General features: G+C 40.4%; 42 protein-coding genes and 1 pseudogene (1 of these 43 running past the window's edge). 17 read left to right on the forward strand and 26 right to left on the reverse strand.

The features are described from left to right. On the forward strand, positions 1-847 hold an 847-nt coding region (locus AC1EK3_RS02465), incomplete at its 5' end, for a hypothetical protein (protein WP_480033746.1). A gap of 443 nt (positions 848-1,290) precedes the next feature. Here the strand turns inward: AC1EK3_RS02465 and AC1EK3_RS02470 are convergent. The 7 genes from AC1EK3_RS02470 to AC1EK3_RS02500 form a co-directional block, all read right to left on the reverse strand. Next, positions 1,291-1,572 (reverse strand): type II toxin-antitoxin system YafQ family toxin, encoded by a 282-nt coding sequence (locus AC1EK3_RS02470; protein WP_119527408.1) that lies wholly within the window; start codon positions 1,570-1,572, stop codon positions 1,291-1,293. Then, entirely contained in the window at positions 1,569-1,841 is a 273-nt protein-coding gene (locus AC1EK3_RS02475) for a type II toxin-antitoxin system RelB/DinJ family antitoxin (protein ID WP_480033639.1), read from the reverse strand. The genes AC1EK3_RS02470 and AC1EK3_RS02475 overlap by 4 nt, the downstream gene beginning before the upstream one ends. Positions 1,842-2,114: 273 nt before the next feature. Continuing rightward, positions 2,115-4,229, reverse strand: coding sequence for an excinuclease ABC subunit UvrB (gene uvrB / locus AC1EK3_RS02480; protein ID WP_480033638.1), 2,115 nt, complete (start codon positions 4,227-4,229; stop codon positions 2,115-2,117). Further along, positions 4,219-4,974: a dephospho-CoA kinase gene (gene coaE, locus AC1EK3_RS02485; RefSeq protein WP_480033637.1), complete on the reverse strand. Its 756-nt coding sequence runs from the start codon at positions 4,972-4,974 to the stop codon at positions 4,219-4,221. Before coaE ends, uvrB begins: the two co-directional genes overlap by 11 nt. Positions 4,975-5,073: 99 nt before the next feature. Next, a complete protein-coding gene (locus AC1EK3_RS02490) occupies positions 5,074-5,400 on the reverse strand; it encodes a TM2 domain-containing protein (protein WP_391496397.1) in 327 nt (108 codons plus the stop codon). 212 nt (positions 5,401-5,612) lie between these two features. Further along, positions 5,613-7,115, reverse strand: a complete 1,503-nt coding sequence (rpsA, locus tag AC1EK3_RS02495; RefSeq protein WP_391496396.1) for a 30S ribosomal protein S1 — start codon at positions 7,113-7,115, stop codon at positions 5,613-5,615. 146 nt (positions 7,116-7,261) lie between these two features. Beyond that, positions 7,262-8,146: a bifunctional methylenetetrahydrofolate dehydrogenase/methenyltetrahydrofolate cyclohydrolase gene (locus AC1EK3_RS02500; RefSeq protein WP_480033636.1), complete on the reverse strand. Its 885-nt coding sequence runs from the start codon at positions 8,144-8,146 to the stop codon at positions 7,262-7,264. 122 nt (positions 8,147-8,268) lie between these two features. Here AC1EK3_RS02500 and AC1EK3_RS02505 point away from each other — a divergent pair, with 122 nt between their 5' ends. Then, on the forward strand, positions 8,269-9,321 hold the full coding sequence (locus AC1EK3_RS02505; protein WP_480033652.1) for a metal ABC transporter solute-binding protein, Zn/Mn family: 1,053 nt from the start codon (positions 8,269-8,271) through the stop codon (positions 9,319-9,321). A gap of 120 nt (positions 9,322-9,441) precedes the next feature. Here the strand turns inward: AC1EK3_RS02505 and AC1EK3_RS02510 are convergent, their stop codons facing one another. After that, positions 9,442-10,038 (reverse strand): CarD family transcriptional regulator, encoded by a 597-nt coding sequence (locus AC1EK3_RS02510; RefSeq protein ID WP_012914048.1) that lies wholly within the window; start codon positions 10,036-10,038, stop codon positions 9,442-9,444. A gap of 134 nt (positions 10,039-10,172) precedes the next feature. Between AC1EK3_RS02510 and glgB the strand changes: the two genes are divergently transcribed. The 3 genes from glgB to AC1EK3_RS02525 all read left to right on the forward strand — a co-directional run bounded on the left by glgB (position 10,173) and on the right by AC1EK3_RS02525 (position 14,452). Further along, the gene (glgB, locus tag AC1EK3_RS02515) at positions 10,173-12,446 is read left to right on the forward strand and encodes a 1,4-alpha-glucan branching protein GlgB (protein ID WP_391496394.1); all 2,274 of its coding nucleotides are present in this window, start codon (positions 10,173-10,175) and stop codon (positions 12,444-12,446) included. A gap of 16 nt (positions 12,447-12,462) precedes the next feature. Further along, positions 12,463-13,215: a response regulator transcription factor gene (locus AC1EK3_RS02520; RefSeq protein ID WP_419399046.1), complete on the forward strand. Its 753-nt coding sequence runs from the start codon at positions 12,463-12,465 to the stop codon at positions 13,213-13,215. 61 nt (positions 13,216-13,276) lie between these two features. Further along, entirely contained in the window at positions 13,277-14,452 is a 1,176-nt protein-coding gene (locus AC1EK3_RS02525; RefSeq protein WP_480033635.1) for a sensor histidine kinase, read from the forward strand. Here the strand turns inward: AC1EK3_RS02525 and AC1EK3_RS02530 are convergent. After that, positions 14,449-15,342 carry a ComF family protein gene (locus AC1EK3_RS02530; RefSeq protein ID WP_480033634.1) on the reverse strand — a complete coding sequence of 298 codons (894 nt, stop codon included), beginning with the start codon at positions 15,340-15,342 and terminating at the stop codon, positions 14,449-14,451. The genes AC1EK3_RS02525 and AC1EK3_RS02530 overlap by 4 nt on opposite strands. 91 nt (positions 15,343-15,433) lie before the next feature. After that, positions 15,434-16,255 (reverse strand): HAD-IIB family hydrolase, encoded by an 822-nt coding sequence (locus tag AC1EK3_RS02535; protein ID WP_480033633.1) that lies wholly within the window; start codon positions 16,253-16,255, stop codon positions 15,434-15,436. Between the two features lie 119 nt (positions 16,256-16,374). Between AC1EK3_RS02535 and AC1EK3_RS02540 the strand changes: the two genes are divergently transcribed. Next, entirely contained in the window at positions 16,375-16,803 is a 429-nt protein-coding gene (locus AC1EK3_RS02540) for a metallopeptidase family protein (protein WP_004119868.1), read from the forward strand. A gap of 76 nt (positions 16,804-16,879) precedes the next feature. Here AC1EK3_RS02540 and AC1EK3_RS02545 read toward each other — a convergent pair whose 3' ends face one another. Together AC1EK3_RS02545 and AC1EK3_RS02550 are read right to left on the reverse strand one after the other, a co-directional pair. Continuing rightward, positions 16,880-18,466 carry a DUF5719 family protein gene (locus tag AC1EK3_RS02545; RefSeq protein WP_480033632.1) on the reverse strand — a complete coding sequence of 529 codons (1,587 nt, stop codon included), beginning with the start codon at positions 18,464-18,466 and terminating at the stop codon, positions 16,880-16,882. Then, entirely contained in the window at positions 18,453-21,854 is a 3,402-nt protein-coding gene (locus tag AC1EK3_RS02550) for a glycosyltransferase family 2 protein (protein WP_480033631.1), read from the reverse strand. Before AC1EK3_RS02550 ends, AC1EK3_RS02545 begins: the two co-directional genes overlap by 14 nt. Positions 21,855-22,175: 321 nt before the next feature. Here AC1EK3_RS02550 and AC1EK3_RS02555 point away from each other — a divergent pair, with 321 nt between their 5' ends. The 3 genes from AC1EK3_RS02555 (at position 22,176) to AC1EK3_RS02565 (ending at position 27,080) form a co-directional block, all read left to right on the forward strand. Further along, positions 22,176-23,609, forward strand: a complete 1,434-nt coding sequence (locus AC1EK3_RS02555) for an LCP family protein (RefSeq protein WP_480033630.1) — start codon at positions 22,176-22,178, stop codon at positions 23,607-23,609. A gap of 113 nt (positions 23,610-23,722) precedes the next feature. Further along, a complete protein-coding gene (locus AC1EK3_RS02560; RefSeq protein WP_480033629.1) occupies positions 23,723-25,021 on the forward strand; it encodes an LCP family protein in 1,299 nt (432 codons plus the stop codon). A 235-nt stretch (positions 25,022-25,256) separates the two neighbouring features. Next, the gene (locus tag AC1EK3_RS02565) at positions 25,257-27,080 is read left to right on the forward strand and encodes an FtsK/SpoIIIE domain-containing protein (protein WP_480033628.1); all 1,824 of its coding nucleotides are present in this window, start codon (positions 25,257-25,259) and stop codon (positions 27,078-27,080) included. Positions 27,081-27,087: 7 nt separating this feature from the next. Here the strand turns inward: AC1EK3_RS02565 and AC1EK3_RS02570 are convergent, their stop codons facing one another. The 4 genes from AC1EK3_RS02570 to hflX all read right to left on the reverse strand — a co-directional run bounded on the left by AC1EK3_RS02570 (position 27,088) and on the right by hflX (position 31,718). Beyond that, positions 27,088-27,360: a WhiB family transcriptional regulator gene (locus AC1EK3_RS02570; RefSeq protein WP_415683494.1), complete on the reverse strand. Its 273-nt coding sequence runs from the start codon at positions 27,358-27,360 to the stop codon at positions 27,088-27,090. A gap of 188 nt (positions 27,361-27,548) precedes the next feature. Continuing rightward, on the reverse strand, positions 27,549-29,033 hold the full coding sequence (locus AC1EK3_RS02575; RefSeq protein ID WP_119527504.1) for a sensor histidine kinase: 1,485 nt from the start codon (positions 29,031-29,033) through the stop codon (positions 27,549-27,551). Between the two features lie 124 nt (positions 29,034-29,157). Further along, positions 29,158-30,120, reverse strand: a complete 963-nt coding sequence (locus AC1EK3_RS02580; RefSeq protein ID WP_004107125.1) for an L-lactate dehydrogenase — start codon at positions 30,118-30,120, stop codon at positions 29,158-29,160. Between the two features lie 143 nt (positions 30,121-30,263). Further along, entirely contained in the window at positions 30,264-31,718 is a 1,455-nt protein-coding gene (gene hflX, locus AC1EK3_RS02585) for a GTPase HflX (protein ID WP_050543387.1), read from the reverse strand. 263 nt (positions 31,719-31,981) lie between these two features. Here hflX and AC1EK3_RS02590 point away from each other — a divergent pair, with 263 nt between their 5' ends. Both AC1EK3_RS02590 and hrpA read left to right on the forward strand, forming a co-directional pair. After that, positions 31,982-32,680, forward strand: a complete 699-nt coding sequence (locus AC1EK3_RS02590) for a class I SAM-dependent methyltransferase (protein ID WP_480033627.1) — start codon at positions 31,982-31,984, stop codon at positions 32,678-32,680. A gap of 25 nt (positions 32,681-32,705) precedes the next feature. Beyond that, positions 32,706-36,806, forward strand: a pseudogene (gene hrpA / locus AC1EK3_RS02595) (ATP-dependent RNA helicase HrpA); the annotation flags it as partial. Positions 36,807-36,986: 180 nt separating this feature from the next. Here the strand turns inward: hrpA and AC1EK3_RS02600 are convergent. Then, positions 36,987-38,423 carry an MFS transporter gene (locus AC1EK3_RS02600; RefSeq protein WP_415683490.1) on the reverse strand — a complete coding sequence of 479 codons (1,437 nt, stop codon included), beginning with the start codon at positions 38,421-38,423 and terminating at the stop codon, positions 36,987-36,989. Between the two features lie 252 nt (positions 38,424-38,675). On the opposite strand from AC1EK3_RS02600, the gene AC1EK3_RS02605 reads away from it, so the two are divergent. Both AC1EK3_RS02605 and AC1EK3_RS02610 read left to right on the forward strand, forming a co-directional pair. Next, positions 38,676-39,602: a hemagglutinin gene (locus tag AC1EK3_RS02605; protein WP_480033626.1), complete on the forward strand. Its 927-nt coding sequence runs from the start codon at positions 38,676-38,678 to the stop codon at positions 39,600-39,602. 112 nt (positions 39,603-39,714) lie between these two features. After that, complete coding sequence (locus tag AC1EK3_RS02610) at positions 39,715-41,991, forward strand: HelD family protein (protein ID WP_480033625.1); 2,277 nt, start codon at positions 39,715-39,717, stop codon at positions 41,989-41,991. A gap of 61 nt (positions 41,992-42,052) precedes the next feature. Here AC1EK3_RS02610 and nrdR read toward each other — a convergent pair whose 3' ends face one another. Together nrdR and AC1EK3_RS02620 are read right to left on the reverse strand one after the other, a co-directional pair. Further along, positions 42,053-42,508, reverse strand: a complete 456-nt coding sequence (gene nrdR, locus AC1EK3_RS02615; protein WP_419399037.1) for a transcriptional regulator NrdR — start codon at positions 42,506-42,508, stop codon at positions 42,053-42,055. A gap of 232 nt (positions 42,509-42,740) precedes the next feature. Further along, positions 42,741-43,118, reverse strand: a complete 378-nt coding sequence (locus tag AC1EK3_RS02620) for a LysM peptidoglycan-binding domain-containing protein (RefSeq protein WP_415686942.1) — start codon at positions 43,116-43,118, stop codon at positions 42,741-42,743. A gap of 217 nt (positions 43,119-43,335) precedes the next feature. Here AC1EK3_RS02620 and lexA point away from each other — a divergent pair, with 217 nt between their 5' ends. Further along, a complete protein-coding gene (gene lexA / locus AC1EK3_RS02625; RefSeq protein ID WP_415683582.1) occupies positions 43,336-44,010 on the forward strand; it encodes a transcriptional repressor LexA in 675 nt (224 codons plus the stop codon). A 150-nt stretch (positions 44,011-44,160) separates the two neighbouring features. On the opposite strand, the gene AC1EK3_RS02630 is transcribed toward lexA, so the two are convergent. From AC1EK3_RS02630 to AC1EK3_RS02650, 5 genes are all read right to left on the reverse strand, one after another. Further along, positions 44,161-44,640: a GreA/GreB family elongation factor gene (locus AC1EK3_RS02630; RefSeq protein WP_004110818.1), complete on the reverse strand. Its 480-nt coding sequence runs from the start codon at positions 44,638-44,640 to the stop codon at positions 44,161-44,163. 71 nt (positions 44,641-44,711) lie between these two features. Next, the gene (locus AC1EK3_RS02635) at positions 44,712-45,119 is read right to left on the reverse strand and encodes an FKBP-type peptidyl-prolyl cis-trans isomerase (protein WP_116971448.1); all 408 of its coding nucleotides are present in this window, start codon (positions 45,117-45,119) and stop codon (positions 44,712-44,714) included. Between the two features lie 279 nt (positions 45,120-45,398). Further along, entirely contained in the window at positions 45,399-46,979 is a 1,581-nt protein-coding gene (locus tag AC1EK3_RS02640; RefSeq protein ID WP_480033624.1) for an L-serine ammonia-lyase, read from the reverse strand. 85 nt (positions 46,980-47,064) lie between these two features. After that, positions 47,065-49,701 carry an HAD-IC family P-type ATPase gene (locus AC1EK3_RS02645; protein WP_480033623.1) on the reverse strand — a complete coding sequence of 879 codons (2,637 nt, stop codon included), beginning with the start codon at positions 49,699-49,701 and terminating at the stop codon, positions 47,065-47,067. Then, positions 49,691-50,356 carry a hypothetical protein gene (locus AC1EK3_RS02650; protein ID WP_480033622.1) on the reverse strand — a complete coding sequence of 222 codons (666 nt, stop codon included), beginning with the start codon at positions 50,354-50,356 and terminating at the stop codon, positions 49,691-49,693. Before AC1EK3_RS02650 ends, AC1EK3_RS02645 begins: the two co-directional genes overlap by 11 nt. 283 nt (positions 50,357-50,639) lie before the next feature. Between AC1EK3_RS02650 and nox the strand changes: the two genes are divergently transcribed. Together nox and AC1EK3_RS02660 are read left to right on the forward strand one after the other, a co-directional pair. Then, entirely contained in the window at positions 50,640-51,980 is a 1,341-nt protein-coding gene (gene nox / locus AC1EK3_RS02655) for a H2O-forming NADH oxidase (protein ID WP_480033621.1), read from the forward strand. 218 nt (positions 51,981-52,198) lie between these two features. Then, a complete protein-coding gene (locus AC1EK3_RS02660; protein ID WP_421790046.1) occupies positions 52,199-53,329 on the forward strand; it encodes a 4-hydroxybutyrate dehydrogenase in 1,131 nt (376 codons plus the stop codon). A gap of 108 nt (positions 53,330-53,437) precedes the next feature. On the opposite strand, the gene AC1EK3_RS02665 is transcribed toward AC1EK3_RS02660, so the two are convergent. Together AC1EK3_RS02665 and AC1EK3_RS02670 are read right to left on the reverse strand one after the other, a co-directional pair. Next, complete coding sequence (locus tag AC1EK3_RS02665) at positions 53,438-55,516, reverse strand: YhgE/Pip family protein (protein WP_480033620.1); 2,079 nt, start codon at positions 55,514-55,516, stop codon at positions 53,438-53,440. Continuing rightward, positions 55,506-56,282, reverse strand: a complete 777-nt coding sequence (locus AC1EK3_RS02670) for an ATP-binding cassette domain-containing protein (protein ID WP_480033619.1) — start codon at positions 56,280-56,282, stop codon at positions 55,506-55,508. The genes AC1EK3_RS02665 and AC1EK3_RS02670 overlap by 11 nt, the downstream gene beginning before the upstream one ends. Before the next feature lie 531 nt (positions 56,283-56,813). Here AC1EK3_RS02670 and AC1EK3_RS02675 point away from each other — a divergent pair. Further along, positions 56,814-57,671, forward strand: partial view of a Na+/H+ antiporter family protein gene (locus AC1EK3_RS02675; RefSeq protein WP_480033618.1) — the 5' portion only. Its footprint extends 483 nt past the window's final position; only the first 858 of its 1,341 coding nucleotides appear in the window; its start codon is at positions 56,814-56,816; its stop codon lies off the right edge, out of view.

Consider the following 57,671-nt stretch of genomic DNA (forward strand, 5'->3'; position numbering starts at 1 on the left):
CGGTTCCTTCACTGTCGATATTGATAAGCAAGAACCGAACACCAAGCTCACGCTCACTCCAAGCAAGGGTGGTGTAAACGGAGACCCAGTCGAAACGACCGTAACCGCTGAAACACCAGCAGCAGGAAAACCAACTGCTCCAACCGTCACGCCTCAAAACGATGGTTCCGTTGACGTAACACCAGCAGCCGGTACTGATACTCTGGAAATCACTTATACGCCAGAAGGTGAAACCAACCCAACCAAACTCACTGTCAAGAAAGGCGGCGACGGAAACTGGACTGGTGAAAACATTCCAACAGGCGTAACCGTTAATAAAACTACTGGTGAAGTCACTATTCCAGCAAACAAAATCAAAGACGGTAGTAAAGTAACCGCTGTAGATAAGAAGGGTAACAACACTTCCGACGACGCCACTGGTAACGCCGGAAACAACCCAACCACTCCAGGAACAGGCTCTGGTTCTGGAACAGGTTCTGGATCTGGTTCGGGTAACGATTCCACGTCTAATAATGGCGGTTCAGATAGCGGATCTACTACTGGTGGTAGCATCTCTACAGATTCCGGCGCTCAAAATAGCACCAATGAATCAAGTAGCGCTGATAATGCTAACAACGCTGGTAACGCTGAAACCGGTAATGCTGGCAACGGCAAAGCTGGTAACGCATCCACTGGTGCTTCAGCTTCCAACGCATCTGCTAAGTCCGGCAACAAGGTTCCTGCAAAGCATTCGTCCCAATTAGTAAAGACTGGTGCTGAAGTGGAACGAGTAGGATTGATCAGCGCAATGATTGGTGTACTTGGAGCTGTAGCAGCATTCTTCTCTCGCAAGAAGAATCGCGATTAAAAAGTTCACCTACAAAATTAAACAAAAGTAAACTAATAATTGAAAATAATTAAGAAAAAGGAGCTGAGCCATAAACCCAGCTCCTTTTTCTATATCACTGCTCACTTACACATATAAACTCTTGTATTGTGATTCAAAACATATCTTATTTAAGAAGAACCATCTTTGAATATATTCAAATAAACGATAATAAAATCAATAAAAACAATTTTTGACAAAACTGCAATATAAAAATTGTTCTTAAACCACATTCCCGAACACAAACAGGCGGGTGCAAAGTGTGTGCACCTTTTAACGTTAACATCCTGTACATTCGAGCCTAGATCGTCGACATGTTTCCCCAAACAGCCAAAACACACTCAAAAATCGCCAAGAACCAGCTTAAAGCCGCTTCGCATTAAACCCTTTAGCAATAAAAGCTGTAAATTTAAAAATGTATTATTTTATTTCTTAAACAATTCTGAATGTGTACCAAGCCTATATAACATCAAAACAAGAACTTCATTCTTAATTTCATAAACTAAAAGCCAATCTGGTTCAATATGACATTCTCTTGTTCCGCTATATTTTCCAGTCAGAGCGTGATCACAATATTTAGCTTCTAGCACACCACCGTTAGCTAAAACATCAATTACTTTTAAAAGATTATCCGTATTTTTATTTTGTTTCTTAGCTAATTTAAGGTCTTTTTTGAATTGATTCGTGAATTTTACTTCATATTTCATAAATCAAGAGCCGCCTTAAGATCTTCCATATTCCGATAACCCTTTACATTAGGATCAGACGCAATACGTCTACCTTCCTCAATAGCAGAAATTGTTGTATCATTTGGAACCTCTAATTTAAGAGAAAATGGAATTCCATTCTCACGAATAGTTGTTCGCAAAAACATGTTAATCGCTGTCGTCATATTGAACCCGAGTTCTGAAAAAATCTTATCAGCTTGTTCTTTAATTCCCTTATCTGTTCTGATATTTAAATTCGTAGTAGTCATATACAATACCTCCACCTTCTTTTACTATACGCAAATATTCGTCTATCTTCAACATATTGTCATTGCATTGTATACAATTCAGACTAACTAAAGTAATCCAACTGAATAGGAATTGCAAACGCAAACAACAAGTCACATCAAAACAATTAAGGCGAGCTAAAATAATAAGGCGAGCACATTGATTGTTGCAAATTACTCGCCTTAATTTATGGGATTTATGCGCTGCGATTAACTCACGATTAACTCACGATTAATCATGCTCATTTATTAGCATCACTTATTAGCCGCATCCATTTGCCGCAATTCTTTCTTTAGATCGCGTATTTCGTCGCGCAATCGCGCTGCAAGCTCAAATTGCAACTGTTCTGCAGCAACATGCATCTGCTCGCTCAAATTCTTAATTAAAGAAATGATCTCATCTTGTGGCAACGCAGAGATATTCGCCATACGCTTTTCTTTGCTTTTCTGCCCAAGATTTGGCTCTTTTGGCACTCCATAATGCGAGTTCCCAGCCTTATTAGCATTCCTGTAACCACCTGCTAGCAAAGTTTGAGTATCAACATCCTCTTTAGCAAGCATGTCGTTTACATCGCTAATCTTCTTTCGCAAAGGCTTAGGATCAATTCCATGAGCCTTGTTATACGCGATTTGCTTTTCACGGCGGCGCTCCGTCTCGCTAATAGCCTTGCTCATAGCATCCGTAACAGTATCCGCATACATAAGCACAGTTCCAGAAACGTTACGAGCAGCGCGTCCAATCGTCTGAATAAGCGAACGGTAAGATCTTAAGAAGCCTTCCTTATCTGCATCCAAAATCGCTACAAGTGAAACTTCCGGCAAATCCAAGCCCTCACGAAGCAAATTAATGCCAACAATCACATCAATTTTGCCTTCACGAAGCTCGCGCAAAAGCTCCACTCTGCGCAAAGTATCAACATCCGAATGCAAGTACTCAACTTTAATACCAAGCTCCAAAAAGTAATCAGTTAAGTCTTCCGCCATTTTCTTTGTAAGCGTAGTAACAAGCACACGCTCATCTTTTGCAACCCTAGCCTTGATTTCCGCAAGCAAATCATCAACCTGGCCTTCTACAGGTCGAACCTCAATCTTAGGGTCAAGCAAACCGGTAGGGCGAATAATCTGCTCGACTACACCATCCGAAAGCCCAAGCTCGTAATCTCCAGGCGTTGCAGAAAGATACACAGTTTGACCAATGTGCTCCAAGAATTCGTTCCACTTTAACGGGCGATTATCCATTGCAGAAGGAAGCCTAAAGCCATGCTCTACAAGCGTTCTTTTGCGCGAAGCATCGCCTTCATACATAGCTCCGATTTGCGGCACAGTTACGTGCGATTCGTCCAAAACTAGCAAAAAATCGTCTGGGAAAAAGTCAAGAAGCGTATGCGGAGGCGTACCTGCATCGCGGCCGTCAAAATGCCTAGAATAATTTTCCACTCCCGGGCACGCACCAACCTGACGCAGCATCTCCAAATCGTATGTAGTTCGCATTTCCAAACGCTGAGCTTCCAGCAATTTATTCTGCTTTTTAAGCTGCGCTACTCTATCGTCACGCTCTTTTTCAATCGCCTCTAACGCGCGCTCCATGCGCTCCGGTCCTGCAATATAATGCGACGCTGGGAAAATATGAACGCTACTCTCCTGGCGAATTACTTCTCCTGTAAGAGGATGCAACATTGTAATTCTGTCGATTTCGTCACCAAAGAACTCAATTCTCACAGCTAATTCTTCGTACACTGGAATAATCTCAACAGTATCTCCGCGCACTCTAAAAGTTCCGCGCGTAAACGCAATGTCATTGCGCTTGTATTGCATACTCACAAATTGGCGTAATAAATCGTCTCGCTCAAGCTGCTCGCCAACATTTAGCATAAGCATTCGCTCGGCATACTCCTCTGGAGTACCGAGTCCATAAATGCAAGAAACAGTAGCAACAACAACGCAATCCCGTCGCGTAAGCAAATTCGCTGTAGCTGCGTGACGAAGACGCTCAACATCGTCGTTAATATTCGAGTCTTTTTCAATATACGTATCTGTTTGCGGAATATACGCTTCCGGCTGATAGTAGTCGTAATAAGACACAAAATAGCTAACAGCATTATCTGGCATAAGCTCGCGAAATTCCGCGCAAAGCTGAGCCGCCAAAGTTTTATTTGGCTCAATAATAAGTGTCGGGCGTTGCAAACGCTCAATAAGCCAAGCGGTTGTAGCAGTTTTACCAGTTCCCGTAGCACCCATTAAAACAACGTCGTTTTCTCCGTTTTCAATGCGATTTGCCAACTCTTCGATTGCTTGCGGCTGATCGCCCGAAGGCTTGTATGGCGCTTTTACTACAAAAGGCTTGTTTGTGCGCTGAATTTTATTCGACATAATCTTTTACTTCCCCAGTTTTTCGCTTCCCCAGTTTCGCCATTTCAGCGCTTTTATTGTTTATTTCGCGCAACCATGATTTCAACGTATCGTCAACACTGTTAAGCATATATTCCATTGGTTTAGTGGAATCAACTACAAAATCCGCCATATCTTTTCGAACTTTACTTGGAAGTTGACTATTTATGCGCGCTAAAGCCTGACTCTCAGTCATGTTCCGCTCGCTTATCATTCGCTTAACGCGAATTTCTTGAGGAGCTTCAACAGTAATAATATGATCAAAACTAAATGGAATACTGTCGATTACTTGCGCAAGAAGTGGAATGTCGTGCACAATAACAGATCTAATACTACTTATCTCATTGCAATTTCCCTTAGCGTTGCAATTTTCCTTAGAAATTTTACTAGCATACTCGCTTTCATATTCGCTTTCTAAAAGCTTTGCGCAATCATAAATAGCAGGATGAATAAGCGACTCAAGCTTACTTAAAGATTGCTTACGTTCATCGCCATCTCCAAAAATACGCTCCGCAATAAACGCTCGATTTAAAGAGCCATCATTCTTAACGGCATTTTCCCCAAAAATGCCTACTATTTGTTGCAATACTGCGCTTCCTGGTTCCACTACTTTACGCGCTAAAACGTCGTAATCTATAACAAACGCGCCAAGCGAACGCAAATGGTTTACTACAGTAGATTTTCCGGCTGCAATTCCGCCAGTTACAGCAATCCGCATTATTGTCATATTTTGATTATAAATAATCCTCCTATAAAACTTCCGCAACAACTATAAATAATGCCCCTGTAAATAATTACCAGGGCATTGTTATTAGAAAACAAATGGTTAATCTTGTAATTCTGCACCATCAGCATCTTTATGCCACTTAGTTCCAGGCTGTGAGCAAAGAATGCAAATTCCTTCAACACATGACCATATAATCGAAATGCATGCAAGCAAGCCAATAGAAAGAACAGAAATCAACAATTGTGCAATAGCTTTGCCTTTAAAACCAAGGTAGAAATTGTGAATCCCTAAACCACCTACAAAAATCGCTAAAAGACCGGCAGCAAGCTTATGTCGAGAACTTACTAAAGTAGCATTATTCGCTGAATTATTTCCATCGTATGAAGGAAACTGAGTATTATTCTGATTGTTATCAAATGTACTCATAATTTTCACCAATCCTTTTAATAACTTAATTAATGCTTTAATAAAATCATATAATCTTGCTTTTTAAAAGAAAATTTGTTGTACTCACATTTAATTACAGAATATAAATTATAAAATCAGAGTATTTAGAGCGCAATGTAATAATCTAAATACACAAGATGCCCCAATGATTACTCACCAGGGCATCTTGTTCATAAGCTTTTAGTAGAAAACTACTTCTTTTCGCTCAAAAGCTGTTCGCGCAAAGCTGCGAGCTGATCAGAATCAGCTAAAGCACCTTCACTAGTTGCTTCAGAAGAATAGTTGGAAGCAACTTCTTCCTTCTTTTCTTCCTTAGCTGGCTTCTTTTCAGCTTCTTCGCTCTGACCGTCAGCGGCAGCAGATTCAGCTGCAGCTGCAAGTTCCTTAGCAGCAAAAGCCTTATGCTCTTCCCAAAGCTCGTGAGCTGCAGCATACTGAGCTTCCCACTCTTCGCGCTGCTGCTCGTAACCAGCCATCCACTCGTTAGTGCTTGGATCGAAGCCTTCTGGGTACTTGTAGTTGCCTTCAGCATCGTATTCAGCTGGCATACCATAGAGAGCTGGATCGAAATCTTCAGAATTTGGATCGACAGCTTCAGTAGCCTGCTTCAAGGAGAGGGAGATACGACGACGATCGAGATCAACGTCGATAACCTTCACGAATACCTCTTCGTTAGCCTTAACAACAGTCTCTGGGTTCTCTACGTGACGGTTTGCAAGCTCAGAAATGTGAACCAAGCCCTCAATGCCGTCTTCAACGGAGATGAACACACCGAACTGAACGATCTTGGTGACCTTGCCCTTAACAACCTGTCCAGGAACATGGGTGCGAGCGAAGCGCTGCCATGGATCTTCCTGAGTTGCCTTAAGGGAAAGGGAGATGCGTTCGCGATCGAGATCAACGTCGAGAACCTCAACGGTAACCTTATCGCCAACCTTAACAACCTCAGATGGGTGATCGATGTGCTTCCAGGAAAGCTCAGACACGTGAATGAGGCCGTCAACGCCGCCGAGGTCAACAAATGCGCCGAAGTTTACGATAGAAGACACAACGCCTTCGCGAATCTGACCCTTCTTAAGCTGCGAGAGGAAGGTCTCGCGAACTTCGGACTGGGTCTCCTCAAGGAACTGACGACGAGAAAGTACAACGTTGTTGCGGTTCTTATCGAGCTCGAGAATCTTAGCCTTAATCTTCTGACCAATGTATGGGGAAAGATCGCGAACGCGACGCATTTCAACCAAGGAAGCTGGCAAGAAGCCACGCAAACCGATGTCTACGATCAAGCCGCCCTTAACAGCCTCAATAACGGTACCTTCAACGATGCCGTCTGCATCCTTAATCTTCTCGATGTCACCCCAAGCGCGCTCATACTGTGCACGCTTCTTGGAGAGAATAAGACGTCCTTCCTTGTCTTCCTTAGTAACAACAAGTGCTTCAATGGTGTCGCCAACCTCGACAACATCATCTGGATCAACGTCTTTTTTGATGGAAAGTTCACGGGAAGGAATTACACCTTCAGTTTTGTAGCCGATGTCCAGCAATACTTCGTCGTGATCAATCTTTACGACTGTACCTTCAACTAAATCACCATCATCAAAATTCTTGATGGTTGAATCGACTGCCTTGATGAAGTCTTCTTCGGTGCCAATATCATTAATCGCAACCTTGGCGACTTCGTTATTATTCTCTGCCATTAGTTATTAGTGGTTTCTTCTTGGGGTGGATATTACTCGATATTTAATTATGTATTTACGTTACGCGCGCATACTATGCACACGCTCTGTCGATTTTATATACAGGCATAGCCAAAATTTATGTTTTACTTCGGGCGTGTCGCATTTTATTTGCAATTAGCTGCTCGCTCAGCCATATCTACAACATTCGCAAGCAACATAGCTCGAGTCATCGGACCTACTCCACCAGGATTTGGAGAATAAGCTCCAGCAATTTCGCGACAAGCTGAATCAACATCACCTTTTACGCGGTATCTACCAGCTTCTTCATCAAAAACACGAGATACGCCAACATCAACAAGAACAGCACCAGGTTTAATATCTTCTGGCTTAACAAAACCAGCACAACCCATTGCTGCAATTATTACGTCAGAACGGCGCATAATCTCTTGAACATTCCGAGTATGAGTATGGCACAACGTAACAGTTGCATCTACTCCCCTGCGTGTTAAAAGAAGCCCAATAGTACGTCCAACTGTAATGCCACGACCAAGCACACAAACTTCCTTACCAGAAAGTTCAATACCGTATTCATCGAGCAAAGCTAAAATTCCACGCGGCGTACACGGCAAAGGTGTTGTAATATCTCCAGAAATATGCGTAACGAGTTCACCTAAATTATATGGGTGCATTCCGTCACAATCTTTTGCAGGATCAATTGACGCAATAATTTTTTGAGAATCAATACCTTTTGGCAATGGCAATTGCACAATAAATCCAGTACAAAGAGGGTCATTATTTAATTTCTGTACAGCAGCAAGAATCTCATCTTCACTAGCATCTTCTGGTAAATCGCAACGAATAGAATTAATCCCCACTTCTTCGCAATCGCTATGCTTACCAGCAACATACTTTAACGAACCAGGATCGCTACCTACAAGTAACGTACCCAGACCAGGATTAATACCTTTTTTCTGTAAAACAGCAACGCGCGTTGCCAAATCTTTTTTAATTTTACTAGCTAAAGCTTTACCGTCTAACACAATAGCCATAAAAATTTTCCTCCCAACTCGCACAATTCGTAAGGATAGGCTATCGTGAAGTATAGAAGATATGGGTCGACTAACAATTTTGTGTGCGCCGACGCACCATTATCACGGGAGGAGTCACAGTGATGCGTACCGTTCTTTGTGCAGTAAAGAAGTTTGGAAAAACTGCCATAACATGTCTTATTGCTTCTACAGTAATACTTGGATTTGCAGCTTGTGGGAAAACGGAAGAAAAGCCAAAAGAAAAACCAAAAGCTGCAGCAAATATTTCTGTTGTATCCACTGTTGACACCTGGGGTAGCTTAGCTAAAGAGATTGGTGGCTCTGATGTCAAAGTTGAATCAGTTATGACTGGCTCAGACACAGACATATCGTCATTCAAGCCTAGCTCAAAAGATCTAAAGAATATGCAGAATGCACAAGTATTGATTACAAATGGTGCAGGCTACGATGATTGGGCAAGCAAAGTACACCCAGCTAAAGCGGAAGTACTTAGTGCAGCAGGTACTGTAGGAGCACTTAAAGGAGACAATCCATATCTTTGGTTCTCTCACGATGCTAGGGAAGCAATGGCATCTGCCATGACTGATACCTTCTCCAAAGTTTTGCCATCAAAAAAGCAAGCTTTTTCTAAGCGACTAGCTCAATGGCAGGAAAAGGAAAAGAAATTAACCACCTACTTAAGCGATTTCTCTAAAGAGAATAGCAACGCAAAGTATGCTTCTACATCCCCTATTCTTTTCTGGCTAATGTCTGATACCAATTTGAAAGATAGTTCACCTAAAGAATATGCTGACGCAGTAAATAACAATAACGAACCAGAACATTCAAGTGTTGAGGAATTTCAGAAGCTTATTGAAAGCCGCAAAATCGATGTATTGATTAGCGATAGTCAGCAAGGAAGCGATGTTCTGAACTTGCTAAATGGAATTGCAGGACGAAGCTACACGTCTACAGTTCAAGTAAGCGAACTTATGCCAAAATACGCAGACCAGCTTGATAAATGGATTATGAAGATTTGTGACGACCTACATAATGCTGCAAAAACAACAAAGGATATGCGTAAAGATATTGATGAAAAAGAGACTCCAAAAAAGCCAATCACTGAGAAACCACATGTAGCAAAGAATACCGATCCTAAAAATTCTAACCAAGGTCAGCAAGATCCAGGTAAGTAAATTTAGGTGAATCTGTTAAAATAAAAAATCCTTGCATTTTGTAAGTGCAAGGATTTTTTATTAACTGTTTTAAGAAAGAACAATTTTAAGAAAGAGTAAAAGCAAATTGCATATTGCAAATCATTTTTTCTTAGATTTCTTACTACGCTCTTCTAACAGCGCTAGAGTTCGCGATGCAGGTTCTTCTGGAGCAACAGTATGGTGATTTTCATCGCCTTCTTGAGGCTCCTTGTATCCAAGATTCACATCTAAAAGTCGCTCCGCCTCAATCTCATCAATCTTTTCAGACAAAGCAATTTCGGAAATTAAAATACTGCGAGCGCGAGCAAGCATTCGCTTTTCTCCTGCAGATAAACCATGTTCATCAACATCTCGCTGAGATAAATCACGAACTACTTCAGCAATATTGTTAACATCGCCAGTAGCAATCTTCTCTACATTAAGCTTGTAGCGTCTAGACCAATTCATCTCTTTTTCAACTATTGGAGTACGCAAAATCTCAAAAACTTTTGCAACTTCTTGCGCTCCAACAATGTCTCGCACGCCAACTTTTTTAACATTATCGACAGGTACGTTAATTTCTAAACCATCAGACGATAACACTACCAATCGTAAATATTGACGAGTTACACCTTTTACGGTGCGCTCACTAATTTCTTCAACACGAGCCGCACCATGACGAGGATAGACGACCATATCGCCGACTTGATATTCCACAGAACCCTCCGTATGCACAGAAAAACTCATAACAGTTTCCCATAAGGTCACGACTTGAAAAAATTTTCATATTTTTTTCACAATAGCGCGAAACACACGCGACTTACAGCAATAAAGCATGTATGATAGTCACCATGAGTACAGTTACTAACATCAATGAAGATGCAGTCGCAGTCCCAGTCCGACAGGACGTATTAGCTGCGGTGAGCAATGCAGAGTATTACAATCCACATGAGGTTCTTGGAGGCCACCTTGGAACCGGCAAAGGTGCCGACACTGTAACCGTCCGCGTATTGCGCCCTATGGCAAAGAAAGTTGTTATTCTTACTAAGAACGGCGAATACGAAGCTAAACACGAATATAACGGCATTTTTACAGCTGTTATTCCTGCTGTAAAGCACACAAAAACAAAGTCTTGGTCTGTTCCTAGTTATCGCGTTTACACTGTGGAAATAGACGGTTCCGAATCCACAGATGACGATCCTTACCGTTATTTGCCTCAAGTTGGCGAACTTGACATGTACTTGTTTGGAGAAGGTCGTCATGAACGTCTTTGGGAAGCATTAGGCGCACACGTTAAAACGATAACAGATTCATGGGGACTTATATCTCCTGAAACTGGAAAGATGGTAAAGAAAGTTACTGGTACTGCTTTCTCAGTGTGGGCACCAAATGCTCGTGCAGTACGCGTAGTTGGTAACTTTAATTACTGGAATGGTCGTCGCCACGCTATGCGCTCACTCGGCTCTTCTGGCATTTGGGAACTTTTTATTCCAGGAGTTACAGCAGGCGAAGTATACAAGTACGAAATTCTTACGCAATCTGGCAATTGGATTATGAAAGCCGATCCAATGGAGCGCTCTCATGAAGTTCCACCAAACACAGGATCTGTTGTTGTTGATTCTGAGTTTAAGTGGCACGATACCGATTGGATGGATAAGCGCGCAAAAACAGATGCTCACAATGGTCCAATAAGCATTTACGAAGTACAAGCTAACAGCTGGAATCGCGATTTAGGCAATTATCGCGAACTTGCTGATCATTTAGTTGATTATGTGCAAAGAGAAGGCTTTACTCACGTCGAGTTTATGCCGTTGACACAATATCCATTCTCTGGATCTTGGGGATATCAAGTAACAGGTTATTATGCAGTAGATTCTCGCCTTGGCTCCCCTGATGACTTTAAGTATTTGGTAGATAAACTCCACAAAGCAGGCATTGGCGTCATTATGGATTGGGTTCCAGCTCACTTCCCTAAGGATGACTTTGCACTCGGTCGTTTTGATGGCACAGCATTATATGAGGATCCTGATCCTATGCGAGGCGAGCATCCTGATTGGGGTACTTACATCTTCAACTTTGGTCGTCATGAAGTTCGTAACTTCTTGGTTGCTAATGCTTGCTTCTGGCTTGATGAATACCATGTTGACGCGTTGCGCGTCGATGCAGTATCCTCAATGCTCTACTTGGATTACAGCCGTGAAGCAGGACAGTGGAGACCAAACATCTACGGCGGACGCGAAAATCTTGAAGCAATTGACTTCATTAAGGAAGCAAACGCAACTGCATACAAGAATAATCCTGGCATCATGATGATTGCTGAGGAATCCACTGCTTACCAAGGCGTGACTGCACCAACCGATATGGGCGGCTTAGGATTCGGCTTGAAGTGGAATATGGGCTGGATGCACGACACTTTGCAATACCTTAAAGAGGAGCCGATTAACCGTCGTTGGCATCATAACGAAATTACATTCTCAATGGTTTATGCCTACTCTGAGCATTATGTGCTGCCATTAAGCCACGATGAAGTTGTGTACGGTAAGGGTTCGTTACTTGGAAAGATGCCAGGCGACGAATGGCAACAATTCGCAGGATTACGCGCATTGCTTGCATACCAGTGGTCTCATCCAGGCAAGAATCTTCTGTTCATGGGTGGAGAAATTGGACAATCCAGCGAATGGAACTTCAATACTTCGCTTAACTGGAATGAACTGCAATGGCCGTTCCATCAAGGTGTACAAAAGCTTGTTGCAGATTTGAATACTCTGTATAAGAGCTCTCGCGCATTCTGGAGTCAAGACTTTACTCCTGATGGTTTCCAGTGGCTTACAAGCGACGATTCCGATCACAATACTTTAAGCTACGTGCGTATTGGCGACGACGGAGAAGAAATCGTTGTAGTAGTAAACTTCTCAGGTCAAGCATGGCAAGACTATCAGGTTGCGCTACCAAAAGGTGGACAGTGGGAAGAGATACTCACAACTGATGATGCAAAGTATTGCGGATCTAATATTCACAACGGCACATTCACTGCTGCTGCTGAAGAGTATCATTCTCGACCATACTCTGCAAGAATCACTGTTCCAGCGTTAGGTGCGGTATTCTTGAAGCCAGTACAACACTGAAAGGTCTTTTTAAAATATGCTAAACGCTCCATCAGCTAGCGTAAATGCTCGCACGATTCTCGTTGTTGAGGATGAGCCAGATCTTGCTACAGCAATTGCACAACGCATTACTGCACAAGGCTGGAGAGCAAGAGTCGCTGCGGATGGAGCGTCTGCTGTTAGAGCTGCTGAACAACTAAAACCCGATCTAATAATTATGGATATTATGCTTCCTATTATGGATGGGATTGAAGCAACTCGACGAATTATCTCCAAAATGCCTGTTCCTATCCTCATGTTAACAGCGCGCGACGCAGAAGCCGATAAAATTGTTGGCTTAAGCGCAGGCGCAGATGATTACATGACTAAACCATTTTCACCACGTGAGTTAATTGCTCGTTGCGCAGCATTGTTGAGACGCGTAGAACGCGCAGCGCAAATAGCAAAAACAATGGAACATGAACGTACAATTATTTTTGGATCGCTTATTATTAGACCTCGCCAAAGACTTGTAACTCTAAACGGCGAAGAGATACATTTTACACCAACCGAGTTTGACTTGCTCGCTACTCTAGCTCGTCATCCTCATACTGTATTTAAGCGTGAAAAGTTACTTGAAGAAGTGTGGGATTGGCCAGATGCTTCTGGAACTCGCACAGTAGATTCGCACATTAAGTCTTTGAGGCATAAAATTGGATCGGAATGGATTCGTACTGTACACGGAATAGGATACGCATTCGAGCCACCTATTAGTGATTACGACAAAGTTCTACAATCACAAGTTTCATAAATAATTACTACTTTCATAAATAGTAAATTGTTACAACACTTTAGCTTCGGAAAATTCGTAAATGGTATTAGAAAATAAAATAGATAATGCTAATTCTGAGCAATATAAAAATACTAAACAACATAATTTATTAAATAAAAACTCAAATACTCAACTTAGAGATAAGTCAAAAACTCGATTTACGAATTCTTCTATAAAGCATAATTATCCAAATCGACCTGTCGGATTTTTTTCATCTCTAAAAATTGAACTTTCGGCAATTATTGTTTTTGCAACAGCAATTGCTTTTGTAATGGCATGGTTTTTACTTAAAACTGGTCTAAATGGCTGGATTGCAATGCCATTGACACTTATTGTTGCTCTAGGAATTACATACATTTTTTCTAGAGGACTTACAGCACCACTTCGTCAAATGAAAAATGCTGCAGAAGCCATGGCTGACGGCGACTACTCTGTACGAGTTGCTGTAGAAAATCGTCGTGACGAAGTAGGTAAATTAACTCTTGCATTTAATGAAATGGCAGAAGAACTTGAACATGCAGATCAGATGCGTAGAGAGCTTATAGCAAACGTAAGCCACGAATTACGCACTCCTGTTTCTGCTTTACAAGCAATGCTTGAAAATCTTGCAGACGGAGTTGTTGATCCTACTCCATCTAATATGGAAGCTATATTAAACCAAACTCATAGACTTGCTGATCTTATTACTTTCCTTCTTGATTTATCTAGAGTTGAAGCAGGTGCGGAAAGCCTTAATATAACTTCATTTAATTTCACAGACTTTATTGACGAAATTATTGAGCCACTAGAAATAGCAGATTCAGGTCATAATCATAATATTGAAGTTCAAATTAATGATGAGATTGAATTAACAGGAGATCAAGCTCGCCTTTCGCAACTTTTTACTAATATTATTTCTAACGCTCTAAAACATTCAGATGATGGAACTCGTGTTCTTATAAGTGCTCATATTAATCACAACCAAAACTCTGTAATATGTAATGTTGTGAATTTTGGAGAACAAATTCCCCAAGAAGATCGTGCAGATATTTTCAGAAGATTTGTTAAAGGAAATCAGCGAATTGGCACAGAATCAGGAGGAACAGGATTAGGATTGTCAATTGCTCGTTGGGCTGCACAATTGCACCATGGAACTGTAAAAGTAGTAGACGATAAGCGTGGTCCAAACTTTGAGATTGCGCTTCCGCTAAACTATAGCAATACAATAGAAAACTAACATTCGTAATCTGCTGTACGATCATCCTTATTGCATACACACGCTAAAGAAAAGCATGCCAAAACAGTAAATCCACTACTCTGTAGAGTTGAAACGCAGCTATTCATAGTTGAGCCAGTAGTTACAATATCATCCAATACAATAGCTTTGTACTCGCGTTGATTTTCAGACTTTTGCTTTCTCAATTCTTTGAAATTGATGCTAAACGCCTTAGAAATTCTGTTAGACCTTCCGCGAAAACCGGAAGTTTGCACTGATTTCGCAGTAATTCTAGCATTCATACTTACAATATCTAAAACGTATGCCCTAATGCCACTATTACACAATCGTTTAGCAACACAATTTGCAACAGGCAACATATGTTTACGCCCACGATGCCTTGATGAATACTTAGACGACGGAACTGGTATAACAAATATAGGATTTTCACTTATATAACAAGAATGCGAGCGCAAAAATTTAGATATAACTTCTACTACTAAATCGCCAATAAGTTCACCAAATATTTTGTCACATGCAATATCGAAATGATCCTTCCATAACAATATTGCGCGACGAACAACCGTAGAATACGAACCACACGCGTAACGATATCCACATACTGTTCTGGTAAATGGTGCACGTTTCCAGCATTGCAACGCTTTCTTGCAGTTTTCACACAATATATAGTCTGGAGTATCGCATCCTGCACATGCGCGAGGCAAAAATAAATTAAATAAAGCAATCGCTACATTCCTCCAACTAGCAAAACGCCAATTTACAGAATCAACATCCATGTTTTCGTATACACCACAAGGTACAGATGCGTGACATGCTAATCCCCCATTAGATGTCACGCTTCTATACTTCTTTTTGTTTTGGTGGTTTATAACCTTGCGTCTCCCAACCATAATGACAGCATATGCGGTAGCTTATTAGCTATGCAAATAAAAAATGTTATTGTGGTTAAAAGGTATCTTAAAATGAAAAATTAATAAAATTCTATATTTTTAAAATATTAAGTACCTTATTACAAAGCTCTAAAGTATCCGAAGGATTACTTACTTTAACAACTAAAGCTCCTGTAAATGCAGTAGGATAATCGTTTCCTCCAGGATACATACGATCGCCAATAAAAGTAATTTTTTCAATATTAAGATCACAATATTGAGATAGCATTCGCAAAGCTTGAGCTTTATCGTCACCGCGCCTGTATATATCGACGCTAGTATCTCCTCCAGCGCGTACAGCAAAATTAGGTAAAGCTTGAGAAATACTTTGTGCAAGTTGAGCTTTCAAACAACCGTTAGGATCCCAAGTTTTTTTATATTCAATAGGAGCTAGTTGCCCTAGTGCCGAAAAAGTAATTTGACTACCGCGGTTCTCTATCTGTTCTCCCCACAGCATTGGATCGCCAGGTTCTTTCCACACGCCCATATTTTTTGCACACTTGCGTATTGCATCAATAACGCATTGCGCTTGCTTAAAATCGATACTATGCTCATAAACACATTGCAATGACATGTCATTATTCACACGATAATAACTAGTTCCATTAGTAGGCATTATGTGAATATTTTTAAGATTAGTGCCAGTAGTTAGCATATCTAAAATTTGCTTCTTAACTAACTCTAAGCAGCCACCTGTTATTACAGCAACAGGAATTATATTAATCAGCTTACTTAATGATTCAGCCATCGATTTAAGCATAGGTTTTTTAGAACAGGCCAATGTGTTATCTAAATCAAAAGCAATAAGAGACGATTTAGCAATGCTCAAGTCAAGATTAAACTCATTCCAATCATGCACTATTGGTTTGAGCATTACAAATCCTCCTGACTTTTAAAACCATATATACAGTATTCTATAGTGTGAGCGTATTTCACACACCGCATATTAATTATTTACATATTATTGCCCTAGCCTTCTCGTAAAGTGGAAGCATGACAGGTCTAATTTGGGAAGAACGTCACTATAGAAATAGGCATGGTAGAGGTCTTAGAGCACCAATATTTGGTACTCGCCTTCCACAATATAGAACTGCTAGTGGAATGTTCGATGCCATGGTAGCAGCTCAAATTAGACGCCTTAACAGTGCTTGGCGAGCATTAACTAAAGACGTTCAATTCGCGGTAGAAGATGTACCGCCTTCGCAACCACTGTTATGGGAGCAAAACCGCAGAATACTTTCGCAAGCTTTTCCAGCTAGCCGTGGTATGCAATCTAGAATTGTATTGTATAGGCTTCCGCTATGCACTCATGTAAGCAGCAGAAGTGAACTTCAATATGCTATCAGAGATGAGCTTGTGCAACGCTTAGCAGAACTATACGGTCGCAGACCAGAAGAAATTGATCCAGATTGGGGTCTGTAAACAATTTTTAAATTAATTAAAATTATTAAGTATTTTAATTAATTTATAGTCGCTTATAGCAATATTTTTATTCGTATTATTGCACAATATGATTGTCAGTTTTAACGTATACCTTCATTGCTTGCGGCTCCAAAGATTGCGCAGAAAGCCAAGAAATACCTGCTATACCAGCCTTATCGATTTCATCTTTATGAATACGGGCAGACAAAGAAACTTTGCTATGCGATTTCGCAATAAACATAACTGCATCGTGCGAAATGTCTGAAACAGGAATTCTTAAAGATGCATTCGCAGGAATCGTTACGTTTTTTGTAGCAGCTAATACACCATTTAAATCAAATCCTTGCAAACTCACAGAAGCATCTTTATCGCTTGAAGAAGAAAGGTATAGAACTGTTTCATTAGCAGAAACCGGTGAAACAATTGCGCCACTACCTTGCACGTTAGATGGCGTAATAAAAGCTACATCTGATTGATTGTCTTTGCCATCTTTAGTAATAGACATCATTACTTGAGTAGGAACATCTCCACTTACGCTCAAAGCATTAACATGCTCTGGAACTTTTCCAAGATCAACAACCTGCAGATGGTGTGCTTTTAACGTCAAATTCTTTACTTCTTTAGAACCTGTATCATTCATCCATGAAAGTGTTACATTACCATCTTTATTTGGCCATACATATAACTTAGATTGATCGCCTTCACTAATACCTGAAAGAATATTTGTGTTAGATTGAGTGCTTAATTCATGAATAATATCTACACCTTTTACAGATAAGCCACTCATATGAACAACTTTTACAAATGATGCTATAGATGTCTGCTCGCTTTCAACTTGCACGTATAATCCAGAAGTCTTAGGAGAAGCAGCAGCAAGATCAAAATATGCGTGAGAACGAGCAGGAACAGTAAAAGCACTTCCTGTAGAAAGATTTAACTGATTGTTGCCATGTTCTGCAGACCAAGCTTTAACACGAACAACAGTAGATTTTGAAGCAGCATTAAATGCTTCTAAACGAATAGAAATTCCATCAGCAGATTCTGGAACTAGGAATGTCTGTTTCATAGACGGCATTGAACAGGTAGTTGCAGATAAACCTTTTACGTCACCTTTAGTAGCCCATGAAACCATGGAAGCAGATATTCCAGTGCCAGATCCAACTCGTGACAAATGTCCTTCTAGAACTTGAGCGTCATGATTTACATTATTGTTAGCAATAAAAGCTGACGTATCATCATCAGTTGATTTTGAATTCAACGTAATAGATTGATCATTGTTATCTCGTATGTTACGCAAGCTGGAACTATACACATCCCCAAAAGCACCATAACGAGCAGAAGATTGTAAATCGCCTTCTGATTCGTTATATTCGCTATCACCATATTGAGTCAAATCTGGAAGAGACAATCGAATAGGGCAAATAGTTTGCAAACGAGTAGAACCAACACTACTTACAACGCCACTAGATGGAGTATTAGGATTATCTACAAATTGAGGCATTGGTAAGCATAATGCAACAACACATGCAGAAGCAATAAGTATTATTGCACTAAAGATAGCAAGTGAGACAATACTGACTATTTTGTTCTTGCGATTAATATCTACATCTGCATTTACTTCACCATGCTTAGAGCCCTCATGAGGATTTTTATGCCAGCTCATCTAATTCCTCCTCATGCCTGTCATCTGAACGCTCTATCATTGCATGTCTGCCAAATCGAGGCACAGCAACAATACAGTACAGCAGTAATACCATAGAAGAAACAATAATCCAAGGAACTCTCCATGCAAGAGGCCTAGATCGATAATACGGAGATGTAGAAGACAACGACTTAGAATCAGGCACACCATCAAATCTGCAATAAGTTCCTTGCGGTGATGAGACAACCAATTGTGTACCGTCAGAAGCGTTAACGTGTGCAATTAATTGTTCAGTAGCTTCTTTGTTAACATTACTTACAGTTCGTACAGAAGGATGTAACAATTGTTGTATTGACATAGAAGTTTTATGAGGAACCTGCTTATCTTCTGGACTATTAACGATATAAATACCGCCAATTCCAAGTTGCTTTAACGTTGAGATTGCGCCATTATCTGCATGAGATAACAATTGTGCTGATGCGCGATATATTGCTTTATTGCTTGACGAATCGCCAAACATTACTTGTCTAACACGAAGAGCTGGAGATTCGTCTATTGCATCCCCTTTAGATGTTCGCATAATAGAAATTGACAAATCATGACTACTTTGAGCTCTTAAAGCAAGTATTCGTCGAGTATCGTCTTTTCGCAAATAATCAGAAACAACCATAGGAAGCTCATTGTTATTTGCGCAAATAGACGTAGCCGGTCCGCTCAATACAGCAAAAAGACCCAAAAGAACAGCCATAGTCAACATACCACTTGCAAGACCAGCGCGTGCTATGCGAATTATGTGCTGCAACAATCGTGCAGCAGAGCGGCGCATTGCAGCACGCCTATCTGCACGAGTTTTATAGTTTTCGAAAGTTTTAGATTCAGATTCCTTCGAAGCACGTAGTGGCTCAAAGCGACGAACAGCTTGACCAGCAACCATGCACATACAAGATAAAATGCCAACAGCAGATAATGCAACTCCAGGCAAAACGCTTGCAGCAACAGGTCCTGAAACATCGGATGCAACTACAATACGAGCAGAAACAAGAGATAGCAACATTCCGGAAATAATCACAACCCACATCATTCGAGAAACTCGCAAAGCAAAAGGCAAAGTTAATGACGCAACAGCCATAACAACAGCTAGAATTGCAAAAATTACCATTATTATTGTTCTCAAGCTCATCAATGGCATATTAATTTCGACATTAGGAGAAGACATATTAAAAGCGTGCAACAAAACATCAGCGTAATCACTTACGCGTGGAGCACCTTGCACACTTCTAAACGGCAAAGCCATACTAGAGAACAATTGGCGCCACATTCCAGATTCACCATATCTAATAGCACTTCCTATTGTAGGAAGCAAAACAATTATCGATGGTATAGGCATAAGCGCAAACATAATGCGATGAGAACGCACCATAATAAACGATGCAATAAAAATAACAATAAGAGGAAAAACAAGCTGCGGTTCTGCAGCTACTGGAACCATAAAGCATAATGCTGCGCATGCTGCACATTGAGTAGATTTAACAGGACGCACAGGATCTTCTGTTACGTACATTCCAACTGCATGGAATGCAAAAGCAAATGCCGCAGGCAAAAATGTCATAGTCATTAACATTGGCAAATCACCGCGCGCAAACAAGCCAAAAGCAATAGCAATCATAGTCCAGCAAATACCAGCGCATACGCGTACAGTATCCGAACGCGTAAATACGCCAGCAAGAGCCCAAAAACTTAAGCACATAGCTGGAGCAGCTAAGAAGAACATTAATGTAACAGCCAACAACGGGTTAGCACCAACTACAGTTGATGCGATTGCCCAAATACTTAGCCATGGCGCTGGAGGAATTGCAGGTCCAAAACCATCATCAGGAACCCATGCGCCAATAGCAGACTTCCATAACTGATTGAAATCCGCACCAGTTGGTAACCATTGCTGCGCATTCCAAGAAGCGCCACTTAAAATTTCACGCCATGGAGAGCCATATAAATTCAATATGACTGCAAAAAGAAGAAGAGACGCAAGAATAACAGCACTCCACCTACGCAACACTCGAATATGTAAATGCCGCTTCGCTAGAGGACTTAACAACACGAAATGCTGTTGAGCTTGGAAAGCAGAACTACGATCACGCCAACGTGCAACTTGATGACGATCTGCGATAAGAGGAACAAGTCGCTTTAATGAAACACGCGTATTCCTTGCAACCCTTCTGCGAACAAAAACCGCTCTAGGCAATTGCATAATAGCAAGCCATGGCAAAAGCAAACGAATCCACGCTATATAAGGATGTTTAGCAAACAGCGAGTGCAAAGCACCAACCAAACAAGCAGGCAAACTAAGAATCCATATAAGAGGCCACAAAAAAATACTAATATCAGTGTATTTGTAACGCTGCTTAGCTACGAGTGAAGATGCTACACCATACTTAGATCCTGAACTATTATGATTTCTAGCATCACCGTTACGGGTACGGATACCTTCTAACCTTGCACGCCTGTGTGCGATACGAGCTGAAGGAACTACAACAACACGACCTCCGGATAAGCATACTCTACGACAAAAATCTCTTGATTCACCAAAAGTTGTCATCCATGGTTGCGTACCGCGTAAAGTTTGCCATGCAGTTAATGTAACTAAAGCACCTGCTAACGATACTGCATATACATCTCCACGACCGTCATACTGTTCTTGATCTGGCTCGCCGTCAACAGTAAGAGTATGAACACCGTGTCGCCAAGCATACATTCCAACGTTGTGCAAGATATTTCCTTGCCAATCAACTTGTTTAGCTCCCAATACTGAAGCAGTCGGAGTATTTCGCCAAGTTTCACGCAAATATTCTAAGCAACTAGAGTCTGCAGGGCGAGAATCATCATGCAAAAGCCATAATGCAGAAACTCCTGCACAAGGCAAAATCTTGCGCAAAGACTTTTCTATTGCATCTCCAAAAGAATGAGCAGAAGAAATAGGAATAATAATTATACGTACAGATTTATTTTCACTATTGTTTACACAAGTATTATTTACGCTATTAGTATTTGGTTTATATTTTGAATCGCTGTCAATTGCATTATTGGAATCGATATTATTAGCATTCTGCAATAATGATTTTCTAGTATTAATTGCTCCAGTAAGCATAGATGAATCAATTTTTACTTGTAAATTCGTTTGCATAGTCTGCTTTACTCGACTAGCACAATCGACTATTACTAAAGTTCCAGGAAGAATTGATTGGCTTAGTACTGCATGTAATGTATCAGCATAAAAACGAGTATCTCGCTCCACACACATCATTGCCATAATAGACGAATCTACATCATGAGGATGCGCATCTTTCGCAGATGACAGCACCTGTAAAACTTCGTCTTCAAATGTAAGATTATGAGCGGTTATCGAATCCATACTTACCAGTTTACGCAGGGGGTATGTATCCACCAAAACACAAGTCGTAATTCTAAATAAATTTATACATATTTTATTAATATTTTTGCTCATATTAACCAGTACGTTTCATATAAATTTAATTAGAATATTTGCGTAAACTTATTAACATTTTCATTAAAAAATCAAATAACATTCAACACAACCGAACGCAATAAATCTCACTGCCGTGTGCTATAATTGCGCGTTATATGTGCCCATTGAATATTGGTTTATTCGATGGAAAAAGAAACGATATTGCCACAACCTAAAAGGTTCCTCATTATTGAGAAAGAGGGTACGATGACAACTTCACGGTATCATGAAGACATGCGGTACCAACCAAGCGAAGATTGGAATTCAACTCCTCACCATAGTCTTGGTTATAGAATGATTAACCGCACGCGCAAGATACTGTGCATGTTTGTTATTTCAGTACTTACATTCTTTTCAACAATAATAGCAGCAGTATGGTTAGATTTTTCTTCTGCTGTAAGCAGCAGAGTTGTAAGCGTTATATCTAAAGATCCAGAAGCTAATCAAGCACTTGATATAAATGCAGGAAAACCAGTAACTTTTCTTGTTTTAGGTCAAGATTCTCGTGATGGAAACAATCAAAGCTTCACACACGACGGCGAAACTGGTGATCATCAATCAGATACTACTATGGTAGTTCAAATTAGCGCAGATAGATCATACATGAATATTGTTTCTATTCCACGAGATTCTATGGTAGACGCACCAGCATGTGACACTACAAAAGGACGTATTCCTGCAAGAAAACATGTGATGTTTAATTCAATCTTCGCCTTAGGATATGCACAAGGCGGAGATTTAGCTTCAGCAGCATCATGCTCCTTAAAAGCGGTTAATTCACTTACCGGTTTAAATATTCATCATTTTATAGTCGCTGATTTTAGCGGATTAAGCAATATGATTGATGCAGTTGGCGGCGTATCATTATGCATACCAGCAGCAACTCGCGATACTTATACAGGCGTGAATTTCAAGCAAGGAATGCAGCATCTTAACGGTCGACTTGCTACTCAATACGCTAGAATGCGCCACGATACTGCAAGCGATGGTTCTGACATAATGCGAACAACAAGACAGCAATACTTGATTAAACAGCTTTTACATCAAGCAATGTCTAAAAACTTATTCACTCAAACAAGCGAGCTTTACCAGCTTGCAAAAGCATCGTTAGGATCATTAAATATAAGTGAAGGCTTGGCAAATCCTACCACTTTAGTCGGTTTGGCATTAAGCATGCGTAAATTAGATTCTTCACATATTTACGCGCGTACTACTCCTGTTATTCCAGACCCTTATGATTCAAATCGTGTTGTGTGGTCCGACGAAGCAGACGATATTTGGGATTTAATGCGCGAGAATAAACCGTTATCGCTAAATCATAAAACTAACGGAGCTAACAAAAATAATGCCAATAATTCGTCTAAAAATGCGAACAATCAAGACAATGAAGACGCAGATGACGATAGCGATATAAGCGAAAATAACAAGCTTAATAAAACTACAAATCCAAAGAAAATGGAACATGTTGATCCAAAAACAGGATTAATAAAAAATTCTCAAGGTCAATTTATTGATCCAAATACTGGAGGAATTGTGGATCCTGAAAATGGAACTATTCACAATCCACAAACAGGACAATACGTTGGTTTTGCAGACAAGTATGCAAACAATGTACTTTGCGCTGTGCCTAGAAAAAAGTAGACAATTAAGCAAGATGTAATATATGAGTATATAATGTACGAGCATAAGACTTGTATATTATATACTCATAGTCATTGAAGATATATGACGCATATGCTTATTTTGGAGGATGCATGAATTCGCGACTGTATGAGGACCCTTCTGAAGATAATCTAAACCCACCTATCTTCACTCCTTCTCATAATAACGATTCATCTAACTCAAACGTGCCTCCTAGTTTCACTCCAAAACGCGCGCAAAAAGACAAAACAAATCCTAATCAACTTCCATCACAAGCTCCATCTTTTGCACCTACATCTCGAAGAACAAGAATCTTAAAAAGTCCAGAACAATTTTCTTCTAGACCTGTTTCTTACGCATCGCAATTGCGAGAAAGACAAACACCGCGCACAAGTTCTATTTCACAAATGCGTATTCCAACAACTATAAATAATGTAGTTGGGAGCGCAGCAAAAGTACTACCACACAAACCGCGTAGAATTTTACATGCATTTATTGCAATCTTTATTGTTCTAGCAGTAGCTGCAACCGGTTTTGGAGTATACTCATGGAACTGGATTGACTCAAGAATTAACCGCACTACTTGGCTTACTAATACTCCTAGCACTCAAGGTAAAGCATGGCTTATTCTTGGCTCCGATCAAAGAGAAGGCGAAGAGGCTAAAGAGATAACAGGATTTAGAACAGATACTATTCTTGTATTGACAAAGCCGAGCAATGGTCACAGTTCTCTAATTTCTATTCCTCGAGATTCTCTTGTTTCTTTAAATGGCGAACAAGTAAAAATTAATAGCGTTGCGCAAGCAGCTGGAAATAAAGCATTAACAGCAACAATAGAAAAAATTACAGGTCATCGCATTGACCATGTTGCAGAAATACGTTTTGGCGGTCTTACTAATGTTGTTAATGCTATAGACGGCATTGATTTATGCTACAACCGTACAGTAAGCGATAAGTTTAGCGGGTTAAATTGGACTTCTGGATGCCATCACGTTGATGGGAATACAGCGTTAGCATTTTCGCGAATGCGATACGCAGATCCAGAATCTGATTTTGGACGAGCTGCACGTCAACGAATGGTCATTGCAGCTATTATGAAAAAAGCTTTAGACCACAATACATTATTGAATTTTGGAAAAGTAAAAAAGCTAGCTGAAACGGGACTTGCTTCAGTTATTTTTGACGAGAAAACCAATCCAGGAACATTATGGGAAATGGCTCAAGCATTCAAAGAAGCAACTGGGCCGTCAGGAATATCTGGAACAGTATATTGGACGAATCCTGATTATCAAGTTCCAGGAGTTGGTTCATCCGTGCTTCTCGATGATGCTAAAAACTTAGATTTATTCAACCAACTTGCATCAGGCACTCATAAACCTGGATCAGTTGGAACTCTTGCGGAGCAACAATAATTTCGAAGTATTGTTGTATAAACAACACTTCAATTAGATACAATAACTTAGAAAGTACTAAACTCGTATCTTTTAACCACAATCTTGCATAAGTATTGCACAAAAATCAAAAATATTGTCTCATACATTTATGAGTAACAAATCTAATACAGGAATGTCTACAACTAAAGTACTTATGCATGTACAGATGGCAGCGAGTATAGTTCCCATATTCGCTCACATAGCATTGGCTATAATGGCATGGATGCAAAATAATTGGATGATGCTAACCATGATTATTCCAAGCATTATGATGTATATAGCAAGTCTTATTCCACAAATTTTTCAATACATGTCTGAGAAAAATTCTGTTCAAAGTGTTCAACAAGATCAGCAAATTCAATTATTAAACACTACGCAATCGTCAAATAACTTAACTTATAATCAACAAACTGTAGAAAGTTTGCCAGATGCTATCACACCAATAAGTTTAGAAACATTACTTATGAGAAGAAATGCAATTTCTAATACGCAACATCACTGGAAAGAAGTATTGCAAATATGGTTAAAAAATGCAGGAACATACGATACAAAAAACAAATCTAATAGTATGAAGGAAAATCTAAATACAAATATTTATAACTACTTGCCTAATTCAAAAACTAAACACCTTATAGCTCCACTTGGAATAAGCAATAATGGATACTGCTATTTAGATTTAATTAACAATGGACCACATGCTTTAGTTGCTGGAACAACTGGTTCTGGTAAATCAGTACTTCTTACGACTTGGTGTTTAGCTTTGGCTTTTCAATACGGCCCACAGCAGCTACGGTTTGTTTTTATGGATTTTAAAGGAGGAGCAACTTTTGACATACTATCTAAACTCCCACATGCTATGGGAAACGTAGGAGATTTAAATCTTAAACACGCAATACGCGCTCTAAAAGGTCTCGAACTAGAACTAGATAGACGAGAAAGACTAGTAGCTCATCATGGGTGTAATAATATTGCACAAGTAACTCCAGCTGAGCCTTCATTGCTTATTGTTATTGACGAATTTCATGCTTTAAAAGATCAACTCCCCGACTACATGCCTCGTCTTATACGAATTGCATCAGTAGGCAGATCTTTGGGAATGCATATTATTGCTGGAACTCAAAATCCACTCGCGCAAGTAAGCGCAGATATGAAAGCTAATATTTCTATTAATATTTGCTTGAGAGTTAGAGACGGAATGCAATCGCAAGAATTATTAGGAACAGCGCATGCAGCTAGAATAAGCCCAAATACGCCAGGAGCTGCATATTACAATATTGGAGAAGGAGTAGCATCTTTGCGATGTGCTCAAAGCAGCAATCCTGCACATTTAGTACGAGCAATACAGTTAGCTGGTAGATTCTGCCATCATGATAATTCTCCAGAATTATTTAGCAAACCATTGCCGTCGATTCTTTCATCAAAACAACTTGCAGAGTATTCAAAGAATTACAAATACAAAAATTCGGAGCAAAAAACATCTCAAAGCTTACGTACTCAAGAATTTAATACTAAGAATATTATTATTGGTTTGCAAGACGATACCATACACTTATACCCTGCTCTATTACCAATTCACCTTGGGAATATAGCTGTTATTGGGAGTAGAAAACAAGGCAAAACAACAATATTAAAAATAATTTCTAAAACTTTAAACCTGCCAATATATTCAGGAAAATTACTATGCGAACAAAACATTAATAACATTTACAACGAAAATACGCCAATCATTATTGACGATGCGGATGAATTGCTTGATCCGCTAAATACGAGACAAAATGCTATTGCTTTTCAAAAAAGATTAAATAGTAAACAATGCCCAGTTATTATGAGCACTAGCACTTCTCGCTACTTACGTTTACCTGAGCAAGCGCCAGTGAGGATAATATTTCCAACAGGAGATATTGGCACAGATACAATGCTTGGAATACCTTCTGCTTTATCTAAAAGTTTTGATATTGAAGACTATCAACTTCCAGGACGATGTGTTTTAATCACTCCAGGATCAGCAAGTTTAACTCAAATAGTGCACCTAGAATAAAATTTATTCATAGTGACGCATCTTGACTTTTACGTGCGCGCATTGCTCTACGCTTTAGAGTTCTACGCTCATCCTCGCTTAATCCTCCCCACACACCGTAATCTTGGTTAGTTTCTAATGCGCATTTTAAGCACTCTGTTGCAACATCACATGAGCGACATACTGCTTTTGCTTCTTCAAGCTGTTGAACTGCTGTACCAGCACTTCCAAGAGGAAAGAACAGTTCAGGATCTTTGTCACTACATGCTGCTGTTGTGCGCCAATCAAACGAGTTGTTCATGAATTATTATCCTCATTTCTTACCTACAACGGTGAGCTTTAGAAGTTCCCCTGAATGTAAGGAAATCATGAAAAGAAAGTTTTTTCAAGGCATTTTGCATCTTTATTAGTAATTTTAATTTTTCCTATACTTTTACACTAAATGTATAGCATTTAATGCATGCTGGAAAAACAATTTTTTACGTAAAGCTACTCAATACCAGATACGCGCAATTTAATGTCTAACACTACCCTAGTTCCACCCTCTCTTCGAGGAGACCAACGAACTGTGCCACCAAAATCGTTAGTGACAAATGTGTTTATGATTTGCGTTCCAAGGCCAGACCCAGATGGTTTAGCCATTCCATGAGAAGACTCGCTATCTATGCCATCTCCATCATCTTCAACAACAATATTAAGATTGTCTCCGCCTCTACCAACTGCAATACGAATATGACCTTTTTCACGACCTTCAAAACCATGTTCAACTGCATTCGTCACTAGCTCAGTTAAAACAAGAGATAATGGTGTAGCATCCTGAGCTGCTAATCTGCCAAATTTTCCAACAAAATCAATATCAATATTTTGATTTTGAGATGCCAACTCAATTGACATCTTCAACAAACTCGAAATAACTTTGTCAAAATCAACAATTTCGTCAGCAGTTTGACTCAAGCCTTCATGAACTAGTGCTATAGTTTGCACACGACGTTGAGCTTCTTCAAGTTCTTTTCTAACTTCAATAGATTTTGTTTTACGAGCTTGCAAACGCAAAAGAGCAGAAACAGCCTGTAAATTGTTTTTTACGCGATGATGTATTTCAGAAATAGTGGCATTCTTAGTGCGCAATTCTTGCTCGCGTCGCAAAACTTCAGTAACATCACGGCATAACACTACAGCTCCAACACGATTATTTGGCCCCCACAGAGGTAAGGAGCGCATGGAAACTATAGAATGGTTCGCTTCAAGTTCGCAATCCACATCAGCTTTTCCAGTTAATACAAGAGGTAAACTCTCAGGAACATTGTCGTTTGTATGCAACAACCTAGTGCCAAATTCGCTTAAATATTCACCTTGCATAGTATTTAATCCACCGAGTCTGCGGAAACAACTAATGGCATTAGGTGAAGCATAACGAACTATTCCATCGTCTTCTAGCACAATAAAACCATCGGACACTCGAGCATTATGTCGCTGATTTAACACAGATTCACGATATGGGAATTGTTCACGAGGAATCATGTCAAATAAAGTTTTACCAGCATTGATACTTTCGGTTTCATAACGACCGTTAGATTCACGCGTTGCCAAATTAGTTTCGCGCATAACCAATCCGATGGTTTTACCCCTATGACGAACTGGAGCGTAAACGTAGCATACAGTAGCTCTACCAATAGAACGTAAAGTTGAAGAGTGGAAACTTGTCTCAGATTTCATTGCCTCATTAAGCTCAGGCACTAAAGAATCATCTAATTTTTTACCTAACAAATCATCAGTACGCAAAGTAATAGCTGTTGAAGGACGACATTGTTCAGCAACAACATAATCACCGTCACCATTTTGAATAATCAGCAGCAAATCTGCGAAACTCAAATCTGCAATAACCTGCCAATCTGCCACCAAATGGTGAAGCCACTCACGATCACTGTCATTAAAATCAGGACGAGTAGCAAGAATGTTAGAAAAATCAGCCATAATGTAATAATATATCGAACTCACAGAAAATTCTGCGATGCATGTTGTTGTTTTGGACAAGAAAACCGCTCCTCCTCAATTAAGAGAAGAAGCGGTTTAATAATTTATAAATTACTCTTTAAAACTAGAAGCCAAACTTAGCAGCAGTTTCGCGCAAAGTTTCAGCAGAACGCTTCAAAGCAGCCAACTCACGATCAGAAACTGGAGTGTTCAGACGAGAGTTGACACCATTGCGGTTCAACAATGTTGGCACAGACATGCACACATCAGAAATGCCGTGGAAGTCATCGAGCAAAGAAGACACTGGAAGAATGCGGTTAGTGTCGCGAAGAACAGCCTCAACAATATCTACACCAGACATAGCAATAGCGTAGTTTGTTGCACCCTTACCGTTGATAATCTTGTAAGCAGCGTTAACAACTTCCTGATGGATTTCTTCGCGCTTAGCAGCATCAAGTGGCTCATGACCTGGAAGAGCGTTCCAATCGCACATTGGGACACCACCAATGGTTGCAGAAGCCCACAGAGGAACTTCAGAGTCACCGTGTTCGCCAGCAATGTATGCGTGAACGTTCTTAACATTAACGCCAGTGTGCTGAGCGATCAAGAAACGAAGACGAGCGGAATCAAGGTTGGTACCAGAACCAAACATTTGGTTTGCTGGAAGACCAGAAAGCTTCATAGAAACGTGCGTAACAACATCAACAGGATTAGTAATCAACATGTAAATTGCGTTAGGAGCAACCTTCACAACGTTTGGAATGATTGACTTCATGATGTTGATAGTGGCTCCTGCAAGCTCCAAACGAGTCTGACCTGGCTTCTGGCGAGCGCCAGCAGTAATCACAACCATGTCAGCGTCACGGCAAATTTCCACATCGTCAGAACCGGCAATAGAAACTGCAGGATAGAAGCTAGAACCATGCTGCATATCCAAAACTTCAGCTTCAACACGTTCCTTAGCAATATCTTCAAGCACAATCTCACGCGCAACACCACGCTGAGCAGCAGCGAAAGCGAGAGTAGATCCGACTGCGCCGGCACCAATAATTGCAAGCTTAGTTGGCTTAACCTGCGAACTCACCATGAGCAAAAACCTCTTTTCAACAACCTATCACACCCTTATAAGCACACAAAATAACACGATTTATGCATTACTAAGGGCTGCTCTCACATTAAGAGCTTTTGGTATGAACACCTTTACTCTAATCGCACCACCGGAATTTATTATTACAATGCTACTTTCATAAGTTTTGCAGCTAACGATGGTCCAACCCAAGCAATAAGTTCAACCCCAGAATCTACATATTCTGCTTTTTCAACTACACCATTTTCACGAACTTTTGATAATAATCCACCAAACTCGTACGGCAAAGTTACATCTACACGAACACGAGGAGACGGTAACAATTCTTCTAAACGATTTCGCAATATTTGTAAATTTTCGCCACTAAATGCAGAAACAATAACAGCATCAGGATAAAGAGAAGAAAAACGTTCTCGCGCAGCATCACTCATCATGTCTGATTTATTCAATGCCATAATTTGAGGTATATCTTCTACACCAGAAATATTAGCGAGAACTTCGTTTACTGCATTAATTTGCGAAATAGGATCTGGATGCGAACCGTCGACTACGTGCAAAATAACGTCTGCTTGTCCAACTTCTTCCAAAGTGGATTTAAATGCTTCAACTAATTGAGTTGGAAGTCTGCGAACAAAACCAACAGTATCTACCAAAGTATAGCTTCTACCATCTTGAGTTTGAGAACGACGTACTGCAGTATCAAGAGTTGCAAACAGTGCATTTTCTACTAATTCTTGTGAACCAGTAAGACGATTGATAATAGACGACTTGCCAGCATTTGTATATCCAACAACAGCTACAGTTGGAATATCTTGTCGTCTACGAGAACCGCGTTTTACATCGCGCGCAGGTGCCATATTTGCAATATCGTGGCGAAGTTTAGAAATACGATTTCGAATAGCTCGACGATCCATTTCGATTTTAGTTTCGCCAGGACCTCTAGAACCAATACCAGCATCTCCTGCAGCTCTACCACCAGCCTGCCTAGAAAGAGCAGCACCCCAGCCTCTTAATCTAGGTAACATATATTGCAATTGAGCAAGCTCAACTTGAGCTTTACCTTCACGGCTTGTAGCGTGCTGAGCAAAAATATCCAAAATAACAGCAGTGCGATCGACAACCTTAACTTTGGTTGCATCTTCTAAAGCTCTACGCTGGCTAGGAGGTAAATCATCGTCAACAATAATCGTATCTGCATCATGTTGAGCAACTACTGCTGCAAGCTCACGCGCTTTACCTGAACCAACATAAGTTGCAGCATCTGGCCTATATCTTTGTTGCAACATGCCATCACAAACAACAGCACCAGCAGTCTGTGCCAACGCTGCAAGCTCACGCAACGATTCTTCAGCTTGAGCAAGAGTTCCTTTTGCGCTAGACCACACTCCTACTAGCACAACGCGCTCAAGACGAAGCTTTCTATACTCAACCTCGGTAACATCTTGTAATTCGCCAAGACCAGCTACACGCTTTAAAGCATTACGAGATTCACGCTCCTGCCAAGCTTCATCATGCTTTTCACTGTCAGAAGTAGTGTCTAGAAGCACATCCGAATGAGCATAAAGCACTGCATTATTGGTGAGATTATGCTCATTCATATTAGTAGAATCATTTTCGAAGGAGGAAAAATCGTTTGAATTAAGCACATCATCTCGCCCGGATGTCACATTACTATCCACCAACTGTCCCTCCTCTATTTCATTGTAAATAGCGTTTTACAACGTTTGTCTTATTATGGTGACTTGAGACGACAATATATGAACACAATATGTATGTATGATATGTAAATAAAGATACAATAGTAAAAGTATATTAATAAATTTAAATTTATAGGCTAAATACGGTATTTTTGAGCGAGATCATGGAAAGTCATAAACAATTTAAACAATACGATAAAACCAAATCACCAAAATCAGAAAAAACGCAAAAAATCAGTGGCGAACAATACTTTTCTGCAACACCATCATCTTGCGATGAGCGAAGAACATTACATGTAACTTTGAGAAATCATGAAACTGTTATACAAGTCTCAAACGGAGTATTTAGCGCTTCTAAGCTTGATCTAGGCACGTCTGTTTTGTTAAAACATGCTCCAAAACCACCGGAAAATGGCAAATTCCTTGATATTGGATGCGGATGGGGTCCTATAAGCATTGGAATGGGCTTAGAATCTCCAGAAGCTGAGATTGTAGCTGTAGATGTAAATGAGCGAGCACTAGAGCTTACTGAACTAAACGCAAAAAACGCTGGCTTAAAGCATATTCGCACTTCTTTAGTAGATGACGCTTTAAAAGAAAATAATACTTTGGAATTTAATAATTTTGATCTCATATGGTCCAATCCCCCAATTCGCGTTGGAAAAGAAATGCTGCACGACATTTTGATGACTTGGATTCCGCGTTTAAAAGTAGGAGGAGCAGCTTACTTAGTTGTGCAAAAAAATCTTGGCTCAGACTCACTTATTCCTTGGCTTGCTGAAAATCTTGGCGAAAACTACAACGTTGAAAAATATGCAAGCTCTAAAGGATACCGAATTATAGAAGTAATAAAAAGTAAGTAAGTACTAAAAGCGAAAATCTACGAAAAGAAATAAATACACTATGAAATTCGACTACCCTGTTGAGCTTCCTATTTGCGCAGCACACGACGAAATAATAGAAGCAATTAAGTCTTCACAAGTCGTGATTGTTTCCGGACAAACCGGCTCCGGTAAAACTACGCAAATCCCAAAAATGGCGCTTGAGCTTGGAAGAGGCGGAAGAGGTAAGCAAATCGTACACACTCAGCCTCGCCGTTTAGCTGCGCGCACTGTTGCTGAGCGAATCGCAAGCGAAATGGAAGTAAAACTGGGTGAAGAAATCGGCTACCAAGTGCGATTTACCGACGAAAGTTCACCTAAAACGAAGCTTCGAATTGTTACTGACGGTATTTTACTTGCGCAAATTCAGCGAGATCCTCTACTTACTAAATACGACACGATTATTATTGACGAAGCTCACGAACGCAGTCTTAACATTGACTTTTTGCTAGGGTATTTAACAACTTTACTTCCGCAAAGACGCGATTTGAAGCTGATTATTACTTCGGCAACAATAGATTCTGCAAAATTCCGTGAACATTTCGAACAAGCTTTACACATAAAAGTTCCTGTTATTGAAGTTTCTGGACGCACGTACCCTGTTCGAGTGCTTTATGAGCCTCTTGGCTCCGCACCTTCACTTATGCGACACGTCCCAGGCTTTGCAGACATAACAATGGATGAGGAAACTGTTGCAGAAAGCCAATCTAACGAAAGTAATCGAGACGATATTACAGATGAAGATATGACATCTGCAGTAACTCGCGCATGTGCTCAATTAGTGATTCATTCAAGCCACGAGCAAGGAGCGCGAGACATTATGGTTTTCGCTTCCGGCGAGCGCGATATTCGAGAGTTTGAAGCAGGATTACGCTCATATTTTGGCAATCGAGCAAGTGATATGAAGCGAACGGATGCTATTGAGATAGTGCCGCTTTTTGCGCGTCTTTCTGCAAAAGATCAGCATCGCGTATTTGAACATCACTCTCATCAACGCATTGTTATTGCTACAAACGTTGCTGAAACTTCGCTCACTGTTCCTGGGATTCGATACGTTGTCGATCCTGGCTTTGCGAGAATTAGCAGATATTCTAAGTCTGCAAAAGTGCAAAGGCTTCCTATAGAGCCGATTTCTCAAGCGAGCGCAGATCAGCGTTCTGGACGATGCGGACGAATCGCGGACGGAATTGCCATTAGACTTTACTCGCGAGAAGATTACGAAACTCGCCCTCGTTTTACCGATCCCGAGATTCTTCGCACTTCGCTTGGAGCAGTTGTGTTGCACATGCTTTCAGTAGGCGTTGCTAAAACTGGCGAAGATATTACGAATTTCGGTTTTATTGACCCTCCTGATATGAAAGCAGTAAGCGACGGTTTTAATGAGCTTAACGAGCTTGGAGCAATAAGCAGAAAATCAGGTTTCATTACTTTAACTCATATTGGACGCGAGCTTTCTAAATTGCCTATTGACATTCGTTTAGGACGCATGATTGTTCAAGCAGCTCGTAAAACCACTCCGAATACTCTTGCTGCTGTGCTGGTAATTGTTGCGTTTTTGAGTTTGCAAGATCCTCGCGAGCGCCCTGAAGAGCAGCGTGAAGAAGCAGATAGACTTCATAATCGTTATGCTGATGAAACAAGCGATTTCTTAACTGCTTTAAATATTTGGGATTATATTTTCCAAGCAGACGGGAATATGAGCAATAATGCTCTTCGTAAACTTTGCAAAGCGGAATTCTTCCACTTTTTGCGTTTAAAACAGTGGAAAGATTTAGTTAATCAACTTCAAGACTTGTGTAAAGAATTACATTATAAAGTTGGCGAGCCTATTCCATCTAAAAGAGTATCTTTGGAAATTCGTCAACTTCCTAATAATCAGCAGGCTGCTCACAGCTTGTGCTGTTCTTGGGATTCGCAAGGCATACACTCATCGATGCTTGCAGGCTTGCTTTCTATGTTGGGAATGCAAGTAGTGCGTGAACCGAAAGCTTCAGATTTTGCTAATTTGCACGGATTAGCAAAAATTCGCGCTATGAAACGCGCTCAAAAAATGGCTAAAAATGACTATCAAGGCGCACGCGGAGGAAGATTCGCAATATTCCCAGCTTCAGCTGTTTCTAAAACAACTCCTTCATGGGTTATGTGTACGCAATTAGTTGAAACTTCTAGACTTTGGGCAAGATATTGCGCGCAAATCGATCCTGCTTGGGCTGAGCCTCTTGCTAAAAATCTTACTAGAATCACGTATTCTGACGCTCATTGGAGCGCTTCTAAAGGTGCTGCTGTAGCAAAATCTAAAGTATTACTATACGGATTGCCTATTGTTCAAGATCGCACGGTTCAATGGTCTAGAGTTAATCCTTACGAAGCTCGAATGATTATGATTCGTCAAGGCTTAGTTGAAGCAGACGTGCAACAACGTTTTGCACACGATGAGTTTATTTTAAATAATCACAATGTGCTTGAAGATGCAGATAATCAAGCAAATCGCACTCGTCAAATAAGCGAAACTGTAAATGACGAAGATTTATTTACTTTTTATGACACTCGCATTCCTCAAGAAGCAACTACTATTGCAGCTCTTGCAAAATGGTGGAAAGATAACCGCGAAGAAGATCCACACAAGTTAGACTTTAATCCCGATGAAGTTGAACGTTTACAAACTACACAAAGCACTGATTTAGCTGATTATCCTGACCATTGGAATACAGTTGGTACAGACGGTCAAATTATAAGGTTGCGCTTAAGTTATGTGTATGATCCGGCTAATCCTTTGGACGGCGTAACTGTGCATGTGCCGCTTTACATACTTTCGCGTTTAACTCCTGAAGAATTTACTTGGAATGTTCCAGGTTTGCTTGATGAGCTTATTATTGGCATGATTAAATCTTTGCCTAAAGCTCTACGAGTACAGTTTGTTCCAGCTCCTGACACTGCTCAAAAAATTCGCGCTTGGATTGACGAACATTACGACGAGCTTCCTGGTGTTGAAGAAGCGGAAAGCAATATAAAAAGCGAATGGCAAGATTTTAGAGAAGTTTTCACTAAAGCTGCAATTTGTGTAGTTGGCGCGCAAATACATCCTGAAGTTTTCGACGACGAGCAAATAAGCAGACTTTCGCCATACTTGCGCATGACGTTTAGTGTTGAAGAGAGAAAAACTAACGAAAGTCGCAATAAACCTGCAGGTCGTAACAAATACTCTAATCGCGTAAAACCTACTATTCTTGGAACCGACAAATCATTAATTGCATTGCAACAGCGTTTTGCAAAAGAAGCACAAGAATCTGCAAGAGAAGTTGTAAATATCAAAGCAAATAAAGCAGCACAAGCTGGTCATGTAATTGAACGAGCAGATTTATTACACAAATCTGGTGCCACAAACCTTTCACGCGCACAAATGGTTTGGCAAAGCGCATTGAATATGCTGCATTTAGACAATAAGCGTATTACTTCTCGATGGCTTGGTTCTGAAGCTTTAATGCTCGCAGCTGCACCTTATTCAACTTCTAACGCTTTAGCAGAAGACTTGCAAATGGCTGCAATAAAACGACTAATTGCGAACACGGATAATATTACTGACGACAATTTATTACGCGAAACTGTTGCAAACGTATCTGAAATATACGAGGACACAGTATACGATATAACGCACGATGTAATCGCAATATTGAAGCGTGATGCAGAAGTTAGTAAAGCTGTTTCCGGCAAGGCTGATTTGCCTTTGCTTTCAGTGTTGCAATCAATACGCGAACACACTGCAAGTCTTGTATACGAAGGGTTTATTGCCAAAACTCCATCCGATTCTCTACCTCGTATTGAACGCTACCTGCATGCAGACGTGATTCGTCTTACCAAAGCTAAAGCAGATAAAAACCGCGACGTGCGGTGGGCATGGCAGGCAGATGAAGCACATAAACTTGTAGTAAAAGCTCAAGAAGACGCTCAAAAAATCCCAGCAGGACCAGCTCATGACGAGTCGCAAATAATCGCTGAGAAATTACGTTGGATGTGCGAAGAATTCTATGTGTCTCTTTGGGCGCAAGAATTGGGAACTGCATATCCGATTAGCATACAACGCATGAGAAAGATAATTGACGGAAAGTAAAAGCTGTTTCGCATATATGCATATACTTTTCTTAGCGCTTGCAATATTGTAAACAATATTGCTCATAATGTTGCAAGCAAACTTTATGAGCAACATTGTTAAGCTATTGCCAATTACAATTCTATTGCTTTTGCTTTTGGTTTTGCTTTTTGCCTTTACTATTAACTTTTGGTTTTGTTCTTAATCTTCGTCTACTTCGATTGCATTGCTTTCTTTAGTAATAAAGTTTCTGAATGTAAATACGATAATTCCTAATAATGCAACAGCAGCACACATAAGAGATATGTTTGCAAATCCAGACGAAATACCAGAAGCACCAGTTATAGAATCTCCATTCAACATGTTTTTATCTAATATTCCGTCAAAAATTACTACACCAACAGACGCAGAAACACTAATAGCTAGATCATTCATTCCGCATCCTCTGCCAGATTCTTCAACTGGAAGAGACGAAAGAATTGTTGAAGCAAGTGGAGAATACACCATTCCACAACCTGCATAATAAACGCATGCACATAAAGCTATAGCCAAGAACCCAGAATTTATTAATACTGCAATACCAATCCATCCACAAAGTATAAACAATATTGCTAATAATAAACTTGTTTTCCTTCCTATACGACTAATTATTAAGCCTGAGCATGAACCGAATATTGCAGCAACAATAAAAGCCCAAACTAAATAAGAAGCCACTTGTGAAGTAGTCATGTTATATAAAGTTTTTCCAACTCTATTGAACAGTGGGCTTATGCAATAATTTGTGAAGTATATTATGCCCATCAAAATTATGCCAGAAAGCCAACGAATATTTTTAAAGAAAGCTGGCGTAACAAACGGCTCTTTAGCTTTACTAATGTAAATACCAAAAATTATAAACAATATAATTGCTGAAATAAGCATCAACAAGTTTCCGTATGAAATGAACAATGTAAGAGACGCAACAGCAACTCCAAAGACTGTAAAACCAACAACATCAATTTTTTTACCGTTGCCATTTTTTGTTGGCAAATAATGCAATAATGACGGCAATATTAGAATAGTTAATGCTGGAATTAAGAATAAATATTGCCAAGCAATAGAGCTTAACAATCCTGCTGAAAACACTCCAATACATGCAGAAAGCTGATATGATGCTGTAAATAATCCAAAGAAGATAACTTTCAAATCATTTCGCAAATATTTTGTTGCAATTACTAAGAATGATGAGCCTGCTACTTGTTCACCAGTTGTTTGCATAATACGGGCAGCAATAACTGTCCACAAATTTGGCTCAAAACAAGAATTAGCTACAAATCCAAAAACTGAGCCTATAAACAAAGATGTTAATCCAATAGTTACTAGCTTTTTTAATGACACAAAGTCACCTAAAGAACCGTAAATAAAGCATACAATTCCTAAAATAATTCCAGGTAAACCTGTTATAAGAGGCGCTTGATCAACAGCTTTCACATCTATACCAACTTGTTTATAAACAAGATTGAAACCTTGCAAGCACAACGTGCTAATAACAAATGTAATAAGCAGTAGTATTAACGCACGAACAGCAACCTTATCTCGCATTTCTGGGTCATCATAAGGATCCACAGAAGAACAATCAATTCGTTTAGTCCCAATCATCACCGTCTTACTCCCCTGCCACAGCCTAATAATTCCAACATTTATACAGAAAACTACTGCAAATAAATCAATCTGCCATAACAATCTAAGTTAATCACAACAAATTCTTCGCGCGTAGCTACTCAATCGGATAATTCTACAGTTTGATAGTTACAATCAACAATAAAAGTTAGGAACAATTTTAAAAAATAATCATAATAATAAAATGATTCGCATATCACTTATAATGTAACAAGCTAAGTAGGAGGAAACATGGTGCAGAGAAGAAAGAAACATGATTCTATTCATGTCAACCTAAATAGTGAACATAATAGTGGCGATCATCACAATAAAAACAACAGTTCTTTAAAGCATAAGTTTTACTCCAATAAAATTTTACGAAACATTATTATTGCTGTCATAGGCATTGCTATTATCATTCCTGTTGTTCAGTGGATACGTTGGGAACAGACTGTTTCTGATCTTCGCAACAAACAAGAACAACTTGTGTCACGCTTTGATTTTAATCCAGGCAATATTATTTCTGATTCTCAATTTTTTGACGATAACGCAATGAGTAAAGATGAAGTACGCAATTTTATACGCAAAAAAGGAGCAAAATGCACTGGTAAAAATTGCTTAAAAAATGCGTATTTTAATACTCACACTATTCCTGCCGATTCACTATGTTCAAGGTATCAAGGTGTAAGTAAAGAATCTTCTGCAGACATAATATACAAATCAGCAAAAGCATGTCATATCAGTCAACGAGTATTACTTACAATGCTGCAAAAAGAACAACATCTTGTAACAGACACTGATCCTAGCGATTTCCAATACAAATCAGCTATGGGATTAGATTGTCCAGATGATTCTCATTGCAACCCACGTTTTGCAGGATTCTTTAAACAAGTAATTGGTTCAGCAAGAAGATATAGATATTATCTTCTTCATAACGATCAATATAACTACCACCCTAACACGATTAACACAATTCAATATTCGCCAAATAAATCATGCGGATCTAGCAATGTTTATATCGAAAATAAGGCTACTGCATTGCTTTATATCTATACTCCTTATCAGCCAAATATAGAATCGTTAAAAGCTGGATACGGCGAAGGAAATTCGTGCTCAGCATATGGAAATCGCAATTTTTCATTGATTTACTCTGCATGGTTCGGAGATCCTCGCAAATAATATTCGTTAGATCAACATAGAAATACAATTTTGGTGTATAAGCGTCGAGATATACTTAAATGCCTAATTTTTGGCACAATTGGTTGCGGTATTTTACGAAGAATGGATGCGTATGTCTACCTATTCCTCACAACTTGGCGAAGAACAACAAGCTGTTGACCGAGCTTATAGCCGTCTAGACGATTTGCGTAATACTATTCGCGCACGCTTAGACGCTGTGCGTGCGTCAGGTTCTCACGGTTCACCAACACAGCGCACAGAGCGCGACTCATTCGCAACCATGTACGAAGATCGTCTTACACAGTTACGAGCTGTTGAGGATCGTCTTGTTTTTGGAAGGCTTGATAACACAGAAGGCATTAGGCGATACATTGGTCGCATTGGCTTGCTTAGCGAAAACCATGATCCTATTCTTACAGATTGGCGCGCTGAAGCTGCACGACCTTTTTATGAGGCAACCCCTTCGCATCATGGCGATATTGTTATGCGTCGTCATATTACACTCCGTTTCAGAGACGTTATTGGTGTTGAAGATGAAGTACTTGACATACATTCTGATGAAATAGGAAAAGCTTCACAACAAGGTACTCTTACTGGCGAAGGAGCACTGCTCGCATCTTTAGGTTCTCGCAGAACCGGCAAAATGACTGATATTGTTGCCACTATTCAAGCAGAACAAGATCGAATTATTCGCGCTCCTCTTGATCACACTATTGTTGTACAGGGAGGTCCTGGCACAGGAAAAACAGCTGTTGCTTTGCACAGAGCAGCCTATTTGTTGTACACTCACAGGCGCAAACTTGAGCGTTCAGGAGTTCTTATTGTTGGTCCAAGTTCGGCATTCTTGCGTTATATTGATCAAGTACTCCCTTCTCTTGGTGAAACAGGTGTAGTAAGTAGAACTATTTCCGACTTAATTCCTGGAATTTGTGCTACAGCTGAAGATTCTCCATACGCAGCAAAATTAAAGGGAATGTATCGTATGCGAACAGTTATTGCGAATGCAATTGCCGCTCGTATTCGCGTTCCTAAAAATCTTCCAACAATTCATGTTGGAGGATTTAGTATTCCTCTTCTAAAAGAAGATATTGAGATAGCTCAATCAGATGCTCAACGAACTCACCAGCCTCACAACCAAGCGCGAAATACTTTTATAAAAACCGTGCTCAGCATATTGAAAAATCGTTATTTGGAAAAACTTGATTATGTTCCAGATCAAGCTGAATTAAACGATATAACTTCTCAACTTCGCCTTGACGATAAACTGCGCATTACTTTAAATCTTGCATGGCTACCTATGACTGGAGAATGGCTTATTGACCAACTTTTTGCTAAACCTGACAAATTACGCACATACGCACCTTGGTTAAGCAACGAAGATATCAACTCACTTACTAGACCAAAAGGCAGCCCGCTTACTCGTTCCGATATTCCATTACTTGATGAAGCTATGGAATTGCTTGGTCCTGATCCAAAACTTGAGGCTCAAAGATCTGCAGCACAGGCAAAAAAACTTGAAGAACAGCAATTTGCAGCTGACACTCTAGCACAAGCTGGTATTGGAAATGGCATAGTAACCGCCGATATGCTTCTTGATAATCTGCAAGGCGACGATGCAGGAATGCTTGCCCGTAAAGCAGCTTCTGACCGCGAGTGGACATATGGTCACGTAGTTGTCGATGAAGCTCAAGAGCTCACAGCAATGGATTGGAGAATGCTTATTCGTCGTTGTCCTTCACGCTCCTTTACTATTGTTGGCGATGTTGCACAGACTTCTGCGCTCGGAGGAACTCACAGATGGCAGAAGAATATGAATTCTCTATTTGGAGAACCAAATTGGGATCTTTACGAGTTAACAATTAATTATCGAAATCCTAGTGAAGTTTCTGAAGCAGCAAGCAAGGTTGCAACAGATTCAGGATTATACATTTCTACTGTTCATGCAGTTCGCTCAGTACCTGATTCACTTGTATCACAAACGGTTGAATCACAAAATGAACTCGATACTACACTTGCAGAATCTTGCACAAAACTATTCGAAAAATTTGTCTCTGATGATGGTAGTGGTCGTATTGCAATCATTACTCCTAACAGCATGGTTAGCCATGCTAAAAAGGTTGTAAACCAAGCATTAGAACATGCATTACCTGAAAAATTATGGAATCAGTTAAACAAACAAAATGCCGATGATTGCCAATGCAGCGTTTGCACAGCTGAGGAAGTAAAAGGTCTTGAATATGACGCTGTCATAGTGTTGCAACCTTCTCAAATTGAGCAGGAAGCAGCATCTAGACTAGCTGCTGCAGCCAATCTATATGTTGCAATGACTAGACCAACTCAAAAATTGCATATAATACGCACTAAAGATGACGCAAATTTTGAGAAATAGAACTCAAAATAATGCAAAAGCGCAGGAAATAGATATTCTGCAACAACAATCGATAAAATTATTATCCTTCTGTTTTACTGCGCTTTAAATCTTCAATGGCATGTTCAAAATCTTCAAGACCTGTGAAGTTTTGGTACACACTTGCAAAACGAAGATATGCAACTTCATCTAATTCACGCAATGGCTTAAGAATAGCTTTGCCAACTTCTTCAGATGTAACTTGCGCTAAACCTCGTGCTCGCAAATCAGCTTCTACTCGCATACCAATTGTCTTTAACGCTTCAGCATTAATAGGACGTCCTTGACATGCTTTGCTAACACCGGCAACAACTTTTGCTCGATCAAAAGGTTCAATAGAGCCTGAACGCTTCATTACAAGCAACTGAGTTGTTTCCACCGTAGTAAATCGATTACCACAAACTTGGCATTCACGTCTACGGCGAATAGAGTAACCATCTTCACTGATACGAGTATCTATAACTTTCGTATCAGAATTTTTACAAAAAGGACAATGCATATATTCAGCATACTAAAAAATAGCGAAAAACTACATAATATTATTCACTTTATTCAAATATTTCCGAATATTATACGATTTTATTGTCCATAATCCGAAATACTCCATAAAACACACTGAATATTACATCATCATTTTCAATAAAACTTATCTCATCAGTTTCAATTTCAAATATAGTAATATTTTCCCTTCTCATATTTCCCCCATTTTCATACTATTTGTACTCAATCAACTATTGAGCATCATTTAATGGAACATTAATAGACTGTCCGATTACCAAATCTTCAGAAGAAAGATGATTTAAAGCCATTAAACGCTCTACATTATCTGATATATCACCGTTTTTAGGAGTAATAGTAGCAGCATAATTCCATAACGTATCTCCAGGACGAACTGTATATGTAACAACTCTTTCAGGTATCGCAGAAACAGCAGTCTTTGGCATAAACAATGTACAGAATGTTATTGCTGTCATCAAAAGTACAGCTACACGAAAAACTCTAGTTTTGCGCGCATGCTTATTAGAAACGCAGCGTTTACGAATCAAATAAGTATTTTCTTGCATACCTACTCTAACTTCCCTGCCACTTCTAATTAATGACGTACTCATAACTGTCCTTTCTCCTTCCTTAATCGACTGAACATTTGTTCTATCGAACAGGTGTATTAATAATGACACATTTGTTCGATAGTTGCAACGGCGTGTCGAACAGATGTTTGATTTTTTTAAGAAAGTGCGTTAAAATAGTAAAAGCGAAAGGAGCATCATGAATAACGATGGCACAAATAACGATAACAACGGCATTAATGCTAGCGATATTAACGCAATGTCACTTACTGACCGCCAACGCAATATTATCAATGCCATCCAAAACAATATAAAAATTCATGGATTCCCTCCTTCTTTCCGCGAAATCGGAGAAGCAGTTGGACTTAGAAGCCCATCTTCTGTGAAACATCAATTGCGAACACTTGAAGATAAAGGGATTTTGCGAATTAATGCAAATAAAGGTCGCGCTATTGAAATTCTTGATAATTCAATTGTTAAAAACAATTCAAATAACAAAATTAATGAAGATTCTTCAAGAGTTGCCAACATTAGCGCATATGAATCTGATTCTGTTATAAATTCTAGAGATGTTCCTCTAGTGGGAAGAATCGCAGCAGGAGCTCCAATAACAGCAGAACAGCATATTGAAGATGTAATGCGATTGCCAGAACGTCTTACAGGTACAGGAAATCTTTTTATGCTTGAAGTACACGGCGATTCGATGATTGACGCCGCTATTTGCGATGGCGATTATGTAGTAGTTAGAGAGCAGCATGAGGCTGTAAATGGAGATATTGTTGCAGCACTGCTAGATAACGAAGCGACTGTTAAAACTTTCAGAAATGACCACGGTCACGTATGGCTTATTCCACATAATCCGGCTTACTCTCCTATTGACGGATCACACGCAACTATTATGGGAAAAGTTGTTACAGTTTTGCGAAAAATATAAAACTTATCCACCAACCCCTCAAAAAATATTCTCCCCACTTATTTCAAAATATGGACTAAGTGGGGAGAATAATATTTATAAAATCAACTTATGCAGATTATGAAAATCATGTAACTTACGCAACTTCGCAAGTTACACAACTTACGCAACTTACGCAAGTGGATGTGAATCCTTAATTGTCACTGAAATTTCACGTCCATTTGGAGCCGCATAGCTAACAGTATCACCAGCATGAGCACCCATAATAGCTGCTCCAATTGGAGATTCCGGGCTAATAACGTCATAATCTGTAGCTACAGCAATATCGCGAGAACCAAGAACATAAGTCATTTCTCGACCTGCAAGCTCAAGAGTAACCAAAGAACCATTGCCAACAGTGCCATCCTTCGGAGCTTCAAGAATCTTCGCATTACGAAGCTTTACAATAAGCTCATTAATACGACCTTCATTCTTTCCTTGCTCCTCGCGAGCAGCCTGATAACCACCATTTTCAGACAAATCGCCTTCAGCACGAGCTGCAGCAATACGCTCAGTGATTTCTTCTCGATACTCACCTTCACGATGCGCTAACTCTTCTTTTAGTTTGTCATACGCTTCCTGCGTAAGTAAAATAGTTTTTTCTTCAGCCATTGCTACCTCCTTATCCAACAATCTCTAAAAATAAAAACTATTCGCGCGCAAATAAAATTCACGCTCTTATATCAACGAGTTGAAATGATATCAACAACAAATACCAAAGTGTCTCCGCCGCCAATACCGGCTTGAGGTATGCCACGAGAGCCATAACCATACTCTGGAGGAATAGAAATCAACAAACGAGACCCAACATTATGACCTGGAACAGTGCGATCCCAGCCCTGAATCACTTGACCGACACCAATACCAAAACTAGCTGGAGTATGACGAGCAAAGCTTGAATCAAATGGCTTTTCACTACCCCAAACCACACCATGATAATTCACAGTTACAGTATCACCGGCACGAACTACAGGACCATTACCTTCAACTAATTCAACAACTTTAAGACCTGCTGGCGGCTCAGATTCAGGGAACGTCACCGTTGGCGTAGTGCCAAATTCTGCAATCACTTCTGGCATATCTTGTGCCATATTTCCTCCTTTACAAACTCCAAACAGTATAATCTGAACAGTATAACATCTACACAGACAGCTTTTAACCATCCTGCATTACTAAAGCAGCGCATTTGAAATAGTACATTTAAGTAAATGCACATTCGAATAAATGCAGTTTAGACTAACACTTCTTAGATTAACCTGTCCTAGATTAGCACTGAAACGTTACGTATGTACATGGAATATACATATTGTGTATAACTTAGCAAAAATTAATCTCAAAACATCAGCGAATTAATGCAAAATATTAGCAAATTAGCACTCAACAACGTTTACAGCTAGCCCGCCTTTTGAGGTTTCGCGATATTTAGACATCATGTCATGACCAGTTTCTTTCATAGTCTTAATCGCTTTGTCAAGGCTTACCATGTGCGAGCCATCTCCAAGCATTGCCATTCGAACGGCATTAATTGCAGTATTTGCAGCCATAGCATTGCGCTCAATACAAGGAATTTGTACCAAACCACCTACAGGATCGCAAGTTAATCCCAAATGGTGTTCTATACCGATTTCTGCAGCATTTTCAACCTGTTCCGGGGTTCCTCCCAACACTTCGCACAATCCTGCAGCAGCCATCGAGCAAGCAGAACCAACTTCTCCTTGGCAACCAACTTCAGCTCCAGAAATTGAAGCATTTCGCTTAAATAAGTAACCAACAGCACCTGCAGCAAGCAAGAATCGCACAACTCCATCTTCATTAGCAGAATCAACAAATCGCCAATAATACTGCAATACTGCAGGAATAATTCCTGCAGAACCATTCGTTGGAGCAGTAACAATACGCCCACCACCAGCATTTTCTTCGCTAACAGCGAGCGCAAAAAGATTAACCCATGCAGAATCTGAACTTTCCAAAGCAGCATCCGAACGACGACGATTGTTGCGAAGCATGTCTGAATTTGCAGCTAAGCGCTCATACATGTGAGGAGCTCTACGAGGCACATCAAGACCTCCTGGCAAAATCGGCTGCTTCGAGTTGCATCCGTTTTCTACACATTTACTCATAACTTTCCAAACATGCAGCAAATAGTTGCGCACGTAGTCGGCATTTCCTTCATGCAATGCAAGCTCGTTTTTCCACACAACATCGCTTATTGACATATGCTTTTCTCGGCAAATATTTATAAGCTCGTCGCATGAAGTAAAAGGATAAGGCACAGTGGAATCTTTTGTTTGATTTGAAGAGCTTGCAGCATTATCGCTACTATTTCCGTTATTACTTCCGTTATTACTTCCGTTATTACTTCCGTTATTACTTCCGTTATTACTTCCGTTATTACTTCCGTTATTACTTTCGCTATTATTCTCGCTTACACCATTCTTACTAGCATTATTTTCATCTTGCTCAGTAACACGCTCATGCAAGCCAACCATTGCATCATCTGCACACCCTTGACGAATAAATCCGCCGCCAATTGAATACCAAACTTGCTCATCGATTTTATTTCCGTCAGAATCAGTTGCAACAAAACGCATTCCATTAGGATGAACAACCATTCGCATCCATTTTTCAAAAATTACGTCCTTATCGTAATCAAAAGCAATAGTATGTTCACCTGCAAGCGTTAAAGTGCCAGTTTTTTTGCATTCCTGACGAATAGTAAGCATATGATCAGTGTCTACATTATCTGGAAGATTTCCTTCAAGACCTGCAACACAAGCGCGATCAGTACCATGACCAAGACCTGTTAAAGACAACGATCCGTAAAGAGTCACACTTACATGCGCAACGTTTGCAAGACTACCACTTTTTTTAAGCGATGAAACAAACGAACACGCAGCTCGCATAGGACCTACTGTATGTGAAGAACTAGGACCAACCCCAACTGAAAACATCTCTAAAATACTAAACACGTATCTATTGTAAGCATCATTATGCTCACGTCGACACACTAATTACATTAGAAATATGTTAGATTGTTCACTTCTTACTTTGTTTAGATAACAAGTTTGCTAAACTCACACACACAAACCAAAGTATTGCAGCTAAAACAACAGCTATAAGCATTACCGTAAACGCTCTTCCTGCAGTCGGCACGTGAATTTCGAAGAACTTTGCAGTAAACGGTATAAAAGCTCCAGCAACTCCAGCTGCAGCAAATAGCGCAACCATAATTCCTCTCCACGAGCGCAACGGCTTGGCAACGCTAGCAAGCACGAGTATGCCGAGAACAAATACGATTACGGAACAAATACTGCGAGTAGTTGCCAAAGCTTGCACGTTTGAAACAATAAAACGAGACGCTATCAAATTATTTGCAACAACATCGTCAAGATTTAATCCCAACACTCGCGGAGCTATAACAGCAGTAGCGAGAACAGAAGCAGCTATAGCAAATCCGCTAGGAACAGCAAAACGAACAACGCGCTTCAAGAAACCTGGAATATATCGACGAGTATTAGGCGCCAGAGCGAGCAAAAATGCTGGAATACCAATAGTTAAAGAACCAATATAAGTAATGTGACGAGGCAAATACGGGAAGTGCAACGCTAGAAGCACAACTCCTGCAGAAATAAGCGCAGAATAAACAGTTTTTACAAGGAACAAGCCAGCCACACGTTCCATATTTGCCATCACTTGCCTACCGCGAGCCACAACATCCGGCAAATGCGAGAAGCGCGAATCAACAAGAACCACTTGAGCGACAGCTTTTGCAGCAGGAGCAGCATTACCCATAGCAACGCCCAAATCAGCCTCTTTAAGAGCCAAAGTATCGTTCACGCCGTCACCAGTCATAGCAACCACATGACCTTGAGTGTGAAGCGCCTGAACAATCGCTTTCTTTTGATGAGGAAGCACACGCCCAAGCACATCCACATTTTCAAGCACTTTAGCCAATTCGTTAATATTTTCTGGCAGTTTTCTAGCGTCCATTGCAACAGGCTTGCGATCTCCTGTTAAGCCAACTTTTGCAGCAACAGCCGCAACAGTTCTAGGATTATCTCCTGAAATTACGCGGCAGCGCACACCCTGCTCACGGAACCATGAAAGAGTTTTACGAGCGTCTTCACGAATACGCTCAGAGCAACGAACTAAAGCAACAGGCTGAGCATTTGCACAAATAGTAGGAGAATTGCCAAAAGTTTTATCTGTTTCTGTGACGCTATTTACCTCGTTACTTTCAACGCTACTTACAGTACTACTTTCGCTACTTACTTTTGCAAGAAGCAGCACGCGCTCGCCAAGCTCCGCATAATAATTAACTTTCGCTAAAAGTTCATTAGTATTTGCATAATTAATCGCGCTTAGCAACACTTCTGGAGCGCCCATATACCAAGTTGCACGCTCTCCACTACTTTGCACATATTGCACAGCGCTCCATTTTCTAGCAGACGAGAATGGAAGACGATTATTTACATGCGCGCTAGCTGCAACTCCTTGAGCGCCAAGCCCTTGCATAATCGCAACACCTGTTGCGTTAGGATTTTCTTCGTTTGATAAATCAAATAAAGCTTGATTGGTCTGCAAGTTGGTCTGTAAGTTGGTCTGCAAAGATATTTCGGCACCAATATTATCTAGATTTTCTACACCAACGAATGCAATACCGCCGTCTGTTATAGTGCCAGTTTTGTCCAGATTCAAGCAGTCTACGCGCGCTAAAGTTTCTACAGATTCCAACTCCTGAACTAACGTTTGCTTACGCGCAAGTCGCATAGCAGCCACAGCAAAATTAAGCGAAGTAAGAAGAACCAATCCTTCTGGAATCATGCCAACAACGCCTGCAACAGCAGAGACAACAGCTCCCCTCCAAGCACCAGTCTGCCAAGCTTCAACAAATCCGCCAACCTTGTGCATTTGCGACCACACAAGCAACACACACAAAGGCACCACAACCATCGTCATATACTTCAAAATCGTATTAATTCCACGGCTTAAGTCGGAAATTGTTTTGGTATAAACCTTCGCTTGCGCAGCCAATTTTGCAGCATAACTGTGCTCACCTACGGCAGTAACACGCGTTAAAGCCATTCCAGAAACTGCAGTAGATCCGGAATAAACGTCGTCACCTTGGGCTTTTCGAACTGTAGCAGATTCGCCTGTGAGCATGGACTCATCCATTTCCAAGCCCCACGATTCCAGCACTTCTACGTCCGCTGGAACCTGCTCGCCGGCTCTAAGCCACAAAACATCCCCAAGCACAATATCTTTGTGCGCAATCTCAATATTTTCTCCACCTCTACGCACCATTGCGCGAGCGGCAATCAATATAGAAAGCCTATCCAAAGTGCGCTTTGCTTTTAACTCAGTCACAATGCCAATTCCAGTGTTTACCAGAATTACTACACCAAAAACAGCATCCTTCCACGAACCCGTGGCAAGCACGACAACCATTGCTGTGAAAATAATCGCGTTAAACAATGTAAACACGTTCGCGCGCACAATATCCATTAAAGAGCGAGAAGTCTGCTTAGAAGTAATATTCACATCTCCGCGAGAAACTGCCTCCGCAACCTCTTCGTCACTCAATCCATCAACTTCTACTTTAGGAAGTGCCGCAATCTCGCTATTTTTGCTGCTTGCTGCAGACTCCATTGCGTTTTGTTTATTACTTGTCATTTATAATCACTTCCCTACTGTGTGGCGTATTGTCAATTATTGCTCGAACAATGCTTAGCAAAGACGAACGCTCAGGCGCTAAATTATGCGGAATATCCCCAACTCGCAATATTGCAGCATATAAAGTTGCATCTTTTGGTGCTTTTACAGGATTTATTAACGCAACTGGCACTCCAGCGTAACGCGCGTATTGCAGCGCAGAAATCCATGCTTTGCTTTCGTTTTGTTTATTGCGAGTGCTGTTAAGCTTGTTATTCTCTTTTATATTTGATTGATTATTAGCGTTATGCAGATCGTCAACGCCTGTTACGTCAAGCGCGTCTATAAGTATTAATGAAACAGGCTGCTCGCTTGCAGCGCGAATAGCTTGCTGAGCAGCTTCGTTAGGATTAACAACATTTGATAGCGGCACATAAGAAGCACTCAATTTTGACGTTTTACAATACTTCATAACTTCGTCATCAAGCGCAGCTAATTTTGAACCAATTACAAGTAGATGAATATCGTCAATATCCACACCGTCGTGAATTATGTCTCCAACGCGACCAGTATTCCCCACAGCTTTACCCTGCGGCTCGCAAGCACTCAACGCACCCAGCGCTAAAGCAGTTACGACAGTAGTCGCAAAAATGGTAATAGCACGTTTAGAAAACATAAGACTTTTATACCACACCTTCAACATAAGTGGCTGTTGTGGGGGTAAACTCCTCCACAACACGCACAAAATCAAAATTGGTAAGACTCGCATTCGTGTAATAGTATTGTGCATTGGATGTGCATTCGCGCCGCGGCGTGAATTAAACAAAGCAGTTGAAGCACATACAATAATTTCAACAGAATTTAGCGAAATTAAATTAACTAAATTAAATTAATTTCAGCAGAATTCAAAAGAAATAAACAAAATTAAAACTAGATTCAACGACGAAAAGAGATTACCGATGACGAAGATCATTCAGATTGGCGCAAATCACGCCGGCACTGCCTGCGCTAACACCATTTTGAGCTACCCAGGAAACGAGCTTACAATTTACGATCAGAATAATAATATTTCCTTCCTTGGTTGCGGAATGGCTTTGTGGATTGGCAAGCAGATTCAAAGCAGCGACGGACTGTTCTACCAGAAGCCAGAAGATTTCGTTAAAAAAGGCGCTAAGGTAAATCTTGAAAGTAAAGTTCTCGACATTGATTACGCAAAGAAAGAAGTAACAGTCGAACTTAAAGACGGCACTGTTATTCACGATTCTTACGACAAGCTGGTTCTTGCTACCGGCAGCCTTCCAAACAAGCCTCGCATTAAGGGCATTGACTTGGAAAACGTGCAAATGGTAAAGCTTTTCCAGAACGCTCAAACTGTTATCGCTAAGCTTCAAGAGCGCGATTTTAATAACGTCGTGGTTCTTGGCGGCGGCTACATTGGCGTAGAACTTGCAGAAGCTTTTAAGCGCCTTGGCAAGAACGTAACTCTTATTGACATGGAAGACCATATTCTTAACGGCTACTTTGACCCAGAGTTTTCCGATAATTTGAAGCAAATTATGGAAGATAAGGGCATTAAGTTTGAACTTGGTCAAACTGTTGAAGAAATTGTTGGCGAAACTGAAGTAAAAGCTGTTAAAACAAGCAAAGGCACTTACGATGCAGACATGGTGATTTGCGCTATTGGCTTCCACCCAAACGTTGCGCTCGGCAAAGATCACTTAAAGCAGTATGCTAACGGCGCTTTCCTAGTTGACAAGAAGCAGCAAACTTCCGACCCAGACGTGTACGCAATTGGCGACTGCGCTACAATCTACGACAACGCTCGAGACCGCGTAAACTACATTGCGCTCGCTACTAACGCAGTTCGAAGCGGCTTGATTGCAGGCCACAACGTTTGCGGAACTCCTGTAGAAACCGAGGGCGTGCAAGGCTCTAGCGCAATGATGATCTACGATTACAAGCTTGTTTGCACCGGTTTAAGCTTGACCGCTGCTCAAAAAGAAGGCATGGACGTTGACTACGTTGATTTTGAGGATACTCAAAAGCCTGCGTTTATGGAAGTTGAGAATCCAAAGGTGAAGATTCGCATCGTTTACAAGAAAGATACGAAGGTTATTGTTGGTTGCCAGTTGGCTTCTAACTACGATATGTCTGCCGCAATTCACCTGTTCTCGTTGGCTATTCAGAAGAAAGTCACGATTAAGGAGCTTGCTTTGTGCGACATCTTCTTCATGCCTCACTTCAACCAGCCATACAACTACATTACGATGGCTGCCTACACTGCTTTGTTGAAGGGATGATTAATATCTGTAATCTTTGATGATTAATCTCTGCGATTAGCTTCTGCAATTAGCTTCTGCAATTAGCTCCTGCAATTAGCTTAAATCGCATTTATTAAACCAAGCAATCTGTTCTATAATGGAGCAGTTGCTTGGTTTTTTAATCATCCGCGCACAAAAACGCGCGCAAAACGCGCATATTAGCGTAAGACATGCAGATTAAAACAAAGGAGTCTAGGATGAAGCAGCTTTCTATTAAACCAACTATTCATAAGTTCGAGCAAGCACGCGACTTTGCGCAAGAATTCAAGCTTGGTAAGGGTGATTTGGTTATTACAAACCAGTACATTTGGGAGCCTTATTTTGGCGATTTGAATCTTGATTGCGACGTGATTTTCCAAGAGAAATACGGCAAGGGCGAGCCGAGCGACGCAATGGTTGATGCAATCGTTAGTGACATTCACACCACTCCAAAGCGCGTGATTGGCATTGGTGGCGGCACTGTTTTGGATATTTCGAAGGTTTGTGCGTTGAAGCAAACAAGCCCGCTTGAAGACTTAGTTGACGGCAAGATTCCTGCACAAAAAGGCGCGGATCTTATTCTTGTTCCAACTACTTGCGGCACTGGCTCCGAAGTTACGAACGTTGCCGTGTTCTCGCTTACTAAGCGCAATACCAAGAAGGGTTTGGCAAACGACGCTTGCTACGCTACGGACGCGGTTCTTATTCCAGAATTGTTAAAGAGCCTTCCAGATTACGTTTTTGCAACCAGCTCTATTGACGCTCTTACGCACTCGATTGAGTCCGCACTTTCTCCTATTGCAACCGAGCTTACAAAAATGTTTAGCTACAAGGCTTGCGGACTTATTTTGCAAAGTTATATGCGAGTTGTGAAGGAAGGTAGCAGCGCAAAAAGTCAAGTTGTAAGCGATTTGGTTTCGGCAAGTCTTTACGCTGGCATTGCGTTTGGTAATGCTGGCTGCGGTTGCGTTCACGCGATGGCTTATCCGCTTGGCGGCACTTTCCACGTGGCTCACGGCGAAACGAATGCTGCGCTTCTTACAAGCGTTTTGCGCTACTATGCTAAGCACGACGCTAACGAGAATAACGCAGAAAACACTGAGCTTTCGAAGCTCTTCGATTTCATGGCAAATATTCTTGAATGCAAGAAGGCAGACGTATTAGACAAGCTTGACGAAGTTCTTAACACGATTCTTCCTAAACACAAGCTTCACGAGTATGGCATGAGCGAGGATATGATTCAAAGCTGGGCTGCAAGCGTTGTCAAAGAACAGCAGCGACTTTTGAAGAACTCCTATATGCATATGGACGAATCTGCAATTGCTGAAGTCTACGCGTCTACTTTCTAAAGTCGGATAACGTATTTATAAAGTAACTAAATTAAACAAAATTCACTAAAAAATCCCCGCAACCAACAAGAGCTGCGGGGATTTTAATTATCGCGCCTACATGAACGCTTATGCATCAAGCGTTATTACAGGATGCAAATCAAACATTTTTACAGTACGCTTCATGCGGAAGGCAATACTTGTTATAGCAATCGCAATAACGCCGAAAAGCACAAGCATTCCAATGCCTGAAACTATTTCACCACTGTTCTTTCCAGACATTGCTTGACGCAACCCCATAATCGAGTACGTCATTGGTAAATATGGGTGAACAGCTCTAAAGAATGCCGGCGTCATTTGTACTGGGAACGTTCCTGCAGAGCTTGTGATTTGCAACATAAGTAGCACAATCGCAACTATTCGCCCTGGCATGCGGAACACCACCATAATCATTTGCATTATAGCCATAAAGACTATTGACGCTATAATCCCCAGCGCGTAGAATGCACCAACATTATCGATTTGGAACTTCAACGCTCCTTGAACAACGCCCATAAGAATAATCGCTTGCGCAACGCCCATAATCACAAACGGCGTCAAGCTAATAAGCGCGCTTTTAAGCGGATTCATGCCGTTTAGTATCGCTCGCCTATCCATAACTCTCAAAACGAATGTTGTCATAAGAGCACCAACCCAAAGGGCAATAGAAATAAAGTAAGGAGCAAAACCAGTTCCATAGTTTTCAACGTGCGAATACTCGTGCTCTTCCAAGGAAACTGGTGCGCTCATCATCTTACTTTTTTGAACAATACCGTTTACTTTTCCAGACTTTTGAGCATCTTTAAGCCCGTCATGCAATTTCTTAGCACCATCAACAAGCTTTGGAGTGTTATCAGATAGCTTCTTAGCGCCGGAATTAAGCTGATCAGAACCGTTCACTATTTTCGCAGAACCTTGTGCAGCTGCATTCACGCCATTATTTAGTTTCTCGCTACCGTTACTTACTTGAGCCAAACCGTCAGCAAGATTATTCGCTCCAGCAGCAAGCTTATTTGAGCCAGTATTAACAGCTTCAATACCTTGAGATATTGCGTCAGCACCGCCCTTTATTTGCAAGCTTCCTGCAGAAAGCTTGTCTGCTCCAGCGCTTAAAGCAGAAAGATTTGTTTCTAGAAGATTAGAATTTTCACTTAATCCTCCAGCCAAACCTTGCAAGCTAGCGAGCACGTCTTCCTTAGTAACTCTGGGATCTTGCGCTTGCATAAGAAGACCAGTAATTTGTGCTTTTGTTTCAGCGTTTCCAGCCTTAACGCGTTCTTCTAATTCGTTGCTTGAAGCTGCAAGCTTTTGAGCTCCTTCATAGAATTCGCTTGTCGCTGCCGATAGCCTTTGCGTTCCTTCGCTTAACTGTTGGGCTCCGTTTGCTAAATCTTGCGTTTTTTGTGCAAGATATTGCGCCCCTGCTTTACTTCTAGCGTTTGCTTTAGAAAGAGTATTCGCTCCTTGTTGAAGCTCACTTAATCCGCCTTGAAGTTTTCGCAAAGATTGTGAAAGTTGATTAGATCCATCTGCAAGCTTATTTATTCCGCCTTGCAAAGACTTTGAACCTTCATGCAATGCTCCAGCACCGTTTGCAGCAGCACCAAGAGAATCGGAAGCTGAATTAACTTTCGCAAACATGTGCTCCCAATACTCTTGAGCAATCGCCTCGCTAATCTCAGTACGCATAGTGCGGAAAGCAGTTTTACCAATTTGTGAAGCCAGCATATTGCTTGCTTGATCGTACTTTACGTGAAGTTTTGCTTTAGTTGGAGTATCGTATTGCGCGGAAGCAATGCACTTACTAAAGGAAGCTGGAATAGTTGCTACCATAAAATAGTTGCCATTTTTAAGGCCCTTATTTGCTTCAGCACTATTTACAAAATTCCATTGGAAACCTTCACTACCGTCTTTTTGATTCTTTAAACGAGTTTTGATTTCGTTTCCAATGTTTCGCATTTTGCCGTTAATCATAGCGCCATTGTCTTCAACAACAACAGCCACAGGCACAGTATCCAAAGTCTTATAAGGATTTGTAAATGCCCATAAGTAAAGCGATCCGTATAAAAGTGGAATCAAAGCTACGGTTCCAATAACAAGCTTTCGAGCTTTTCCTTTCATCGTATTGTTAATCTCACGAAATGCAAGAGCAATAGTACTAACGTGCATTGTTTTCACCACCGTTTGCTTCACTTGTAGCAAGTTGAGAATCAGTATGAGAATTTTCTGTTTTCTCATTATTTGGCATAAGTCTTAAGACTTGATCCGCTTGCTTTTCTAACTCACTTTGCAAAACTCCAACAAGGCAGGAGCAGTAGTTTTTGCTAACATATTCGCGAATATCGGAAAGTAAGCATTCGCGTTGCTCACTAGTAAGCTCCGTCTCAATTCCATCAACAAATAGCAGCCACGGTTGCTTTAATAATGCCAACGCAATTGCCAAACGCATGCGCTCGCACGGAGTCAACTCTCCTATTGCTGTTTCGTGAGGAGAAAACACTTTCCACTGAGCAAGGAGATTGTACGCATATTGGCGCAATGCTTCGCGATTTTTTACATCATTTTTATACTGTTCGCGAAATAGTGGCGAAGATGATGCGAGTTTTAGCTCACTCATCAAAGCTTCTTCTATTGTTTGCATTTTGTAGAATTCGTTAATTCCGTTGAATAATCCCAATCCCACATATTTACGTGATTTTTTAAAATCGTTAGGAAGAGTTGAGTCCGCAATAGTAAGAGTTCCGTTCGTAAATTTCATATAACCAGACAGTGCAAGCAGCAAAGCTGATTTTCCAGAGCCGTGTTCACCTGATATTGCAACGATTTGATGAGGCTCTACTTTTAACGATACGTCCCAAAATGGTGTTCTTCTAAATATTTGTAAGCCTAATTCTTTAGCTTCTAAAAGTGTTTTACTATCTTTCATAATTTGCATGTTTGACGCTTATTTATTAGACACAACGCAGTATCTAAATTTTGCTTAGAGCGCCAGGCATTCCTCCTTACTCTGAATAACTAATTTTTCAATTTTTGTTTTCAATTTTCAATTTTGTTGTTTGTGTTTGTTGTTTATTTTTAGATCTTCACAATTAGCAAAACAATTTTTAATTTTCACATTGCTTTACCGCTATTTTTCAACGATAAACTCACGTTGCAATGTTGCATAAAACGGTGTAAAACCGAGCATCCGGTGATTTTATTAATTCCTCACCTAACACGTTTCAGCGTACTCTTTTGGGTAAACAATTGTTAAGCTACTTCAATCTTTCTGTTGAATTGTTTATATTTCATCTTTAATTAAGAAACATGTTGTAAACACTTCCATGCTATATTGTCTTTAATTACTAAATGTAAGAAATACATATGTAGGAATACATATGCAAAAATACAAGCGTAAGCAATACGAAATAAAACGTATTGCTTCAAACAATATATTAAAATTCAAGCATTTAAAGGGGTGAACGGCATGCTAGGTTTGCAAATTTTAAATATTATATTTAATCCGGTTATTGTGTCGGTTGTAGTGCTATGCGCGCTTAGTCTTGCAAAACTTAATGTTTTGCTATCAATGATAGTAGCTTGCATTGCAGGTGGCATTGCCGGTCATCTTCCTCTTTTCGGTGACGGAAATCACACAATTATGGCTTTGCTTTGCGACGGTTTCTCAACCAACGCACAAACTGCACTCGCCTACATTTTGCTGGGTACTTTTGCGGAAGCAATTACAGCAACAGGATTAGCTCAAATTATTTCTAAAAAAATTAGCTCAATTATTGGCATGAAAAAGTACGCTCTACTTGCTGTACTAACTCTTATTGCATGCATGTCTCAAAATATTGTGCCTGTTCATATTGCTTACATTCCTATTCTTATTCCGCCGATTTTGCAAGTTATGAACAAACTTAAGATTGACCGCCGAGCTGCAGCATGCTGCACAGCTTTTGGTCTTGAAGTTCCGTATATTGCTATTCCGTTTGGCTTTGGTCTTATTTTCCAAACTGTTATCGCTACGAATCTTTCTAAAAATGGCATGAAGGTTAGTGTTGCAGACGTTAGTGCTGTGAACTGGTATTTAGGTCTTGCAATGTTTGCATCATTACTTTTTGCAGTGTTTGTGCTCTACAGAAAACCTCGCGAATACAAAACTACAGAAACTGACACTCGTGCCGCCGACGCCGTTGTCGGACCTCTTAATTTACGCCATTATGTGACTATTCTCGCAATTATTGTTGTTGTAGTAGTGCAAGTTATTAGTAAGGATCTTTCGCTTTCGTCTATTGCAGGTCTTGCAACCATGATTATTTTTGGAGCAATAAAGTGGAAT

The organism is Gardnerella sp. C0026F2, assembly GCF_056590715.1.

What these genes read in the sequence shown, in the direction of transcription:
- AC1EK3_RS02535 (WP_480033633.1), bottom strand. Translation starts at nt 16,255, where the DNA reads ATGCTCAAACCAATAGTGCATGATTGGAATGAGTTTAATCTTGACTTG.
- AC1EK3_RS02620 (WP_415686942.1), bottom strand. Translation starts at nt 43,118, where the DNA reads ATGAGTACGTCATTAATTAGAAGTGGCAGGGAAGTTAGAGTAGGTATG.
- AC1EK3_RS02505 (WP_480033652.1), top strand. Translation starts at nt 8,269, where the DNA reads ATGCGTACCGTTCTTTGTGCAGTAAAGAAGTTTGGAAAAACTGCCATA.
- AC1EK3_RS02630 (WP_004110818.1), bottom strand. Translation starts at nt 44,640, where the DNA reads ATGGCTGAAGAAAAAACTATTTTACTTACGCAGGAAGCGTATGACAAA.
- AC1EK3_RS02555 (WP_480033630.1), top strand. Translation starts at nt 22,176, where the DNA reads ATGACAACTTCACGGTATCATGAAGACATGCGGTACCAACCAAGCGAA.
- rpsA (WP_391496396.1), bottom strand. Translation starts at nt 7,115, where the DNA reads ATGGCAGAGAATAATAACGAAGTCGCCAAGGTTGCGATTAATGATATT.
- uvrB (WP_480033638.1), bottom strand. Translation starts at nt 4,229, where the DNA reads ATGTCGAATAAAATTCAGCGCACAAACAAGCCTTTTGTAGTAAAAGCG.
- AC1EK3_RS02605 (WP_480033626.1), top strand. Translation starts at nt 38,676, where the DNA reads ATGGTGCAGAGAAGAAAGAAACATGATTCTATTCATGTCAACCTAAAT.
- AC1EK3_RS02575 (WP_119527504.1), bottom strand. Translation starts at nt 29,033, where the DNA reads ATGGCTGATTTTTCTAACATTCTTGCTACTCGTCCTGATTTTAATGAC.
- AC1EK3_RS02520 (WP_419399046.1), top strand. Translation starts at nt 12,463, where the DNA reads ATGCTAAACGCTCCATCAGCTAGCGTAAATGCTCGCACGATTCTCGTT.
- AC1EK3_RS02640 (WP_480033624.1), bottom strand. Translation starts at nt 46,979, where the DNA reads ATGTTTTCAGTTGGGGTTGGTCCTAGTTCTTCACATACAGTAGGTCCT.
- lexA (WP_415683582.1), top strand. Translation starts at nt 43,336, where the DNA reads ATGTCACTTACTGACCGCCAACGCAATATTATCAATGCCATCCAAAAC.
- AC1EK3_RS02565 (WP_480033628.1), top strand. Translation starts at nt 25,257, where the DNA reads ATGGCATGGATGCAAAATAATTGGATGATGCTAACCATGATTATTCCA.
- AC1EK3_RS02470 (WP_119527408.1), bottom strand. Translation starts at nt 1,572, where the DNA reads ATGAAATATGAAGTAAAATTCACGAATCAATTCAAAAAAGACCTTAAA.
- AC1EK3_RS02580 (WP_004107125.1), bottom strand. Translation starts at nt 30,120, where the DNA reads ATGGTGAGTTCGCAGGTTAAGCCAACTAAGCTTGCAATTATTGGTGCC.
- AC1EK3_RS02550 (WP_480033631.1), bottom strand. Translation starts at nt 21,854, where the DNA reads ATGGATTCGATAACCGCTCATAATCTTACATTTGAAGACGAAGTTTTA.
- AC1EK3_RS02635 (WP_116971448.1), bottom strand. Translation starts at nt 45,119, where the DNA reads ATGGCACAAGATATGCCAGAAGTGATTGCAGAATTTGGCACTACGCCA.
- AC1EK3_RS02530 (WP_480033634.1), bottom strand. Translation starts at nt 15,342, where the DNA reads ATGGTTGGGAGACGCAAGGTTATAAACCACCAAAACAAAAAGAAGTAT.
- nox (WP_480033621.1), top strand. Translation starts at nt 50,640, where the DNA reads ATGACGAAGATCATTCAGATTGGCGCAAATCACGCCGGCACTGCCTGC.
- AC1EK3_RS02645 (WP_480033623.1), bottom strand. Translation starts at nt 49,701, where the DNA reads ATGACAAGTAATAAACAAAACGCAATGGAGTCTGCAGCAAGCAGCAAA.
- hflX (WP_050543387.1), bottom strand. Translation starts at nt 31,718, where the DNA reads ATGAATGAGCATAATCTCACCAATAATGCAGTGCTTTATGCTCATTCG.
- AC1EK3_RS02545 (WP_480033632.1), bottom strand. Translation starts at nt 18,466, where the DNA reads ATGAGCTGGCATAAAAATCCTCATGAGGGCTCTAAGCATGGTGAAGTA.
- AC1EK3_RS02490 (WP_391496397.1), bottom strand. Translation starts at nt 5,400, where the DNA reads ATGAGTACATTTGATAACAATCAGAATAATACTCAGTTTCCTTCATAC.
- nrdR (WP_419399037.1), bottom strand. Translation starts at nt 42,508, where the DNA reads ATGCATTGTCCTTTTTGTAAAAATTCTGATACGAAAGTTATAGATACT.
- AC1EK3_RS02600 (WP_415683490.1), bottom strand. Translation starts at nt 38,423, where the DNA reads ATGATTGGGACTAAACGAATTGATTGTTCTTCTGTGGATCCTTATGAT.
- glgB (WP_391496394.1), top strand. Translation starts at nt 10,173, where the DNA reads ATGAGTACAGTTACTAACATCAATGAAGATGCAGTCGCAGTCCCAGTC.
- AC1EK3_RS02525 (WP_480033635.1), top strand. Translation starts at nt 13,277, where the DNA reads ATGGTATTAGAAAATAAAATAGATAATGCTAATTCTGAGCAATATAAA.
- AC1EK3_RS02660 (WP_421790046.1), top strand. Translation starts at nt 52,199, where the DNA reads ATGAAGCAGCTTTCTATTAAACCAACTATTCATAAGTTCGAGCAAGCA.
- AC1EK3_RS02540 (WP_004119868.1), top strand. Translation starts at nt 16,375, where the DNA reads ATGACAGGTCTAATTTGGGAAGAACGTCACTATAGAAATAGGCATGGT.
- AC1EK3_RS02475 (WP_480033639.1), bottom strand. Translation starts at nt 1,841, where the DNA reads ATGACTACTACGAATTTAAATATCAGAACAGATAAGGGAATTAAAGAA.
- AC1EK3_RS02570 (WP_415683494.1), bottom strand. Translation starts at nt 27,360, where the DNA reads ATGAACAACTCGTTTGATTGGCGCACAACAGCAGCATGTAGTGACAAA.
- coaE (WP_480033637.1), bottom strand. Translation starts at nt 4,974, where the DNA reads ATGACAATAATGCGGATTGCTGTAACTGGCGGAATTGCAGCCGGAAAA.
- AC1EK3_RS02610 (WP_480033625.1), top strand. Translation starts at nt 39,715, where the DNA reads ATGTCTACCTATTCCTCACAACTTGGCGAAGAACAACAAGCTGTTGAC.
- AC1EK3_RS02670 (WP_480033619.1), bottom strand. Translation starts at nt 56,282, where the DNA reads ATGCAAATTATGAAAGATAGTAAAACACTTTTAGAAGCTAAAGAATTA.
- AC1EK3_RS02500 (WP_480033636.1), bottom strand. Translation starts at nt 8,146, where the DNA reads ATGGCTATTGTGTTAGACGGTAAAGCTTTAGCTAGTAAAATTAAAAAA.
- AC1EK3_RS02590 (WP_480033627.1), top strand. Translation starts at nt 31,982, where the DNA reads ATGGAAAGTCATAAACAATTTAAACAATACGATAAAACCAAATCACCA.
- AC1EK3_RS02560 (WP_480033629.1), top strand. Translation starts at nt 23,723, where the DNA reads ATGAATTCGCGACTGTATGAGGACCCTTCTGAAGATAATCTAAACCCA.
- AC1EK3_RS02650 (WP_480033622.1), bottom strand. Translation starts at nt 50,356, where the DNA reads ATGTTTTCTAAACGTGCTATTACCATTTTTGCGACTACTGTCGTAACT.
- AC1EK3_RS02665 (WP_480033620.1), bottom strand. Translation starts at nt 55,516, where the DNA reads ATGCACGTTAGTACTATTGCTCTTGCATTTCGTGAGATTAACAATACG.